The 55,903-nt window shown below is 72.7% G+C and carries 52 protein-coding genes (2 of these 52 only partly in view); 26 read left to right on the top strand and 26 right to left on the bottom strand.

Going from position 1 to position 55,903, the window contains the following annotated elements; all coding sequences use genetic code 11:
• A protein-coding gene (locus B6R96_RS20540; protein WP_081523172.1) for an APC family permease crosses the window boundary here: on the bottom strand, positions 1-601 show its 5' portion. 959 nt of this gene lie to the left of the window's left edge; only the first 601 of its 1,560 coding nucleotides appear in the window; its start codon is at positions 599-601; the stop codon falls past the left edge of the window.
• Between the two features lie 389 nt (positions 602-990).
• Between B6R96_RS20540 and B6R96_RS20535 the strand changes: the two genes are divergently transcribed.
• From B6R96_RS20535 to B6R96_RS20525, 3 genes are all read left to right on the top strand, one after another.
• Positions 991-1,695 carry a hypothetical protein gene (locus B6R96_RS20535; protein WP_081523171.1) on the top strand — a complete coding sequence of 235 codons (705 nt, stop codon included), beginning with the start codon at positions 991-993 and terminating at the stop codon, positions 1,693-1,695.
• Between the two features lie 135 nt (positions 1,696-1,830).
• Positions 1,831-2,919, top strand: coding sequence for a DNA alkylation repair protein (locus B6R96_RS20530; protein WP_081523170.1), 1,089 nt, complete (start codon positions 1,831-1,833; stop codon positions 2,917-2,919).
• Positions 2,920-2,973: 54 nt separating this feature from the next.
• Positions 2,974-4,794, top strand: coding sequence for a hypothetical protein (locus B6R96_RS20525; RefSeq protein WP_081523169.1), 1,821 nt, complete (start codon positions 2,974-2,976; stop codon positions 4,792-4,794).
• 57 nt (positions 4,795-4,851) lie between these two features.
• Here the strand turns inward: B6R96_RS20525 and B6R96_RS20520 are convergent, their stop codons facing one another.
• From B6R96_RS20520 to B6R96_RS20500, 5 genes are all read right to left on the bottom strand, one after another.
• The gene (locus tag B6R96_RS20520) at positions 4,852-6,321 is read right to left on the bottom strand and encodes an aldehyde dehydrogenase family protein (RefSeq protein WP_081523168.1); all 1,470 of its coding nucleotides are present in this window, start codon (positions 6,319-6,321) and stop codon (positions 4,852-4,854) included.
• Positions 6,318-8,057, bottom strand: a complete 1,740-nt coding sequence (locus B6R96_RS20515) for an N-acyl-D-amino-acid deacylase family protein (protein ID WP_081523167.1) — start codon at positions 8,055-8,057, stop codon at positions 6,318-6,320. Before B6R96_RS20515 ends, B6R96_RS20520 begins: the two co-directional genes overlap by 4 nt.
• 188 nt (positions 8,058-8,245) lie before the next feature.
• Entirely contained in the window at positions 8,246-9,367 is a 1,122-nt protein-coding gene (locus B6R96_RS20510; protein WP_052872699.1) for an LLM class flavin-dependent oxidoreductase, read from the bottom strand.
• Positions 9,368-9,462: 95 nt separating this feature from the next.
• Positions 9,463-10,248, bottom strand: coding sequence for an SDR family NAD(P)-dependent oxidoreductase (locus B6R96_RS20505; protein WP_081523166.1), 786 nt, complete (start codon positions 10,246-10,248; stop codon positions 9,463-9,465).
• Positions 10,249-10,261: 13 nt separating this feature from the next.
• Entirely contained in the window at positions 10,262-11,209 is a 948-nt protein-coding gene (locus B6R96_RS20500; RefSeq protein WP_237291467.1) for an LLM class F420-dependent oxidoreductase, read from the bottom strand.
• A 168-nt stretch (positions 11,210-11,377) separates the two neighbouring features.
• Between B6R96_RS20500 and B6R96_RS20495 the strand changes: the two genes are divergently transcribed.
• Positions 11,378-12,007 (top strand): transmembrane-type terpene cyclase, encoded by a 630-nt coding sequence (locus B6R96_RS20495; protein ID WP_234437661.1) that lies wholly within the window; start codon positions 11,378-11,380, stop codon positions 12,005-12,007.
• On the opposite strand, the gene B6R96_RS20490 is transcribed toward B6R96_RS20495, so the two are convergent.
• The 3 genes from B6R96_RS20490 to B6R96_RS20480 form a co-directional block, all read right to left on the bottom strand.
• Positions 11,979-12,809, bottom strand: a complete 831-nt coding sequence (locus B6R96_RS20490; RefSeq protein ID WP_107475552.1) for a L,D-transpeptidase family protein — start codon at positions 12,807-12,809, stop codon at positions 11,979-11,981. The genes B6R96_RS20495 and B6R96_RS20490 overlap by 29 nt on opposite strands.
• Before the next feature lie 41 nt (positions 12,810-12,850).
• Positions 12,851-14,068 (bottom strand): ATP-binding protein, encoded by a 1,218-nt coding sequence (locus B6R96_RS20485; protein WP_081525171.1) that lies wholly within the window; start codon positions 14,066-14,068, stop codon positions 12,851-12,853.
• Positions 14,069-14,166: 98 nt separating this feature from the next.
• A complete protein-coding gene (locus B6R96_RS20480) occupies positions 14,167-14,829 on the bottom strand; it encodes a response regulator transcription factor (protein WP_030390073.1) in 663 nt (220 codons plus the stop codon).
• 90 nt (positions 14,830-14,919) lie between these two features.
• Here B6R96_RS20480 and B6R96_RS20475 point away from each other — a divergent pair, with 90 nt between their 5' ends.
• The 5 genes from B6R96_RS20475 (at position 14,920) to B6R96_RS20455 (ending at position 19,051) form a co-directional block, all read left to right on the top strand.
• Positions 14,920-15,408 (top strand): hypothetical protein, encoded by a 489-nt coding sequence (locus B6R96_RS20475; protein WP_081523165.1) that lies wholly within the window; start codon positions 14,920-14,922, stop codon positions 15,406-15,408.
• Complete coding sequence (locus B6R96_RS20470) at positions 15,405-16,511, top strand: peptidoglycan-binding protein (protein ID WP_081523164.1); 1,107 nt, start codon at positions 15,405-15,407, stop codon at positions 16,509-16,511. The genes B6R96_RS20475 and B6R96_RS20470 overlap by 4 nt, the downstream gene beginning before the upstream one ends.
• A 5-nt stretch (positions 16,512-16,516) precedes the next feature.
• Positions 16,517-17,248, top strand: coding sequence for an ABC transporter ATP-binding protein (locus B6R96_RS20465; protein WP_053701809.1), 732 nt, complete (start codon positions 16,517-16,519; stop codon positions 17,246-17,248).
• Positions 17,245-18,471: an ABC transporter permease gene (locus tag B6R96_RS20460; protein WP_081523163.1), complete on the top strand. Its 1,227-nt coding sequence runs from the start codon at positions 17,245-17,247 to the stop codon at positions 18,469-18,471. Before B6R96_RS20465 ends, B6R96_RS20460 begins: the two co-directional genes overlap by 4 nt.
• Positions 18,472-18,607: 136 nt before the next feature.
• Entirely contained in the window at positions 18,608-19,051 is a 444-nt protein-coding gene (locus tag B6R96_RS20455) for an NUDIX hydrolase (protein WP_030390078.1), read from the top strand.
• A 13-nt stretch (positions 19,052-19,064) separates the two neighbouring features.
• Here the strand turns inward: B6R96_RS20455 and B6R96_RS20450 are convergent, their stop codons facing one another.
• Positions 19,065-19,922, bottom strand: a complete 858-nt coding sequence (locus B6R96_RS20450) for a trypsin-like serine peptidase (protein WP_081525170.1) — start codon at positions 19,920-19,922, stop codon at positions 19,065-19,067.
• Between the two features lie 83 nt (positions 19,923-20,005).
• Complete coding sequence (locus B6R96_RS20445; RefSeq protein ID WP_081523162.1) at positions 20,006-20,500, bottom strand: GNAT family N-acetyltransferase; 495 nt, start codon at positions 20,498-20,500, stop codon at positions 20,006-20,008.
• A 167-nt stretch (positions 20,501-20,667) separates the two neighbouring features.
• Between B6R96_RS20445 and B6R96_RS20440 the strand changes: the two genes are divergently transcribed.
• Together B6R96_RS20440 and B6R96_RS20435 are read left to right on the top strand one after the other, a co-directional pair.
• Positions 20,668-22,017, top strand: a complete 1,350-nt coding sequence (locus tag B6R96_RS20440; protein WP_081523161.1) for a ricin-type beta-trefoil lectin domain protein — start codon at positions 20,668-20,670, stop codon at positions 22,015-22,017.
• Positions 22,018-22,075: 58 nt separating this feature from the next.
• Positions 22,076-23,332 (top strand): MFS transporter, encoded by a 1,257-nt coding sequence (locus B6R96_RS20435; protein WP_081523160.1) that lies wholly within the window; start codon positions 22,076-22,078, stop codon positions 23,330-23,332.
• A gap of 81 nt (positions 23,333-23,413) precedes the next feature.
• On the opposite strand, the gene B6R96_RS20430 is transcribed toward B6R96_RS20435, so the two are convergent.
• Positions 23,414-24,640 (bottom strand): amidohydrolase family protein, encoded by a 1,227-nt coding sequence (locus B6R96_RS20430; protein ID WP_053174526.1) that lies wholly within the window; start codon positions 24,638-24,640, stop codon positions 23,414-23,416.
• 132 nt (positions 24,641-24,772) lie between these two features.
• Here B6R96_RS20430 and B6R96_RS20420 point away from each other — a divergent pair, with 132 nt between their 5' ends.
• The 4 genes from B6R96_RS20420 to B6R96_RS20405 all read left to right on the top strand — a co-directional run bounded on the left by B6R96_RS20420 (position 24,773) and on the right by B6R96_RS20405 (position 30,448).
• Positions 24,773-28,222 carry a BTAD domain-containing putative transcriptional regulator gene (locus B6R96_RS20420; RefSeq protein ID WP_443069930.1) on the top strand — a complete coding sequence of 1,150 codons (3,450 nt, stop codon included), beginning with the start codon at positions 24,773-24,775 and terminating at the stop codon, positions 28,220-28,222.
• A gap of 177 nt (positions 28,223-28,399) precedes the next feature.
• Entirely contained in the window at positions 28,400-28,594 is a 195-nt protein-coding gene (locus B6R96_RS20415) for a hypothetical protein (protein WP_030390085.1), read from the top strand.
• Positions 28,595-28,756: 162 nt separating this feature from the next.
• Positions 28,757-29,488 (top strand): class I SAM-dependent methyltransferase, encoded by a 732-nt coding sequence (locus tag B6R96_RS20410; protein WP_081523158.1) that lies wholly within the window; start codon positions 28,757-28,759, stop codon positions 29,486-29,488.
• A gap of 120 nt (positions 29,489-29,608) precedes the next feature.
• Positions 29,609-30,448, top strand: coding sequence for an LppU/SCO3897 family protein (locus B6R96_RS20405; RefSeq protein ID WP_159396349.1), 840 nt, complete (start codon positions 29,609-29,611; stop codon positions 30,446-30,448).
• A gap of 47 nt (positions 30,449-30,495) precedes the next feature.
• On the opposite strand, the gene B6R96_RS20400 is transcribed toward B6R96_RS20405, so the two are convergent.
• The gene (locus B6R96_RS20400) at positions 30,496-32,178 is read right to left on the bottom strand and encodes a FadD3 family acyl-CoA ligase (protein ID WP_081523156.1); all 1,683 of its coding nucleotides are present in this window, start codon (positions 32,176-32,178) and stop codon (positions 30,496-30,498) included.
• Between the two features lie 94 nt (positions 32,179-32,272).
• On the opposite strand from B6R96_RS20400, the gene B6R96_RS20395 reads away from it, so the two are divergent.
• Genes B6R96_RS20395 through B6R96_RS20385 form a run of 3 tightly spaced genes read left to right on the top strand, consistent with a single transcriptional unit; the run spans position 32,273 to position 34,680 of the window.
• On the top strand, positions 32,273-33,424 hold the full coding sequence (locus B6R96_RS20395) for a lipid-transfer protein (protein WP_081523155.1): 1,152 nt from the start codon (positions 32,273-32,275) through the stop codon (positions 33,422-33,424).
• A gap of 3 nt (positions 33,425-33,427) precedes the next feature.
• Positions 33,428-33,907: a Zn-ribbon domain-containing OB-fold protein gene (locus B6R96_RS20390; RefSeq protein WP_081523154.1), complete on the top strand. Its 480-nt coding sequence runs from the start codon at positions 33,428-33,430 to the stop codon at positions 33,905-33,907.
• Positions 33,904-34,680, top strand: coding sequence for an enoyl-CoA hydratase/isomerase family protein (locus B6R96_RS20385; RefSeq protein ID WP_081523153.1), 777 nt, complete (start codon positions 33,904-33,906; stop codon positions 34,678-34,680). The genes B6R96_RS20390 and B6R96_RS20385 overlap by 4 nt, the downstream gene beginning before the upstream one ends.
• A gap of 9 nt (positions 34,681-34,689) precedes the next feature.
• On the opposite strand, the gene B6R96_RS20380 is transcribed toward B6R96_RS20385, so the two are convergent.
• Positions 34,690-35,178, bottom strand: coding sequence for a hypothetical protein (locus B6R96_RS20380; protein ID WP_081523152.1), 489 nt, complete (start codon positions 35,176-35,178; stop codon positions 34,690-34,692).
• Between the two features lie 134 nt (positions 35,179-35,312).
• Between B6R96_RS20380 and B6R96_RS20375 the strand changes: the two genes are divergently transcribed.
• Complete coding sequence (locus tag B6R96_RS20375; protein ID WP_443069929.1) at positions 35,313-35,789, top strand: hypothetical protein; 477 nt, start codon at positions 35,313-35,315, stop codon at positions 35,787-35,789.
• A 16-nt stretch (positions 35,790-35,805) separates the two neighbouring features.
• Here the strand turns inward: B6R96_RS20375 and B6R96_RS20370 are convergent, their stop codons facing one another.
• The 6 genes from B6R96_RS20370 to B6R96_RS20345 form a co-directional block, all read right to left on the bottom strand.
• The gene (locus B6R96_RS20370; protein WP_159396348.1) at positions 35,806-36,261 is read right to left on the bottom strand and encodes a hypothetical protein; all 456 of its coding nucleotides are present in this window, start codon (positions 36,259-36,261) and stop codon (positions 35,806-35,808) included.
• 115 nt (positions 36,262-36,376) lie between these two features.
• Positions 36,377-38,230: an alpha/beta hydrolase gene (locus B6R96_RS20365; protein ID WP_081523150.1), complete on the bottom strand. Its 1,854-nt coding sequence runs from the start codon at positions 38,228-38,230 to the stop codon at positions 36,377-36,379.
• 9 nt (positions 38,231-38,239) lie between these two features.
• Positions 38,240-38,683 (bottom strand): hypothetical protein, encoded by a 444-nt coding sequence (locus B6R96_RS20360; RefSeq protein ID WP_063782645.1) that lies wholly within the window; start codon positions 38,681-38,683, stop codon positions 38,240-38,242.
• A 170-nt stretch (positions 38,684-38,853) separates the two neighbouring features.
• A complete protein-coding gene (locus B6R96_RS20355) occupies positions 38,854-39,354 on the bottom strand; it encodes a peptidylprolyl isomerase (RefSeq protein ID WP_030388282.1) in 501 nt (166 codons plus the stop codon).
• Between the two features lie 68 nt (positions 39,355-39,422).
• Positions 39,423-41,831 (bottom strand): serine/threonine-protein kinase, encoded by a 2,409-nt coding sequence (locus B6R96_RS20350; protein WP_078971839.1) that lies wholly within the window; start codon positions 41,829-41,831, stop codon positions 39,423-39,425.
• 192 nt (positions 41,832-42,023) lie between these two features.
• Complete coding sequence (locus tag B6R96_RS20345; protein ID WP_081523149.1) at positions 42,024-42,830, bottom strand: VOC family protein; 807 nt, start codon at positions 42,828-42,830, stop codon at positions 42,024-42,026.
• Between the two features lie 285 nt (positions 42,831-43,115).
• Here B6R96_RS20345 and B6R96_RS20340 point away from each other — a divergent pair, with 285 nt between their 5' ends.
• Positions 43,116-43,763 (top strand): TetR family transcriptional regulator, encoded by a 648-nt coding sequence (locus tag B6R96_RS20340; RefSeq protein ID WP_030013555.1) that lies wholly within the window; start codon positions 43,116-43,118, stop codon positions 43,761-43,763.
• Between the two features lie 147 nt (positions 43,764-43,910).
• Here B6R96_RS20340 and B6R96_RS20335 read toward each other — a convergent pair whose 3' ends face one another.
• The gene (locus tag B6R96_RS20335) at positions 43,911-44,384 is read right to left on the bottom strand and encodes a nitroreductase family deazaflavin-dependent oxidoreductase (protein ID WP_030388285.1); all 474 of its coding nucleotides are present in this window, start codon (positions 44,382-44,384) and stop codon (positions 43,911-43,913) included.
• On the bottom strand, positions 44,384-45,745 hold the full coding sequence (locus B6R96_RS20330; RefSeq protein ID WP_081523148.1) for an acyl-CoA dehydrogenase family protein: 1,362 nt from the start codon (positions 45,743-45,745) through the stop codon (positions 44,384-44,386). Before B6R96_RS20330 ends, B6R96_RS20335 begins: the two co-directional genes overlap by 1 nt.
• A gap of 158 nt (positions 45,746-45,903) precedes the next feature.
• Between B6R96_RS20330 and B6R96_RS20325 the strand changes: the two genes are divergently transcribed.
• Positions 45,904-47,097: a thiolase C-terminal domain-containing protein gene (locus B6R96_RS20325; protein WP_053174562.1), complete on the top strand. Its 1,194-nt coding sequence runs from the start codon at positions 45,904-45,906 to the stop codon at positions 47,095-47,097.
• A 9-nt stretch (positions 47,098-47,106) separates the two neighbouring features.
• On the opposite strand, the gene B6R96_RS20320 is transcribed toward B6R96_RS20325, so the two are convergent.
• Positions 47,107-47,313 (bottom strand): DUF4287 domain-containing protein, encoded by a 207-nt coding sequence (locus B6R96_RS20320; protein ID WP_081523147.1) that lies wholly within the window; start codon positions 47,311-47,313, stop codon positions 47,107-47,109.
• Between the two features lie 1,621 nt (positions 47,314-48,934).
• On the opposite strand from B6R96_RS20320, the gene B6R96_RS20315 reads away from it, so the two are divergent.
• Positions 48,935-49,636 carry a pyridoxine/pyridoxamine 5'-phosphate oxidase gene (locus B6R96_RS20315; RefSeq protein WP_081523146.1) on the top strand — a complete coding sequence of 234 codons (702 nt, stop codon included), beginning with the start codon at positions 48,935-48,937 and terminating at the stop codon, positions 49,634-49,636.
• Between the two features lie 4 nt (positions 49,637-49,640).
• On the opposite strand, the gene B6R96_RS20310 is transcribed toward B6R96_RS20315, so the two are convergent.
• Together B6R96_RS20310 and B6R96_RS20305 are read right to left on the bottom strand one after the other, a co-directional pair.
• Positions 49,641-50,066, bottom strand: coding sequence for a Zn-ribbon domain-containing OB-fold protein (locus tag B6R96_RS20310; RefSeq protein WP_237291466.1), 426 nt, complete (start codon positions 50,064-50,066; stop codon positions 49,641-49,643).
• Positions 50,063-50,515, bottom strand: coding sequence for a DoxX family membrane protein (locus B6R96_RS20305; RefSeq protein ID WP_081523145.1), 453 nt, complete (start codon positions 50,513-50,515; stop codon positions 50,063-50,065). Before B6R96_RS20305 ends, B6R96_RS20310 begins: the two co-directional genes overlap by 4 nt.
• A gap of 206 nt (positions 50,516-50,721) precedes the next feature.
• On the opposite strand from B6R96_RS20305, the gene B6R96_RS20300 reads away from it, so the two are divergent.
• The 4 genes from B6R96_RS20300 (at position 50,722) to B6R96_RS20290 (ending at position 55,815) form a co-directional block, all read left to right on the top strand.
• On the top strand, positions 50,722-51,906 hold the full coding sequence (locus B6R96_RS20300; RefSeq protein WP_081523144.1) for a flavin-containing monooxygenase: 1,185 nt from the start codon (positions 50,722-50,724) through the stop codon (positions 51,904-51,906).
• Between the two features lie 85 nt (positions 51,907-51,991).
• Positions 51,992-52,390, top strand: coding sequence for a hypothetical protein (locus tag B6R96_RS37300; protein ID WP_159396347.1), 399 nt, complete (start codon positions 51,992-51,994; stop codon positions 52,388-52,390).
• A 283-nt stretch (positions 52,391-52,673) separates the two neighbouring features.
• Complete coding sequence (locus tag B6R96_RS20295) at positions 52,674-54,908, top strand: acetate--CoA ligase family protein (RefSeq protein ID WP_081523143.1); 2,235 nt, start codon at positions 52,674-52,676, stop codon at positions 54,906-54,908.
• A gap of 103 nt (positions 54,909-55,011) precedes the next feature.
• A complete protein-coding gene (locus tag B6R96_RS20290) occupies positions 55,012-55,815 on the top strand; it encodes an enoyl-CoA hydratase/isomerase family protein (protein ID WP_053704875.1) in 804 nt (267 codons plus the stop codon).
• Here B6R96_RS20290 and B6R96_RS20285 read toward each other — a convergent pair whose 3' ends face one another.
• Positions 55,816-55,903, bottom strand: the final stretch of a protein-coding gene (locus B6R96_RS20285) for a VOC family protein (protein ID WP_053704876.1). It continues 698 nt past the right edge of the window; only the last 88 of its 786 coding nucleotides appear in the window; the start codon falls outside the window, past its right edge; the stop codon is at positions 55,816-55,818.

The following is a 55,903-nucleotide window of genomic DNA, read 5'->3' as shown; positions in this document are numbered from 1 at the left end:
CGACGAAGATGGCGAGCACGACGAGCTGGAGGCCGACCAGGGCGTACTGGACGCCCTTGGTGGCGGTCATGCCGCGGTAGCTGATGGCGGTCGCGACGGCGATCAGGGTGAGGCAGGTGGTGATGTGGACGAGCTTGTTGTCGTCCAGGGCGGCGATCGACGGGTTGTTCGTGATCTCGCCGGCCAGCAGCCAGAAGTACGAGGTGGCGACGCCGGCGAGGTTGGAGAGCACGATGATCGTGGCGATCACCAGGCCCCAGCCGCACATCCAGCCGATCCGCGGGCCGAAGGCCTTGACGGTCCAGGTGAAGGAGGTGCCGCAGTCCGGCATGGCCTTGTTGAGCTCGCGGTAGGCGAAGGCGACCAGGAGCATCGGGAGGAAGCCGGCGAGGAAGATCGCGGGCATCTGCATGCCGACCTCACCGGCGGTGGAGCCGAGGGTCGAGGTCAGGCAGTAGACGGGGGCGACGGTGGAGATGCCGATGACGGCGCTTCCGACCAGTCCGACGGACCCCTTGCCGAGGCCCTTGCCGCGAACGTCGCCCTCGGCGACGCCGCTTACCGTGTCTCCGGCCTGAGGCCGAACGTCCAGCTGAGTCATGGGTCAGGACGTTAGATGGTGCGTTTTCCACATCTGGAGGATCGAAGTCCGGAAGCGAAGGCCCGCGAATGCCTTGGAATCCTGAGACCGAGGCCGTTCATGAGCACTTAATGCAAGGTTCACATTGGAGCGCGCCCACGCTTCGGCAGGCTCGACCGAGAGCCTTTCGGCATGCGGAAACCGCAGCCATGTCCGATATGGGCGTTTTCAAAGTTTCCCTCGTGACTTTGCGGTGACCAGCGGTAACCGGGGCGCGGGCGGGGTGTCGACCGGAGTCCGGGCGGCTCCGGTCAGGGCCGGGCGGGGCCGGGCCGGGTTTGCTGTGGACATGATCACCGGCCTAGAGTCGCCGCCGTTCAAGGTCATTCACACGGGGGACGAGAACGCCCATGCGCACCACCACCTCACGCATCACATCGGCCACGGCCGTCGCCGCCGCCCTGCTCGCGCTCACCGCCTGCGGCGCGGAGGACGGCGCGGCGCCCGTCGTCGGCATCGGCGCCAGCACGGGCGCGGGCGCCGGCGCGGACGGCGGCACGAGCGCCGACACCGACGGCGGCCCCAACGAGGGCACGCTGGACAACCCCACCAAGAACGGCGGGGTCAACGGGAACGCGCCCAAGAACGGGACGGCCTTCCAGCAACTGCCCAAGGCGGGCACCATGGCCGCCGCCGCCCGCTTCATCAACGGCTTCACCCCGTGCGACCCGGTCAGCCGCACCCCGTCCGGCGGCAAGCCGAGCGAGGGCCCGGACACCGGCTTCGGCCCGGCCTTCTCGATCACCGAGACCGGCTACTGCGGCCGTCGGGGCATCACCACCATCGTCCTGATCAAGGATCCGAAGGCCTTCCAGGCGGCCTTCAAGGCCGAGGTCGACGCGAAGAAGGGCAGCGGGAACCCCAACAGCGGCATCGTCGTCGGGCAGGACTTCGCCATGGGGTCCGAGAGCTCGGACGCCATGAGCGCCCTGCTCCAGCCGCCGGCCGGACTGCTCATGCTCAACTGCCACCCCGACTTCGACCCGCCGAGCGGCTACCGCAAGGAGCCGGCCCTGGTGAAGGGCTGTGTCCTCACGGACTACTACAAGGACTGAGCGGCACCGGACGGGCCGCCGCCCCGGTGGCCGGTTCGGTGACGGAACCGGCCACCCGGACGGGCCGCCGTCCCGGTCAGCGGGCCGGTTACGGGCCGGGACCGGAACCGAAGCCTCATATACGAGACTGGGCCCATGCCCACGGCCGATGAGCTCCTCAGCGCGGAAACCGTCACCACCCTCGCCCGATTGCTCGCCCGTGCGGGCGGCCGCCGGTCCTCGCCCGCGCTGCGCGCCCGCGCCGACGCCCTCGACGGACTGAGCTACAGCGAGCGCGTCACCGCCGTCCGCGACGCCGTGCTCGACGACCTCCCCGCCGAATGGCACGCCTTCGAGGCCGTCGTACGGACCGCCCTCGCCGGGCGCGGCTTCGAGGGGTGGATGACCTTCCCCGTCAACGAGGCCGTCGCCGTCCGCGGGCTGGAGGTGTTCGAGCCCGGTCTGGACCTGCTGCACGACCTCACCTCCCGGCTGACCGCCGAGGCCGCCGTACGGCCCTTCCTGCGCGCCGACCCGGCCCGCGCCCTGGCCGTCGTACAGAAGTGGACCACCGACCCCGACCCGCACGTGCGCCGCCTCGCCAGCGAGGGCACCCGGCCCCGGCTGCCGTGGGCCGCGCAGCTGCCCGCCTTCGTCGCCGACCCGCGGCCCGCCCTGCCCGTGCTGGACGCGCTCTACCGCGACCGGTCCGACTACGTCCGCCGGTCCGTCTCCAACCACCTCAACGACATCAGCCGCGACCACCCCGACCTCGCCGTCGAGACCGCGGCCCGCTGGCTGGCCGCGCCCGAGGCGACGACGGACCGCGTCGTGCGGCACGGCCTGCGCACCCTGATCAAGGCCGGCCGGCCCGAGGCGCTGACCCTGCTCGGGCACTCCCCCGACGTGCCGGTCAGCGTGAGCGGCCCGGTCGTGGCCACTCCGGAGGTCGCCGTCGGCGAGTACCTCGTCTTCGACTGGGCGGTCACCAACACCGGGCCGCTGCCGGCGGAGCTGGTCGTCGACTACGTCGTCCACCACGTGAAGGCGGGCGGCACCCGCACCCCGAAGGTGTTCAAGCTCGTCACCCGCGCGCTGGCCCCCGGCGCAACCCTCACCGGCACCAAGCGCCACTCCTTCAAGCCGATCACCACCCGCCGCTACCACTCCGGCGAGCACCTGGTGCAGCTCCAGATCAACGGGCGGGTCCGCGGCGAGACCGCTTTTTCGCTGGACGCGTCCTGAGCCCGCCTGGCACCCTCCCCCCATGAACTGTGGAATCGAGTCCCACCCCGCCCGGTGAGCGCCCGCGACGAGCGCGAGCCGCTCGCCCCCCGGACGACCCCCCTCTACGACTACGCCCTCTTCCGGCACGGCATCGAGCCGGACGGCCAGGTCCCGAGCGAGGGTTATCCCTTGCCCGACGGATCCCCGCCGGAGCCTTCCGGCAAGGGCCTGACCTGGAAAATAACCCACCCGGTCGTGGCGGCCGCGCTGTTGCCGCTGCTGGCCGACCCCGATCCCGTACGCGCCGCCGAAGCCGTCCACCGCCGGGCCGCCGACCTGCTGATGCCCCACCGCATCCTGCACGGGCACGCCGCACGGCTCTTCCCGCCGGACGAGGACGCGGCCCGGCGGACCGCCCGGCAGCTGCTCCGCACCGGCACCACCGCCGCCGCCGTCGGCGTCGGCATGGCCCTGCTGATCCGTCTGGGCGAGGCCGAGGACGTGCCCTACCTGAAGGCCCTCGGCATGCTGCGGGGCCTCGGCTCCCCCGCGGCCTCGGCGCTCGACCGGCTCGACCGGCAGGCCGCCGCCCTGCTGGTCCTCAGCGGCCGGACCTCCTGCGAACCCTTGGAACCCCTGCGCGCGGCAGCGGCCACGGGCGACGCCGGGGCGGTCCGGACCGCCCTGCTCACGCTGGAGCAGGAGCCGCCGCCCGCGAGCTCGGCCCGCCGGATCGCCGAGGCAGCCGACCTCCACGGCCTGTTGCACGCCCACCCCGAGGACGACGCGGAGCTGCTCGCCGTGGCGCTGCGGCTGCTGCACTCGATGTCCCGGCAGCTGGACCACCGGGCCGACGTCTTCGACTACGGGCCGGCCGCGGCCGTGTACGAGAGGGTGCTCGCGGCGGCGGACCGGCTGCCCCCGACCCTCGCCCACCACACGCTGCTCCTCTCGACCGCCCTCGACCTCCACAGCGGTCCCGCCGCGCTCCTCGGCTGGGGCCCCGGCCGCCGGGAAGCCCTGCTCGACGGGTTGGACCGGCTGCTGGCCGGGCTCCCGTGGGCAGCGGTGCGGGCGGACGGCGGGGAGGGCGCCGAGGCGGTCCGGGCGGACTGGGTCCGGCGCAACGCGCGCCTGCCCTTCGCCCGTACGGCTGCGGTGGGCCCGCTCCCCCACTGGGAAGTGGCCGTCGTCCACACCGACGCGGCGACGTCCGCCGTCGAGACCCGGATCCTGGTGGACGGACTGCCGCTGCTGCCCGCGCTGTTCGAGGTGGGTCCCTGCGTCCGGCCGGAGCTGCTGCTCGACAACGGCCGCCTGCGCGCGGGACCGCGGCCGCGGGAGGTACGGCTCGCCTCGGCCTACTGTGCCGAGCGCTGCTGCGGCGCCCTGTACGTGACGATCCGCCGGGAGGGCACGGAGGTGGTGTGGGACGGCTGGCGCGGCGCGACCGCCTCGCAGCCGCCCGCGTACCGCTTCGACGCGGCCGCCTACGACGCCGAGGTCGAACGGGCCGAAAGGGACCACTCCTGGTCCTGGCCCGCCCGCAGTACGGCACGGCTGATCTCGACCGGGCTGTGGGAGCGGCCGGACCTGCTGAGCCGGTGGGACATCGAGCGGTGCTGGGCCCTCACCGACTGGCACGATCCGCAGAGGACGCTGATCCAGTTCTCGTTCGTACCTCCGGACGGCGACGGCGGCCCGCGGGAGGGCGGGCCGGCACGGCTGTTCTTCGAGTGGTACCTGCCGGACGACGACGGCAGCCCGCCGCAGGACCGCGCGGCGGCCGTGCTGGAGCAGTTCGCGGGGTCCGACCCGAAGGGGATCGCCCGCCTCCACGAGGGCAGCCGCGCACTCGCCGAGTCCCTCGGCCTCAACTGGCGGACGGACTAAGCCGGTAGCGGTGTCCGGCCACGGCCTCGGCCGCGGCCGGACACCGCTGTCGCCGCCTCAGCCCGTCCAGACGATCGACTGCATCTCGCTGTAGGCGTGCAGTGCGTACGAGCCCACGTCGCGGCCGACCCCGCTGCGCTTGAAGCCGCCGAACGGCGCCTCCATGTTGCGGCCGATGGTGTTCACGCCGACCCCGCCCGCCCGCAGCCGCCGCGCCACGCGGAACGCGCGCGCCGAGTCCCCGGACCACACGTAGCTCAGCAGCCCGAAATCGCTGTCGTTTGCCAGCCGGATCGCCTCTTCCTCGTCGCCGTCGAAGGCCACGACCACGACCACCGGGCCGAAGATCTCCTCGCGCACCACCCGCATGTCGTTCGTGCAGTCGACGAGGAGGGTCGGCGCCACGTAGAAGCCGCGGCCGTTCCCGACCACCGGGCGCTCGCCGCCGTACGCGATCCGCGCGCCCTCCTTCTTCCCGAGCTCGACGTACGACTCCACGCGGTCGCGGTGCGCCGCCGAGATCACCGGGCCGACGACCGTGCCGGCCTCCGTCGGGGCGCCGACCTTCATGAAGGCCAGGTAGCCGGTCAGTTTCTCGATCAGCCGGTCGTGGACCGACCGGTGGACGATCACCCGGGTCGGGGCCGTGCAGATCTGCCCGGAGTAGAAGGAGAAGGTCGTGCCGATCCCCATCACCGCCGCGTCCAGGTCCGCGTCCTCGAGGACGATCGCCGCGCCCTTGCCGCCCAGCTCCATCAACTGCCGTTTCATGGACCGGCCGCAGACCTCGGCGATGCGCTGCCCGACGGCCGTGGAACCGGTGAAGGACACCATGTCCACGTCCGGGGAGTCCACCGCGGCCTCGCCGACCTCCACCGACTGCCCGCCCACGACGTTCACCACGCCCGCCGGCACCCCGGCCTCGTGCAGGGCGTCCGCCATCCTGAACACCGAGAGCGGGTCCTGCGGCGCCGGCTTCACCACGACCGTGTTGCCCATGGCCAGGGCCGGGGCCACCTTGCCCGCCGGATTGGCCCACGGGTTGTTGTAGGAGGTGATGCAGGTGACCACGCCGACCGGCTGGCGCACCTCCAGCGCGCCCAGGATGCTCGCCCGCCCCATCGGGCCGGCCTCGGTGACCTGCGGGGGCAGTCCCCGCTCGACCGGTTCGAGGGCCCCCTTCGCGTACCGCCTGAAGCGGGTGACGCCCACCCCGACCTGCATGCCGCGCGCGATCCCGGTCGGCGCGCCGGTCTCGGCGCGGGCCAGCGCCGTCCACGGCTCGAACTCCCGCTGCATGATGTCCGCGGCGCGGTCGAGGATCGCCGCGCGCTCCTCCGGCTTCGTACGGGACCAGCTCCCGAAGGCCTCGGCGGCGGCGCGCGCCGCGTCCTCGACCTGGGCGAGCGAGGCCTCGGGGGCGAGCCCGACCACCGACTCGTCCGCCGGGTCGATCACCTCGTAGTGGCCGCCCGCGGGCTCCACCCACTCCCCGCCGATGTAGAGCGACTGCGGTGCCCGGGTCATCGCGTGCTCACCGTCCTCGTGTCCCGGCCCGACCGGAGCACGATGCCCGGAACGGCCCCCGTCACCTCGTCGTCGCGGATGGTCTCCACGCCGTTGACCCGTACCGAGACGATGCCGATGGCCCGCGCGTCCAGCCGCGGGCTGTCCCCGGGCAGGTCGTGGACCAGGGTCGCGGGTCCCGCCTCGATCCGCTCCGGGTCGAAGAGGACCAGGTCGGCGTGGAAGCCCTCGGCGATGCGGCCGCGTTCGCGCAGCCCGAACAGGCGGGCCGGGTCGTCGGTGAGCATCCGTACCGCCTGCTCCAGCGGGACGAGCTTGCGGCCGCGCAGGCAGTCGCCGAGGAAGCGGGTCGTGTACGGGGCGCCGCACATCCGGTCCAGGTGCGCGCCGGCGTCGGAGCCGCCGAGCATGACGTCCTCGTGCTGCCAGGTCTCCTGGCGCAGGGCCCAGCTCGCCGGATCGTTGTCGGTGGGCATCGGCCAGAGCACCGTGCGCAGGTCGTCGTTGGCGCAGATCTCCACCAGGCAGTGGAAGGGGTCCTGACCGCGCTCGGCTGCGATGTCGTTCACGACCCGGCCGGAGAGGCCGTCGTTCTCCTTGCTGTAGGTGTCCCCGATGACGTACCGCCCGAAGTTGGCGAGGCGCCGGAAGACGCCGGCCTCCTTGCTGTCGGCGCGGCGCAGCATCTCGGCCCGTACGCCGGCGTCGCGGAGCCTGGCGATCCGCTCGGGGACGGGCAGTCCGAGGATCTCGCCCCAGCCGGGGATGAGGTTGAGTGCGCAGAAGGTCCCCAGCGACATGTTCATGGGGGTGAGGATCGGCATCGTCAGCGCGACGATCCGGCCGCCGGCCTTGCGGGCGCGCTCGCTGGGGATCAGCTGGCGCGGGACCCGCTCGGGGACGGAGGCGTCGATGGTGAGGACGTTCCAGTTGAGCGGCCTGCCGGCGGCGGCGCTCATCTCCACGAACAGGTCGATCTCGTCGTCGGAGAACTGGTCGAGGCAGCCGGCGACGATCGCTTCCAGCTGGGTGCCCTCGTGTTCGGCGACCGCCTTCGACAGGGCCAGCAGCTCGGCGGGCCGGGCGTGGCGGGAGGCCACGGGGGCGCCGGAGCCGTCGGAGTGGGTGGAGGACTGGGTGGTGGACAGGCCCCAGGCGCCGGCGTTCATGGCGTCGTGGAAGAGGTCGAGCATCTGCTGCATCTGCTCGGGGGTGGGCTGGCCGCCGACGGCGTCCTCGCCCATCACGTGCCGGCGCAGGGCGCAGTGGCCGACCATGAACCCGGCGTTGACGGCGATCCGGCCCTCCAGGGCGTCGAGGTACTCGCCGAAGGTGGACCAGGTCCAGTCGACGCCCTCCTCCAGGGCCTTGAGGGCCATGCCCTCGACCTTGCTCATCATGCGGCGGGTGTAGTCGGCGTCCTCGGGGCGGTCCGGGTGGAGCGGGGCCAGGGTGAAGCCGCAGTTCCCGCCGGCGACGGTGGTCACGCCGTGGTTCATGGAGGGCGTGGCGTACGGGTCCCAGAAGAGCTGTGCGTCGTAGTGCGTGTGGGGGTCGATGAAGCCCGGGGTCAGGACGAGGCCGGTGGCGTCCTCGGTGGTGCGGGCCTCTTCGGTGATGGTGCCGGGTGCGGCTGTCACCGCGATCCGGCCGTCGCGTATCCCCACGTCTGCCACGCGGGCGGGGGCGCCGGTGCCGTCCACGACGGTCGCGCCCTTGATCAGGTGGTCGAGCATGACGTCCCTTCACACATGGAGCCCCGCCGGGCTGAGTGGCTGGAGGTGGCCCCGGCCGGTGGCCGCCCGGCCGGGGCCGTGCGGGACGGCGGTCCGGGAAGACGCCGTCCCCGTACGCGCGCCGGCCGGCGGGGGCACGTGGGGCTCCGCCCCACACCCCGCGCCTCAAACGCCGGCGGGGCTGAACATCAGACGGCCTGGCGGAAGCGGGTGGTGCGGTGGACCGGGTCCGTGTCGATGTGGGGGATCACGTGTTCGCCGATCAGCTTGATCGTCGTCATCGTGTCCTCGGGCGAGACACCGGTCGGCAGGCCGAAGGACAGCTGGTCGGCCCCCGCCTGCTCCCAGCGCTTGCACTGGGCGCGGACCTCCGACGGGTCGCCGCAGATCAGCAGTTCCTCGGCGATCAGCAGCTCGATGATCTCCGCGTTGTACTCCGGCAGGGTCTCGGGCCACTGCGGGATCGCCTCGGGCCGCGGGAAGGTGTCGTGGTAGCGGAAGACCAGCGACTGGAAGCGGTTCATGTTGGCGTTGACGGCGATCTCGACGGCCTTGTCGTGGGTCTCGGCGCAGATCGCGGTCGAGGTGACCATGACGTTGTCGTTGACGAAGGCGCCGATGGCCTTCGCCTCCCGGATGGCCGTCTTGTACTGGTCGAGGACCCACTCCATGTCGGAGACCTTCTGCACGCTGAAGCCCAGCACGCCGAGGCCCTTCTTCGCCGCCATGGCGTACGAGGACGGGGACCCGGCCGCGTACCACATGGCCGGGTGGGCCTTGCCGTACGGCTTGGGGAAGATCTTCCGCGGCGGCAGGGACCAGTGCTTGCCCTGGAACCCCTCGTACTCCTCCTGGAGGAACATCTTGGGGAACTCCGCGATGGTCTCCTCCCAGATCTCCTTGGTGCCGTTCATGTCCTCGATGCCCGGCAGGAAGCCGAGGATCTCGTGGCTGCCCGCGCCGCGGCCGGTGCCGAACTCGAAGCGGCCCTTGGAGAGGTGGTCGAGCATGGCGACCTTCTCGGCGACCTTGACCGGGTGGTTCACCGGGGCCAGCGGGTTGAAGATGCCGGAGCCGAGGTGGATGCGCTCGGTGGCGTGGGCGAGGTACCCGAGGAACACCTCGTTCGCCGACAGGTGCGAGTACTCCTCCAGGAAGTGGTGCTCGGACGCCCAGGCGTACTTGAAGCCGGACTTGTCCGCCTGTATGACGTACTCGGTCTCCTCGATCAGCGCCTTGTGCTCTGCCTCGGGGTCGACCTTGGACCGCGCCTCAGGCACGTATCCCTGCACAAAGAGCCCGAATTCCAAGGGGGTTCACCGTCCTTTGATTTCTGACGTTGCGTCAGATTCGATGTCTCGACTGTTCCATCGCCGGGGTGCGAGCGTCAATACCTGACGCTCCATCAGAGAATGCTGACGCCTGCCATCCAGCCGCCGTCGATCACGAACGGCTGCCCGGTGATGTAGGAGGAGTCCTCGCCCGTCAGGAAGAGCGCCAGCTTCGCGATCTCCTCCGGCCGGCCCACCCGCCCCATCGGGACCACGCGCCTGTAGAGCTCGGCCATCGCGTCCCTGGCCTCGTCGGTCAGGTTCGCCGGGTCCAGCAGCCCCGGGTTGGCCATCGGGGTGTCCACCGCGCCCGGGCACATCGCGTTGACCCGGATGCCCTTGCCGGCCAGCTCCAGGGCGGCCACCCGGGTCAGGCCGAGGATCGCCGCCTTGGTGGCGGCGTAGGTCCCGACGTACGCCATGCCCGTCAGACCCGTGTAGGAGGAGGTGTTGACGATGGTGCCGCCGCCGGCCGCCTCGATCTCGGGGGCCACCGTCTTGATGCCGAGGAAGGCGCCCACCTGGTTGACCTGGACCACCTGCTGGAACTCCTCCAGCGGGGTCGCGGTCAGCTCGTTGAAGCGCAGGATGCCCGCATTGTTGACCAGGCCGTCGATCCGGCCGAAGGCCTCCTTGGCGGCGGCGACCGCCGCCACCCAGTCCTCCTCGCGGCTCACGTCCATCCGTACGTACCGCGCCCGGTCCTCGCCGATGTCCTTGGCCACCGCGGCGCCCTGCTCGTCCAGCACGTCGCCGAGGAGCACCGAGGCGCCCTCGGCGGCGAAGAGCCGAGCCTCCTGCTCGCCCTGGCCGCGTGCCGCGCCCGTGATGATGACGACGCGCCCGTCCAGCTTGCCCATGGTCCGTCAGCCCCTAGTCATTGAGGAGGGGGGCCACCTCGGCCCCGAAAGCGGTGATCTGGTCGACGAGTTCGGCGCGGTCGCGGCTGCGGAAGCGGACCTGGATCTGGTCCACGCCGAGCGCCCGGTACTCCCGCAGGGACTCCGCGAGCGCCTCCGCCTTGCCGGTGAGGGTGCGCCGGCCCGTGTCCCAGCCGGGCTCCCCGACGTACAGCGCCTCGGTGATCGCGCCGAACTCGATGGGATCGGCGACCCCGGCCTCCTCGCGGAGCTCCTTGATCCGGGCGATCTGCTGCGGGAGCCGCTCGCGCGGATCGCCCTGCGGGAGCCAGCCGTCCCCGCGGACCGCGGCGCGGCGCACGGCCGCGGGCGAGGAGCCGCCGACCCACACCGGGATCCGCTCCTGCACGGGCCGCGGCAGCTGGCCGAGGTCCTTGAAGGAGAACAGCTCGCCCTCGAACTCCGGGTACTCCTCGGGCCCCAGCGCCCGGCGCAGCGCGTCCAGGGTCTCGTCGAGGACGGCCCCGCGGCGCGCGAAGTCCACGCCGAGGACCTCGAACTCCTCCTGCACGTGCCCGGCGCCCACCCCGAGGATCAGCCGGCCGCCGCAGAGGTGGTCGAGGGTGGCGTACTGCTTGGCGCTGATCAGCGGGTGGCGCAGGCCCAGGATCGCGACGTGGCTCAGCAGGCGCACGCGCTCGGTGATGCCGGCCAGGAAGGACAGGGTCGCCACCGGGTCGTACCAGACGGTGCTCATGGGGCCGGCGAGCCGCCGCGGGATGGCCACGTGGTCGCAGGTGGCCAGGTAGCCGAAGCCGGCCCGGTCGGCGGCCCGCGCGATCTCGGCGAGATCGGCGGCGGTGGCCGCGGCCTCCCAGGGTTCGGCGTAGATGGTGCTCTGCGACTGGATCGGGAGCTGCATCCCGTGGACCAGCCGACCTTCCGGAAACACGCGCGCCATGGCGGGCCCGCCTCGCCTTCGTCTGCCGATTCGTCATATCGGTGCCGGGCCATCGTCGTAGCTGACGGATCGTCAGACAAGGGGTGTGACGCACCCCGTTCGCCCCGCCCGTACGCCCCGCCCGTTCCCCTCGCCCGATCGGCTCGCTAGGGTGCGCGCGTGGATCTGATGCTCACGCTGGTCAGCGGGATCGCCTGGACGGTCGTGTACGTGGAGGCCATCCGCGTCGGGCTGCGGGACCGGACGTACGCGATGCCCGTCGCCGCGCTCGCGCTCAATTTCGCCTGGGAGACGACCTACGCGGTCCGCGAGTTCTCGGTCGGGATCTCCGCGCAGGGCGTGGTCAACGTGGTGTGGGCGGTGGCCGACCTCGTGATCGTCTACACCTACCTGCGCTTCGGGCGGGCCGAGCTGCCGGATTTCGTCACCCGGCCGCTCTTCGCCGCCTGGTCGGTCCTGATCTTCGGTACCGGCTTCGCCGTGCAGTGGCTGTTCCTGGCGCACTTCGGGATGCACGACGCGACCCGGTACTCGGCCTTCCTCCAGAACCTCCTGATGTCGGGGCTGTTCATCGGCCTGTACACCGCCCGGCAGGGCCCGCACGGACAGTCCCTGACCATCGCCGTCGCGAAGTGGCTCGGGACGCTCGCCCCCACCCTGCTGTTCGGGGTGCTGGAGGACGCCCCGTTCATCCTCGGGCTGGGGATCCTGTGCAGCGTTTTCGACCTCGCCTACATCGGTCTGCTGCTCCGACCCCGGGCCGCCCGCGTCAGAAGCCTTCCGGCCCCATCACGATGACCGGCTTCGCCGCGGGGTCGAGGGTCTCCAGGACCTTCTTCATGGCTTCCTTCGGGATGCCGACGCAGCCCTGCGAGGGGCCGTCGTGGTCCACGTGGAGCCAGATGTTGCCCCCCTTGTCCTCACCGTCCGGCATGACCGGGTCCAGCGGGGACCTGCCGGGCCTGCGGTTGAAGTCGATGGCGACGACATAGTCGAAGGAGCCCACCAGGGACTCCCCGTTCACCCCGAGCCCGGTGGCGACGAAGCCGTTGTCCCGGTCGTACGGGAGCCGGGTGCCCGGCGGCTTCGGCAGCAGGCCGCCCGCGTCGGTGAGGGCGAACACGCCCTGCGGTGACGTCAGATCACCGTACGTGCGTTCGACGGACCAGCCGTTCGCCCCGTTGCGGGCGGGCCAGCTCTCGGCCTTGACCCAGTCGGCGCCGGCCGCGGGGCGCGTGTAGAAGGCCGCGGTGGACTCCGAGGAGTCCGCCGCCTTGCCGGTGACCAGGATGAGCTGGCGGGACTCGGCCGGAATCCGGGCCCGGGTCTGCTCGCTGACGCCTGTCAGACCCTGTTCGGCGGCCCGCCGTGCGGCCTCCCGCTGGGCGTCGCGCGCGGCACGGTCCTCGGCCTGCGGGCGGGCGTCGGCGCGGGCCTGCGGCCGCGCGGCGGCGGCCTTGTCCTGGTCCTGGGCCACGTACACCCAGCCGGCCGTGAAGGTCGCCAGGCCCAGGGCGGCGGCGAGGGCCACCCGGCGGGTCCTGCGGATCGGACGGGGCTTGCCGGACGGGCGGGAGCGGGCTCGGGCGTGCTTGCTCATTCCTCCGACCGTACATCAGCAGGCCCTCGCAGCCCGGGTGGCTACGGCGTGCGCGCCTCGTCGGAACTCGGGAAGCGCACACGGACGGTGAGGCCGCCCCCAGGGGCGGGATTGGCCTCGGCGCTCAGCTCCGCCCCGTGCGCACGTGCGATCGAAGCCACGATCGAAAGCCCCAGTCCGGCGCCCTCACCTGCGGTGTGCTGCCGTTCGGCGCGCCTGCGGAAGGGCTCCAGGAGTCCCGGTACGTCCGCCGGGTCGATCACCGGGCCGGTGTTCGACACCGTCAGTTCCCCTTCCGTGGACGTGGACACGGTGATCCGGCCGTCGGGGCGGTTGTGACGGACCGCATTGATCAGCAGGTTGCGCAGCAGGTGCCCGAGCAGGGTCCGGTCGCCCGGTACGGTCAGCGGCGCGAGGGTCCGTACGACGGTCAGCCCCTGCTGCGGGCAGGCCGCCAGCTCGGCCGCCGCGAGCGCCGCCAGGTCCACCGGAGCGGTGGACTCCAGACCCTGCTCCGAGACGGCGAGCAGCAGCAGGGACTCGATGAGGTGCTCGCTGGAGTCCGCGACCCCGATCAGTTTGGCCCGGATCCGCGCGACCTTCTGCGGCGACGGGTCCCCCGCGAGCCCGATCTCGGCGGCCGCCCGCTGCACGGCCAGCGGGGTGCGCAGCTCGTGCGCCGCGTTCGCCGCGAACCGCCGCTGCGCCGAGACCAGCTGCTCCATCCGCCCCAGCATCGCGTCGAAGGTGTCGGCCAGCTCCTTGAGCTCGCCGGGCGGGGCGTCGAGGGAGATCCGCTCGTCCAGGTTCTCCCCGGACAGGCGGCGCGCGGTCTCGGTGATCACTCCGACCGGGCGCAGCACCCGGCCCGCCATCCACCAGGCGAGCCAGATCGACAGCACGGCGAAGACGGCCAGCGCGAGGAGGGAGTACATCAGCAGCCGGTGCCGGGTGGCGTCGGTGACGGCGTCCGACAGGTTCTGGGTGTAGGCGTAGCTCTTGAGCTGCTCGGGCGTGGGGGTCTGCCCCGGGGGCAGCTTCTGCGCCGGCCGGCAGGGACAGCCCGGGGCGAAGGTCCGGCCCGGGACGGGCCCGGGCGATTCGACCGTGTAGGCCGGGCTGACGGTGCGAACGGCCCCGCTGACGCTCGCGTAGAGGCCCTGGCCGACCAGGAGGTAGACCAGCGCGACCAGGCCGCCGCCCGCGAGGAGCAGCAGCGACCCGTACAGGGCGGTGAGGCGGCCGCGCTCGGTCCGCAGCAGCCCTGCCGAGGGTCGCGGGCGCATCAGGCGCAGCCGCACCCGGCCGGGCCGCACCCGGCCGAGCCGCACCCGGCGGATCCGCATCCGGCGCCCGCTCACCGGGCCGCGATCCGGTAGCCCGCGCCCGGCACGGTCTCGATCAGCGGCGGTTCGCCCAGCTTGGCGCGGAGCTTGCTGAGGGTGACGCGGACGGCGTTGGTGGAGTAGCTGGTGTCCTGCTCCCACACCTGCTCGATCAGGTCGTCGTTGCTGACGACGGCGCCCTCGGCGCGCAGCAGCGCCTCCAGCACCGCGAACTCCTTGCGGGAGAGCGCGAGCCGGTGCCCGTCGCGGGTGGCGCTGCGCCGGGCGGTGTCGACGGCGACCCCGGCGCGCTCCAGCACCGGCGGCAGGGCGGGGCGGGCCCGCCGGCCCAGGGCCAGGACGCGGGCGAGCAGCTCGTCGTAGGCGAAGGGCTTGGTGAGGTAGTCGTCGGCGCCGAGCCCCAGGCCCTCGACACGGTCCCGTACGGTCCCGGACGCGGTCAGCATCAGGACGCGGGTCAGCAGCCGTTCGCGCACGACCTGCCGGCAGACCTCGTCGCCGTGCAGGCCGGGCAGGTCGCGGTCCAGGACGAGGACGTCGTACTCGCCCAGGCGCAGCAGCCGCAGGGCCTCCGGGCCGTCGCTCGCCTCGTCGACGGCGAGCGCGTCGCGCCGCAGCCCCTCGGCGATCATCTCCCGGAGAAATTCCTCGTCCTCCACCACCAGTACGCGCATGGCGTCCTCTTTACCCGAGATCGGCATTTCGCCGTTGTAAGCAGGGTGCGAGAGGGAAGCGAAAGGCCCTTTCACCGCAGGCTCGCCCCCATGAAGCGATCCCTGATCATGACCACGGCCGCGGTCGTCACCGGGCTGACCCTGTTCGCCACCGCCTGCGCGAACGACACGTCGGCGGGGAAGAAGGACTCCTCCGGCGGTTCGAGCGGCAGCAGCAGCGGCGACGGCTCGGTCGCCGACAACGCCGTGAAGATGCGCCAGTGCCTGCGCGAGCACGGCATGGACGTCCCCGACCCCGAGCCCGGCCAGGACCCGCGCGGAATGACGCTGGGCGGCGACGCCGACCCGCAGAAGATGCAGGAGGCCATGAAGGCCTGCGGGATGAGCACCGGCGCCGGCAAGGAGCCCACGCAGGAGGAGAAGGACAAGGAGCTGGCGTGGATCCGGTGCATGCGCGAGAACGGGGTCGCCCTCAAGGACCCCGAGTACAACGGCGGCATGAAGAGCGCCACCGAGATCCCCAAGGGTCAGGAGAAGGCCTTCGAGGAGGCCCAGAAGAAGTGCGAAACCGCCCGATGAGGAAGCGGTCCAAGTGGCTGCTGGGCTCACTGGCCGCCGTCCTGGCCGTCTCGGGCGGCGGGTGGGCCGTCATGGACCGGCCCGCGCACGACGCGGACGGGCAGGAGCGGCGCGCGTCCGGCGGGCTGCCGCCGGCCACGGCACCGGTCAAGCGCGGCGACCTCAGCTCGGGCCTCCAGGTGGAGGGCACCCTCGGCTACGCGCAGGAGCGCAAGCTGAACGCGGGCGGGCCCGGGGTGTTGACGTGGATCGCGGGCGAGGGCTCGGCGGTGGAACGGGACGGAAAGCTCTACGAGGTCAACGGCAGGGCGGTACGGCTCATGTACGGGTCCACCCCCATGTACCGGCCGCTGAAGAGCGGCGACAAGGGCGAGGACGTCAAGCAGCTCAAGCGGAACCTTCAGGCCCTCGGCCACGGCACCGGGCTCGACCCCGAGGACGGCGTCTTCACCGCGGGCACGGCGACGGCGGTCAAGCGGTGGCAGAAGGCGCACAAGGCGGCGGAGACGGGCGAGGTCGGCAAGGAGGACATCGCCTTCGCCTCGGGACCGCAGCGGGTGCGCGGGAACGACGCGGCGGTCGGTGACGAACCGGGGCCGGGCAAGCCGGTGCTGACGGTGACGGGCACCGAGCGGATCGTCCGATTCCAGCTGGAGGCGGCCAAGGCGGGCACGGTGAAGGCCGGCGACCCGGTGACCGTACGGCTGCCGGGAGGCGGCAGCGCCACCGGGAGGATCGACTCGGTGGGCGGCGCCGCGCAGCCCGACGACAAGAACGGCGGCGCGGGCGGCTCCGGTGGCGGGGGCGGTGACAAGAAGGCCAAGGTCGAGGTGTCCGTGGCCTTCGACAAGCCCGCCGAGGTGAACGCCCCCGACCAGTCCCCGGTGACCGTCGGCCTGACCGGCGAGACCCGCAAGGGCGTGCTCTCCGTACCGGTCAACGCGCTGCTCGCGCTCGCGGGCGGCGGCTTCGGCGTCCAGGTCGTGGAGGACGGCCGGGCCCGTGAGGTCCCGGTCGAGCTGGGCATGTTCGGCAACGGCCGGGTCGAGGTGACCGGCGACGCCCTCGAGGAGGGCATGCAGGTGGGGATCCCCAAGCTGTGACGGACATGACGACGACGCAACCGGCGGCGGGCCCGACGCCCCGTCCGGACACGGTCGTGGAGCTGACCGGGGTCACCAAGGAGTATCCGGGCGGGGTCGCGGCCCTGCGCGGGGTCGACCTGACGGTCACCGCCGGGGAACTCCTCGCCATCGTCGGCCCGTCGGGATCCGGCAAGTCCACCCTGCTGCACATCGTCGGCACCCTGGACCGCCCGACGGCGGGCGGCGTACGGATCGCCGGGTACGACATCGCGACCCTCAAGGACCGTGCCCTGTCGGCCCTGCGCTCCCGGCACGTCGGCTTCGTCTTCCAGTCCTTCCACCTGGTGCCCGGCATCAGCGCCCGGGCGAACGTCGCCGAGGGGTTGCTGTACAGCGGCCTCTCGCGGGCCGAGCGGCTGCGCCGGGCGGCCCAGGCACTGGAACGGGTGGGTCTCGGGGACCGGATGGACCACCGCCCGCACGAGCTGTCCGGCGGGCAGAAGCAGCGCGTGGCGATCGCCCGGGCGGTCGCGGGCTCGCCGGACCTGCTGCTGGCCGACGAGCCGACGGGCGCGCTGGACACGGCGTCCGGGGAATCGGTGATGGAGCTGCTGCGCGAGCTGAACAGGGACGGGGCCACCATCGCGGTGATCACCCACGACCAGGAGATCGCGGCGAGCCTGCCGCGGCAGGTGCGGATCCGCGACGGGGAGATCGTGGCGGACCTGCGGAGCCCGGCGGGGGTGGCGTCATGAGCCGCGCCGACGGCCGGGGGCGGGCGCGCGCCCGGCGGTTGACGCCGCCGAGGCTGTCCCCGCGGGACGTCCTGCACGTGGGATCGGCGGGCCTGCGCGCCCGCCCGATGCGGGTGTTCCTGTCCGCGCTCGGCATCGCCATCGGCATCGCGACGATGATCGCGGTGGTGGGCATCTCCTCCTCCAGCCAGGCGAAGCTGCTGCGGGAACTCGACAAGCTCGGCACCAACATGCTGGTCGCCAAGCCGGGCGAGGGCATGTTCACCGGGCAGGACACCAAGCTGCCCAAGGAAGCGCCCGGCATGATCTCCCGGATCCCGGGAGTCGAGTCGGTCGGCACCACGGGTGACGTCGCCGAGTCCGTACGCCGGTCGGAGAACATCCCGAAGGGGGAGACGGGCGGCATCGTGCTCAAGGCGGCCAAGGACGACCTGCTGGGCACCCTGCGCGCCCGGACGGCGAGCGGCACCTGGCTCAACGCCGCCACCGGCCGCTACCCCTCGGTGGTGCTCGGGGACGTCTCCGCGCGCCGGCTCGGCATCGCCGAACCGGGCCAGCAGGTCTTCATCGGCGGCCGGTACTTCACGGTGATCGGCATCCTGGAGCCGATCCCGCTGGCGCCGGAGATCGAACGCTCCGCGCTGATCGGGTGGGACGCGGCCGAGCAGCTGCTGGGCTTCGGCGGTCACCCGACGGCGGTGTACGAGCGGTCGGCGGACGACCGGGTGGCGGCGGTCCGCAAGCTGATCCCGCAGACGGCCAACCCGCAGACCCCGAGCGCGGTGCAGGTCAGCGACCCCTCGGCCGCGCTCCAGGCGAAGGCGGCCACGGAGGGCGCGTTCAGCACGCTGCTGCTGGGGCTCGGCGGGATCGCGCTGCTGGTGGGCGGGGTCGGCGTCGCCAACACCATGATCATCTCGGTGTTGGAGCGGCGCCACGAGATCGGCCTGCGGCGGTCCCTGGGCGGCACGAAGGGCCAGATCCGGATCCAGTTCGTGACGGAGTCCCTGCTGCTGTCCGGTCTCGGCGGCCTGGCGGGCATCGCCCTCGGCGGTGCCGCCACGGCGGTGTACGCCCGCGCCGGCGACCTCCCCTGGGTGGTCCCGCTCTGGGCGGTGACCGGCGGCTTCGCCTCGACGCTGGTGATCGGCACCCTGGCCGGGCTCTACCCGGCGGTGCGCGCGGCCCGGCTGTCCCCGACGCTGGCGCTGGCGGCGGCGTAGGTCCGGGGTCGGGGTCCGGGGTCCGGGGGATCCGGAGTCCGGGCCATCGGATCCGGGGGGGACGGGCGGGCACACGGCCCAAAAGGCCAGGTACGAGCCCGTCCCCCAGGCCCGATCACCGGCGTACAGTGAATCGATGAGGCGAACTCCACGTCACGCGGCGCGCGTTGTCATCCTGTCCCCCACCGGGTCCGTGTTCCTCTTCCGCGAGGACAACGTGGAGGTGGGCATCCACTGGCTGCCGCCCGGCGGCGGTATCGATCCCGGTGAGAGCCCCGAGGACTGCGTGCGGCGCGAGCTGCGCGAGGAGACCGGCTGGACCGACCTGGAGCCCGAACGGCTGCTCTGCACCTGGGAGCACGACTTCACGTACCAGGGGGTCCCGGTCCGCCAGCACGAGCACATCTACGTCACCACGGGCCCGCGCCGCGAACCGGTCCTGGAGGCCCCGGACATCCACTGGCGGTGGCTCTCCCCGCAGCACCTGGCCACCCTGGGCGAACCGGTGTGGCCGCCGCGCCTGCCGGAGCTGCTGGCCGACATCCCGGCGGAACCGGTCCACCTGGGGCTGCTCGCGTAGCCCCGTGGACCGGCTAGGACTTGGCGGGCTTCGCGGTGGCCTTGGCGTACAGCGAGGCCGCGTACTCCCCGAGGACCGTGCTGGTCGACACGTCGTCCGTGTCGCCGCCCGTGAGGATGCCGATGATCTTCCCGTCGCGGGCGATCCACGCGCTGCCGCTGGTGCCGCCCGGGAAGTCGGCGCAGTCGAAGCGCTGCTGGGTCGCGCTCTCGCGGACGGCGACCGAGGTGCAGGTACGGGGAACCCCGCGGTCGGCGGGATAGCCGGTCACGGTGACCTCCTCGCCCGCGCGACCGCTGGTGTCGAGCGCGGCCGCGCCGGTCACGTCCTCGATGGTGCGGCCCTTGTCGTCCGGAGCCAGCCGGGCGAAGGCGAGGTCGTAGTCGTCGTCCGTCCCCTCGGCCCACCGGTCGTCCTCGAAGACCTGCTCGATCTTCCAGGTGCCGTACGGGGCGACCCCGTTGGCGTAGGCGGGCGCGAAGACGGCGCTGCCGCCGCTCTGGTCCCCTTCGAGCAGGCAGTGCCCGGCGGTGATGATCATGTTGCGGCCGGGGCTGCTCACCACGGTGGCGGTGCAGAAGTGGTCACTGTTCAGGCCGTCGGTGAACAGGGCTCCGGTGAAGGCCGCGGGCCCACCGGGCGGCGGGGTGACGGCCGGCGGCAGGGTGCTGCCGGGAGGCGGCGAGAGCTGGGGCTTCGCCGCTTGCGATCGCGACGACGGTCCCGTCGGTGAGGCGGTCGGCGCGGCCTTCGCCCGTGCGGCCGGCACCGCTTCCGGCGGCGGCACCAGCTTCGCCACTGCGGCGGACGCCCCCAGGGCCGCAACCGCACACAGCACCGCCGTCACGACGGTCCGCTTGTCCACCGACATGATCATCCTTCCGCTTCACCCTGGCGAAGCATGCCCCGGCGGCGGGGGTGGGTGCAAGAACGCGGACGGCCCCCGGCCCCTCGTCACCCTGTTTCGACCAGCAGGTTGCACGCGAAGGCCAGGCCCGGGCGGCCGTCCAGGTCGACCTCACCGGTGGGCACGAACCCCGTGCGGGCCAGCACCGCGCGCGAGCCCGGGTTGTCGAGCGTGGTGACCGCCCGCAGCACGGTCAGCCCGTACTGCGCGACCGCCAGCCCGCGGGCCTCCCGTACCGCGGCCGTGGCCAGCCCCCGGCCGGCGGCCTTCTCGGCGATCCGGTACCCGAGCTCGGCCGCGCCGTCGGCCACGTCCACGAGGTTGACCCGGCCCAGCACCTCGCCGGCGCCGTCCACCAGCACGTGGAAGAAGCAGGCCCCGGTGGCCTGTTCGGCCATCAGCGCGGCGTGCCGCTGGTCGAAGTCGGCGAAATAGCGATCCCCGCGGTCGGGCACCGACGCGGCGAAGTAGGCCCGGTTCTCCCGCTCGAACGCGAGCAGGGCCGGGGCGTGGTCGAAGCGCAGCAACTGGATTCGGGGCACGGCCCGATGCTAGGCCGCCCGCAGGCCGTCCGCCTCCGCCCCCGACGGCGCCAACTGCACTGTGTGCAAGCCTCTTTGGCTTATTGATCTATCATCGCTTCGATTTCCGCCGCCAGTGCGATCGCAAAGCCGGCGGGAAGTGGTTTCCGACGAGAGGCAGTGACCAAGTGCGACTGACAGGCAAGCACCGGATATCCCTGGTTGCCGTGGCGGCCGCGGCCGCGATCGTGGGAAGCCTGCAACTCCCGTCCAGCGCGTTCGGCACCGAGGACACCGGGAGCGTCACGAGCGCCGACACCACAGGGACCGCCGGGGCCGCGCTGCCGCCGGCCGCGGAGGCACTCGATTCCCACGCCGAGGACTCCGCCCTCCACGGCAGCGACGGCACGGTCTTCAAGAACGGGGTCATGTCGCTCGGCGCCGACCCCTCCCGGACCGCCGCGAGGTCGTCCGCGGCCGCCGCGGCCGCCCCGCCGCAGGGCGAGGGCTGGAAGCTGAGCGGCGCGACCAAGTGGCTGCAGACCGGCTACACGATCAAGTTCTACGACCAGAAGTCCGCGGACTGGCTGGGTCCGTACGTGCAGGCCTCCGCCGCCGACCTGCGGCGCATCACGAACCTGCCGGTCGCCGTCGACACGAAGCCGGTGGGCTGGGACTACGTCCGACCGAAGGGCGAGGTCGTCGTGGGCGTGCTGCACCGCCCGTGCGTCCCGCCGGCCGGCGAAGGCAGCATGGGCAGCACGGGCTGGAAGGTCGTCCGCGACGGCACGGGCACCGCCAACCTCAGCTGCGGCTTCACCAGCTCCTCCGTGGCCGAGACCGTGACCAGCGGACACGCCTACATCGACGACTCGTTCTTCACCGCGGCCGGCAAGCCGACCGCCGCCATGGGCGAGACGTACATGCGCAACCACGTCAGCCACGAGCTCGGGCACACGCTCGGCCTGACCCACGCCAACCGCAGCCTGACCAAGGGCGACTGCGTCAAGGGCACCGACTCGGGCCAGTTCCCGGTCATGTGCTCCCCCACCTACGCCTACCAGGACAAGCGGGCGGGCACCTACGTCCAGCAGTTCGACGTGCAGGGCCTGCGGCGCCTCGCGGCCGGCGCCGGGGCGACGCTGTCCCCGCAGGGGCGGGTGACCGGGATCGGCGCCAAGTGCCTGGACGTCAAGGGCGGCAAGGCGGCCAACGGCACGCAGATCCAGCTCTACACCTGCAACGGCTCCGCCGCGCAGTCGTGGATCCTGGGCAAGGACGGCACGTTCCGCGCGTTCGGGAAGTGCCTGGACAACGCGCGCAACGCGAGCACCAACGGCAACAAGATCAGCCTCCACGACTGCAACGGATCGGCCGCGCAGCGCTGGTCCGTCAACGCCAAGGGCCAGATCGTCCACGTGGCATCGGGCAAGGTCCTCGACGTGACCGGCGGCGCGACCGCCAACGGCACCGTGGTGCAGCTCTACGCGGCGAACACGAACAAGCGCCAGGTCTGGGTCACCCCGAAGTCGGCCTAGACCGCCCTAGGGCGATTGCCCGATCCCCCGCCCCCTCCTTAGGACGCACGCTGGCCGGATGAGCGGTGGGGGAATGAAACGGGTCCTGCGGGACCGCAATGCGGGGCTCTATCTGTCCGGGGTGGTGGTCTCGGGCTTCGGGACGACCTCCATGTGGCTGGTCGCCGGGGTCTGGGTGAAGTCGCTGACCGGTTCGGACGGCCTCGCGGCGCTGACCGCGTTCGCCCTGTGGGCTCCGGTGCTGGCCGGACCGGCACTGGGGGCGGTCGCCGACCGCCTGCCCCGCCGGCCGCTGCTCGTCGTCCTCTGTCTCGTGATGGCGGCGCTGCTGCCCGTCCTGCTCCTGCTGGACTCGGCGGAGCGGGTGTGGCTGCTGTTCGCGGTGCTGCTCGTGTACGGGGTCTGCGGCGCCCTCCACGACGCCGCGGAGGCGGCCCTGGTCCCGCAGGCCGTGGGTCACCGGCTGCTCGGGGACTTCAACGGGCTGCGGCTGACGGCCAACGAGGGCATGAAGCTGCTCGCGCCCCTGGTGGGCGCGGCCCTGTTCGCCCGCTCGGGCGGGGCGTCCGTGGCGCTGCTCGACGCGGCGACCTTCGCGCTGGCGGCGGGGATCTTCGCCATGCTGCGGGTGCGCGAGGACCCGCCGGAGCGGGAGCGGATCCGGGACGGCACCGGGGGCTTCGCGCGGTTGCTGGAGGGCGGGCGGCAGTTGCGGGCGTCGCCCGCGCTGCGCGCGCTGGTGTCGGCGGGGGCCGCCGTGATGTTCCTGGCCGGGCTGAACGGCGCGGTGATCTACGCGGTCGCCGACGGCGTGCTGGGGCACGCGCCCACCTATGTGGGGGTGCTGTACGCGGTGCAGGGCGCGGGCTCGGTCCTCGCCGGGCTCGCGGCGGGCCCGCTGCTGCGGCGGATGCCGGAGCGGGCGTTCGCGGCCGCGGGTACCGCCCTGTTCGCGCTGGGCCTCGCGGGGCGGGCGCTGCCGTACGACGCGGTGGCCCTGGTGTGCAGTGCGGTGATCGGGGCGGGGCTGCCGTGCGTGCTGATCGCCGCGCTGACGGCGGTGCAGCGCGAGGTCCCGAACGCCGTGCTGGGCCGCGCGGCTGCCACGGCCAACACCCTGATCTTCGTACCGAACGCGCTGGCCCTGGCGCTGGGCGCCGCCCTGGTGGCCTTCGTGGACGTACGGGTGCTGCTGCCGGTGCTGGCGGTGGCGGGACTGGCGGTGGCGCTGCTGCTCGTGGCTGGGACCGGAGTGCGGACCGGGGCAGCGGCGCGGGCCGGGGCCGGGGCGCCGGCCGGGCGGAGGCGGCCGTAGGGCGCGGCCGTAGGGCGTGGCCGATCGGGGGCCGTAGGGCGCGGCCGATCGGGGGGCGGGCCACGCCCTGCGGCGGCGGGCTCAGGCTCCCGGCCCCGCCCACAGGCCGTCCGCCGTGAGCCCGAGCAGGTCGATCGCGTTGCCGCGCACGATCCGGTCCACGACGTCCGGTGCCAGGTGTCCCATCTGGGCCTCGCCGACCTCGCGGGACTTCGGCCAGGTCGAGTCCGAGTGGGGGTAGTCCGTCTCGTAGAGGACGTTGGCGACACCGATCGAGTCGAGGTTCTTCAGTCCGAAGGCGTCGTCGAAGAAGCAGCCGAAGACGTGCTCGGCGAAGAGCTCCGACGGCGGGCGCAGCACCTTGTCGGCGACTCCGCCCCAGCCGCGGTTCTCCTCCCAGACCACGTTCGCGCGCTCGAGGATGTACGGGATCCAGCCGATCTGGCCCTCCGCGTACATGATCTTGAGGTTGGGGAAGCGCTCGAACTTGCCACTCATCAGCCAGTCGACCATCGAGAAGCAGCAGTTGGCGAAGGTGATGGTGGAGCCGACCGCCGGCGGCGCGTCCGCCGAGGTGGAGGGCATGCGCGAGGACGAGCCGATGTGCATGGCGATGACCGTGCCGGTCTCGTTGCACGCCTCCAGGAAGGGGTCCCACTCGTCCGTGTGAATGGACGGCAGGCCCAGGTGCGGGGGTATCTCGGAGAAGGCCACCGCCCGCACGCCGCGCGCGGCATTGCGGCGGACCTCGGCGGCGGCGAGGCGGGCGTCCCAGAGCGGGATCAGGGTGAGGGGGATCAGCCGGCCGCGGGCGTCCGGGCCGCACCACTCCTCCACCATCCAGTCGTTGTAGGCCCGTACGCCGAGGAGCCCCAGCTCGCGGTCCTTGGCCTCGGTGAAGGTCTGGCCGCAGAAGCGGGGGAAGGTCGGGAAGCAGAGGGCCGACTGGACGTGGTTGACGTCCATGTCCGCGAGGCGGTCGGGAACCGAGAAGGACCCCGGGCGCATCTGCTCGTAGGTGATGACTTCCAGTTTGATCTCGTCGCGGTCGTACCCGACAGCGGTGTCGAGGCGGGTGAGCGGCCGGTGCAGGTCCTCGTACACCCACCAGTCGCCGATCGGGCCGTCGTCGCCCTTCGCCCCCATGACGGGAGCGAACTTGCCGCCGAGGAAGGTCATTTCCTTCAACGGGGCGCGGACGACGCGGGGGCCGATGCCGCGGTACTTGGACGGGAGCCGGTCCCGCCAGACGTGGGGGGGCTCAACCGTGTGGTCGTCCACCGAGATGATCTTCGGGAAGGTCTCCATGGCTCATACGGTAGCGCTGATCTGACGAACCGTCAGCTAGTTGGCCGGTGATCGGTCAATGACGGGCTGACGTCCACGCGCGAGACAGGGCAGACTGACCACTACACCGAACGGAAGGCAGGGGGACGACAGATGGACGGCGTACCGGCCATCCCGAGCCCGCGGAAACACCCCGGGGCCCCTACGCCTGCCCCCGCTCCCCGCTCCGGGACAGGTACGGCCGGATCCGGTGCGGACACGGCAGGGACGACCAAACCGGACCCACGCCGGCCCACCACGCCCGCCGCGGCCGCCCCGGGCCCGACGGCCACAGGCCCGACCGGCACAGGCACGACCGGGACGGGCGCAGCCTCCACGGGCACGAGCAGCACAGGCACGACCGGCACGGGCGCAGCCGCCACGGGCACGAGCACGAGCAGCACAGGCACGACCGCCACCGGCACAACCAGCACAGGCCCGACCGGCACAGGCGCAGCCGCCGGGAGCGCGGCCCGGACTGCGACCGCCCCCGGGGGCACGGCCCTCACGGGCAGGCCCGGCACGGGCACGCCCCGCGGGGGTGACGGCGGCGGGGCCGCGCCCCGGGCGGCGGCCTCCGCCGCCGGGACGGCCCCGGCAGGCCCCCGCGCCGAAGCCGAAGCCGGCGCCACCACCCCCGCGGACGCCGTGGGCCCCGGCGAGTCCCGCTTCGCCGTGCTCGGCCCCGTCCGCGCCTGGCGCGGCGCCGAGGCCCTGCCCTCCGGCACCCCCCAGCAGCGCGCCCTGCTCGCCGTACTCCTGCTGCGCGACGGCCGCACGGCCACCGCGCCCGAGCTGATCGACGCCATCTGGGGCGAGGACCCGCCGCAGCAGGCCCTGGCCACCATCCGTACGTACGCCTCCCGGCTGCGCAAGGTCGTCGCCCCCGGGCTGCTCGTCACCGAGTCCGGCGGCTACGCCATCCGGCTGCGCTCCGCCGCCACCCTCGACCTCGGTGTCGCCCGCAGCCTCGCCGCCGACGCCGAGACGGCCCGCGCCGCCGGTGACCGGGCCCTGTCCCGTACGCTCCTCGCCCGCGCCCTCGACCTCTGGGACGGCGAACCCCTGGCCGGGGTCCCCGGCCCGCACGCCGAGACCGAGCGCATCCGGCTCGCCGAATGGCGCCTCCAGTTGCTGGAGACCCGCCTCGACCTCGACCTGGAGGTCGGCCACCACGCCGAGGCCGTCTCCGAGCTCACCGCCCTGACCGCCGCCCACCCGCTGCGCGAACGCCTGCGCGAGCTGCTGATGCTCGCCCTCTACCGCAGCGGCCGGCAGGCCGAGGCCCTCGCCGTCTACGCCGACACCCGCCGCCTCCTCGCGGACGAGCTCGGCGTCGACCCCCGCCCGGAACTGGCCGCGCTCCAGCAGCGCATCCTGAACGCCGATGCCGATCTCGCCCGCGCGGAGGACCCGGCCCCGGCCGCCGCGACCGTTCACGTGAGGCCCGCCCAATTGCCTGCGACCGTTCCCGACTTCACCGGACGCTCCAGCTTCGTCGCCGAGCTCGGCGCCATCCTCGGTGGCGGCGCCCAGGACCAGGTCATGGCCGTCTCCGCGCTCGCCGGCATCGGCGGCGTCGGCAAGACCACCCTCGCCGTCCACGTGGCCCACGCCGCCCGCCCGCTCTTCCCCGACGGCCAGCTCTACGTCGACCTCCAGGGCACCGAGGCCCGCCCCGCCGAACCGGAGGCCGTCCTCGGCTCCTTCCTGCGCGCCCTCGGCACCCCCGACACGGCCATCCCCGACTCCCCCGCCGAGCGGGCCGCGCTCTACCGCTCCACCCTCGACGGCCGCCGCGTCCTGGTCCTCCTGGACAACGCCCGCGACGCCGCCCAGGTCCGCCCGCTGCTGCCGGGTACCGCCGGCTGCGCCGCCCTCGTCACGAGCCGGGTCCGCATGGCGGGCCTCGCCGGGGCCCATCTCGTCGACCTCGACGTGATGAGCCCCGAGGAGGCCCTCCAGCTGTTCACCCGCATCGTCGGCGAGGAGCGGGTGCGCGCCGAACGCCAGGCCGCCCTCGACGTCGTCGGCGCCTGCGGCTTCCTGCCGCTCGCCATCCGCATCGCCGCCTCCCGGCTCGCCGCCCGCCGCACCTGGACGGTCTCCGTCCTGGCCGCCAAGCTCGCCGACGAGCGCCGCCGCCTCGACGAGCTCCAGGCCGGCGACCTCGCCGTCAAGGCCACCTTCGAGCTGGGCTACGGCCAGCTGGAGCCCGCCCAGCAGCGCGCCTTCCGCCTCCTCGGCCTCGCCGACGGCCCCGACATCTCCCTCTCGGCTGCGGCCGCCGTACTCGACCTCCCCGAGTACGACACCGAGGACCTCCTCGAGGCTTTAGTCGACTGCTCGCTCCTCGAATCCGCCGCACCCGGCCGCTATCGCTTCCACGACCTCGTACGCCTCTACGCGCGTGCCTGCGCCGAGCGCGACGAGCAGCCGCCGAGCGGGCGCGAGGCCGCCCTGGACCGGCTGCTGGACTTCTACCTGGCCACCGCCTCCGGGGTCTACGCCCTGGAGCGCCCCGGCGACCGGCTGCCCGCGCACCTGTCCGACACCCACTACCCCGGGCTGGTCTTCGCCGAACCGCGGGCCGCGCTGGACTGGCTGTACGCCGAGGCCGACCCGCTGCTGGCATGCGTCCGGCAGGCGGCCGCCCGCGGCGGCGAGAGCCTGGTCCTGCGCCGGGCCGTGGACCTGCTGTGGGCGGCGAAGGACCTGGCCGAGTCCGGGGCCAACTCCCGGCAGTACGAGTCGGCCGCGGTCGCCCTGCGCGACGCGGGCCAAGCCGCGAAGGACCCGTACGCGGAGGGCCGCGCCCGCACCACCCTCACCAATGTCCACCTGGTCGCGGGCCGCTTCTGCGAGGCCGACGACGAGGCCGCCCGGGCCACCGTGCTCGCGCGCGAGGCCGGCGACCCGCTGCCCATGTGCTGGGCGCCCAACGACCGCGGGATCATCGCGCTCTACGAGGGCCGGCACGCGGACGGCGAGCGCTACCTGCTGGAGGCCATCGAGTGCTTCCGCGCCGACGGCAACAACGTCGGCGAGGCCAGCGCCCTGTGCAACCTCTCCCGCATCCACGTGGAACTGGGGCGGCTGCCCAGCGCCATAGACCTCGCCCAGCAGGGCATCGCCATCTACGACCGGATGGGGCTGAGCCTGCGCCTGGCCAACGGCCGGTACGCGCTGGGCATCGCGCTCACCCAGGCGGGACGGCTCGGCGAGGCCCTCGCGCAGCTCGCGGAGGCGCTGTCGCTGTTCCACGAGAACCGCCAGCCGCTGTGGGAGGGCGTGACCCATTTCCGCCTCGCCGAGGCCCATCTGGCGGCGCGCCGGCCCACGCTGGCCGCCTCGCACGCCGAGCAGGCCATCGCCCTGCGCGGCATCGGCGGCGAGTGGCGGCGGGCGACGGTGCTGACGGTGCTCGGCAAGGCGCTGCGGCGGCTGGGGCAGACGGACCGGGCGCGGGCCTGCTGGCGGGACGCGGAGACCGTGTTCAAGCAGCTGAGGTCGGCCGAACTGGGCGAGGTGCAGGCCCTGCTGGCGGCGGAGATCGCCGCCTGAGCTGCGGGGACGCCCGTTGAACGAGGCGTTCATCGTTCGTTTATCGCCGTCCGACACGATAGGTGCATCGACCCGGCGCGTCGGGGGGCGCTCGGGCCGGTTGGTGGACTACCCGTTCGGCGGTCATCGGGGGAATCGCCGAACGGGCCCAGCCCTACCCACCCATCAGGAGAACCGATGACGACGAACGAGAACCTCAAGCCGCTCGACAACCACGCCTCGGGCGTCGAGATCGAGACGCTGGACAACCACGCTTCGGGCATCGAGATCAAGCCGCTCGAGAAGGAGCCGGCTCCGGCTCCGGTCGCCGGTACCACCGCGGACGAAGAGATCCAGACGCTGGACAACCACGCGTCCGGCCCGCGTCCGTAGCACGCGCACGACGTACGGGGGGGGGATCCACGGGGGACGACGGGGATCCACGGGGGGATCCCCACGGGGGAACGGCGGTCGCGGTGGCCCGGAGGGGGAGCCACCGCGACCGCCGCACGCGTGCGCCCGGGCCGGGGCCCGGTGGCGGCATAGGCTGGGGGCGTGTTCTCCTCCCTCGGGCCGAGCGTCCGCGAACTGGCAGTGCAGGGCCTCTCCTCGGTGGAGCGGGGGTACGACCTCCTCGCGCCGAAGTTCGACCACACCCCCTTCCGTACCCCGGACCGCATGCTCGACGCCGTCGAGGAGACCCTCGCCCAGGTGGAGGGCGGTTTCGACGCCGGCCTGGACGTGTGCTGCGGCACGGGCGCGGGGATCGACATGCTGCGCAGGCTGTGCCGGGGCCGCGTGACCGGCGTCGACCTCAGCGCGGGCATGCTGGCGCAGGCCGAGCGCCGGTACGGCGCGGACGCCGGGCGCGTGGACTTCGTACGGGCCGACGCGCGGGCCCTGCCGCCCGACCTGGACGGGGCGTACGACCTGGCGGTCAGCTTCGGCGCCTTCGGCCACTTCCTCCCCTCGGAGCGCCCGGCGCTCTTCGCCGGGGTCCGCGCCGCCCTGCGCGAGGGCGGCGTCTTCGCCTTCCCGATCGGCGCACCGCTCCCGCTCGGCTCCTCGCTGTGGTGGGCGACGACGGGCTTCGACGCGGCGATGCGGGTCCGCAACGCGGTGTGGCGTCCCCCGTTCGTCATGTACTACCGCACCTTCCCCCTGAGCGGCGTCCGCACGGACCTGCGGGCGGCCGGCTTCACGGTGGAGACCCTCCCGCTGGAGCACTTCGGCCGACAGCCCGACGGTGCCCCGCGCTGGCGGCTGGTCCTGGCCCGCCGCACCTGAAGCCGCGGGCCGCCGCTGCCGGGGCTTGGCGGAACGGCTGCGTCACCGGCGGGACACCGTGCACAATCCGTGAGGAACCGTCAGCAGCCTGCGCACCTCCCTCACTCCATGGAGCAGCCGGTGTCGTCACAGGAAATGCTCATCACCCTCACCCCGCAGCAGGCGACCTACGGTGTGATCCTCCCCGTGGAGCTGCCGACGGGCACGGTCCGCCTGCGCATACCGTCCTGCCGGCACGGGGATCTCGTCCGGGTCCGCGTCGGGGCCGGGGAAGTCCTGCTGCGCGTCCACGTGACCGGGGCGGGCGCGGCCTGGATCGCGGGGGCCGGCGGGGTCACGCCGCCGACCGCGACCACGGCCGCCTTCCCGGCCGGGGCGGGTGCGACGGCGCCCGCGCCCCCTGCGGGGCCCGCGCGGGGGGTCGGCGGGCGCGGCTGTCTGGTGGCGCTCGCCGTCGCCGCGGCGCTGGTCCTCGGCTTCTTCGTGCTGGCCGACGGCGACGACGACGGCCGTGACGGCAAGTCCGCCGCCGGGGCCACGCCCACCGGGTCGTCCTCCTGGACGCCCTCGCCTACTGCCTCCTACGACCCTTCCGGCTCCCCCTCGTCCGGGTCGTCGGTCCCCGGCGCCGCCACGGCGTCGTACAGCCCCGAAGCGAGCGCCGAGGCGAGCCCCGAGGCGAGCCCGGAGCCCAGCCCGTTCGACCGGGGCACCTGCCTGAACGGCCAGCTGCCGGACTCGACGACGCCGCGCAGCGTCAGTGGCGTCTCGGAGGTGCCCTGCTCGGCGTCCGACGCGCACTACCGGGTGATCGAGAGCATTCCCGGTACCGCGGACCTGGACAGCTGCAACGACAACCCCAAGACCCAGTATGCCTTCTCCTACCGCTACATGCGCGGCTCCATCGTCCTCAACCAGTACGTGTACTGCCTGGTCGGCATCGGCTCGTACGCCCGCTGAGCGGGTCCGGTCCGGGCGGCCCGGGCGGGCGCCCGGGCCGGACGGCCTCAGGAGGCGCGCAGTTCGCGCTTGAGGATCTTGCCGCTGGCGTTGCGGGGGAGTTCCGTCACGAACTCCACCGCGCGCGGGACCTTGTAGTTGGCCATCTCACGGCGGGACCAGGCGATCAGGTCGTCGGCGGTCACCGTGGAGCCGGGGCGGCGGACCGCGTAGGCCTTGCCGACCTCGCCCAGGCGGGGGTCCGGGACGCCGATCACCGCGACGTCCGCGATGTCCGGGTGCAGGCCGAGGAGTTGCTCGATCTCGGCGGGGTAGGCGTTGAAGCCGCCGACGATGAACATGTCCTTGATCCGGTCGGTGATGCGCAGGTTGCCGTCCTCGTCCAGGACCCCCACGTCGCCGGTGTGCAGCCAGCCCTCCGGGGTGATCGCCCGGGCGGTCTCCTCGGGGTCCTCGAAGTAGCCCTGCATGACGTGGTGGCCGCGGACCACGATCTCGCCCGCCTGCCCGGGCGGCTGCGGGCGCCCGTCCGCGTCGCGGATCTCCACCTCCGTGTCGGGGACGGCCCGGCCGGAGGTCGAGGCGATGATCTGCGCGGGGTCGCCCCGGCGGCACATGGTGACGATGCCGCTGGCCTCCGAGAGCCCGTACGCCGTGAGGACGACCCCGATGTGCAGCTCGCCGCGCAGCCGCTCGACGAGCCGCAGCGGGACCACGGCCGCGCCGGTGACGACCAGGCGCAGGGCGGAGAGGTCGTGGTGCTTGCGCTGGGGGTGGTCGAGGAGCGACTGGTGGAGGGTGGGCGGACCGGGGAGTACGGAGATCCGTTCGGCGGCGACGTTCGCGAGGACGGTGTCCACGTTGAACACGGGCTGCGGGACCATCGTGGCCCCGCGCATCAGGCAGGCGATGATCCCGGCCTTGTAGCCGAAGGTGTGGAAGAAGGGGTTCACGATCAGGTAGCGGTCGCCCTCGCGCAGGCCGGCGAGCTCGCTCCACACGTCGTAGCAGCGCAGGGACTGGGCGTGGGTGATGACGGCGCCCTTGGGGCTGCCGGTGGTGCCGGAGGTGAAGATGATGTCGGAGGGGTCTTCGGGGCGGATGGCCCCGGCGCGTTCGCGGACCGCCGCGGCCGGTACGCCGTCCCCGCCCGTGAGGAAGTCCTTCCAGGTGCGGAAGGAGTCGGGGGCGTCGTCGGAGAGGACGACGACCTGTTCCAGGTGCGGGAGTCCGGGCAGCGGGCCGCCGCCCGGGCCCTCGGCGGCCGCGCGGCGCAGGGAGGCGACGTAGGAGGTGCCGAGGAAGGTGCCGGTGACGAACAGCAGCCTGGCCCGGCTGCGCTCCAGGACGTACGCGGCCTCCGCGCCCTTGAAACGGGTGTTGAGGGGGACGAGCACCGCGCCCGCGGAGACGGCGCCGAGGGCGGAGACGATCCACTCCAGGGTGTTGGGGGCCCAGACGGCGACCCGGTCGCCGGGCTCGATGCCCGCGGCGATGCAGGCGGCGGCGGCCCGCTCGACGCGTTCGCCGAGCTGCGTGTAACTGATCCGGGCGCGGCCGTCGACGACGGCCTCCCGGTCGGCGTACTGTGCCGCTGCCGCCCGGACGAGCCCGCCGATGCTGCCCCAGCGGAGGTCCCCGCGAAGGCCGCCGCCCGGCTGCCCTTCCGGCTCCCCGCCCGGCTCCCGGCGCAGGTCTTCGCCCACGTTCTCGCGCCCGTGGTCGCCCATGCGTGCCACCTTCCCGCAGACCCAGTAGCTGACTATCCGTCAGATTAGCTGTAGCCTTCGCGGCTGTCAGTACTGGCGCACCCCGGAGGTGGCGATGGCGGCAACGCTCAAGGACACGACAGCGATAGTCGGTATCGGGCAGACCGCCTTCGCCAAACAACTGCCGCAGTCCGAAAAAGAGTTGGCCTGCCGGGCCATCCTGGCGGCCCTCGCCGACGCCGGCATCGAGCCGTCCGAGGTCGACGCCTTCGCCTCCTACACCATGGAGGAGACCGACGAGGTCGAGGTCGCCAAGGCCATCGGCGCCGGCGACGTCACCTTCTTCTCCAAGATCGGCTACGGCGGCGGCGGTTCCTGCGCCACCGTCGGCCACCTCGCCTCCGCCGTCGCCACCGGTCAGGCCACCGTCGGCGTCGCCTGGCGCTCCCGCAAACGCGGCTCGGGCCCCCGCCCCTGGAAGAACACCGCCGTCCAGCTGCCCACCCCCGGCCAGTGGACCAGGCCCTTCGGCCTGCTGCGGCCCGCCGACGAGATCGGCATGCTCGCCCGCCGCTACATGCACGAGTACGGCGCCACCCGCGACCACCTCTTCAACGTCGCCATGGCCTGCCGCAACCGGGCCAACGCCAACCCGGCGGCGATGATGTACGAACGCCCGCTGACCCGCGAGATGTACATGACCTCCCGCCTGATCAGCGACCCGCTCTGCCTCTTCGACAACTGCCTGGAGACCGACGGGGCCCTGGCCTGCGTGATCGTCTCCGCCGAGCGCGCCCGCGACTGCCGCCACAAGCCCGTCTACGTGCACTCCGTCGCCCAGGGCCTGCCCGCCCAGCACCACGGCATGGTCAACTACTGGAACGACGACCCCCTGTCCGGCCCCGCCTGGACCGCCGCCCGCCACCTGTGGAAGCAGGCCGACTTCGGGCCCCAGGACGTGGACGTCGCCCAGATCTACGACGCCTTCACCCCGCTGATCCCGCTCTCGCTGGAGGGCTACGGCTTCTGCGGGCGCGGCGAGGGCGCCGCCTTCACAGAGGGCGGCGCACTGGAGATGGGCGGCCGGCTCCCCCTCAACACCGGCGGCGGCGGTCTGTCCGAGGCGTACGTGCACGGCTTCAACCTGATCAACGAAGGCGTCAAGCAGCTGCGCGGCGTCTCCACCTCCCAGGTGCCCGACGCCGCGACCTGCCTGGTGACCGCCGGCGAGGGAGTACCGACGTCCGCCATCCTGCTGAGGAGCTGACCGATGACCACCGCATCCGAAGCCGCATCCGAAGCCGCCGCCGAGGCCGCGGCCGAACTGCTCCTGCCCGTCCCCGACGAGGACGGCGCCCCCTTCTGGGAGTACGCCGCCCGCGGCGAGCTCCGCGTCCAGGCCTGCGCCACCTGCGGCCGGCTGCGCTTCCCGCCCCGCCCCTGCTGCCCGCACTGCCGGTCCTTCGACAGCGAGTGGCGCCGGATGAGCGGCCGCGGCCGGATCTGGTCCTACGTACGGCCGCACCCGCCGCTGCTGCCCGCGTACGCCGCCCAGGCCCCGTACAACGTGATCCTCGTGGAGCTCGCCGACGCCCCGCACATCCGGCTCGCCGGAAACCTGGTGACCTCGGCCGACGCCCCGCTCGACTCGGTGGAACCGGCCCGGCTGCGCATCGGCGCACGCGTCCAGGTCGTCTTCACCGAGACGGGCGGCATGGCCGTGCCCCGCTGGATCCTGGAGAAGTCATGACCGTGCGGGTGGAACGGGACAAGGCGACCGGGGTCGCGGTCGTCACCCTCGACCGGGAACACCGGCACAACGCCATCGACCTGGCGACCGCGGCCGAACTGAGCGCGGTGTGGCGCGAGTTCCGCTTCGCCGACGAGGTACGGGCCGTGGTGCTGACGGGCGCCGGCCCGGCCGCCTTCTGCACCGGCATCGACCGCGGCGTGGACGTGCCGCAGCCCGCCTCGCCCTACTCGGCGGACGACCCGCTGATCGCCATCGGCCCCAAGGCGGGCGACCTGTGGAAGCCGGTCGTCGCCGCCGTCAACGGCATGGCCTGCGGCGGGGCCTTCTACCTGCTGGGCGAGGCGGAATTCCTGATCGCCTCCGAGACCGCGACCTTCTTCGACCCGCACACCGCCTACGGCATGGTCAGCGCCTACGAGGCCGTCTACATGGCACAGCGCATGCCCTTCGGCGAGGCCGCCCGCATGTCCCTCATGGGCACCGCCGAACGGCTCTCGGCGCGCCGGGCCCACGAGATCGGCCTCGTCTCGGAACTGGCCGCGCCCGACGGACTGCTCCCGGCGGCCCTGCGGGCGGCGGAGACCCTGGCCGGCTTCCCGACGGAGGCCGTGCAGGGCACCGTACGGGCCCTGTGGTCGGCGAAGCAGGCCGCGCTCCAGCAGTCCCTGGCGCAGGCCCCGGCGCTGATCGCGCTGGGCAACCTCGCCCCGGAGCGGCAGGCGGAGCTGTTCGCCGGGCGGCGCGGGGGGCCGGAGCCGCGGGTGCGGTGAGCGCCGGACCTACGCCCGCTCCACCGTCCCCACCAGGCAGTTCTTCACGTCCGCGGCCTTGCCCGGGGTCGTCATCGGGACCACGACGTTCCGGCTCTCGCGCGCCTTGAGCGTGACCTTCACGGAGCCGGCGTCGAGGGTCGCGCCGTTCGCACCGCTGAAGGTCACCGGCACCCGCACCGTGCGCTCGGCGGAGTCGGTGGAGGTGACCTGGACGGTGGCCCCCTTGGCGTCCGCGCCGACGCAGCTGACGAGCACGGCCCGCGCGGGCGCCGACGTCGCGCTCGCCGAGGGCGTCGGGCTGCTGCTGCTCCCGTTGCCGTGGCTCTTCTTCTTGCTCTTGGAGCTGGAGCAGCCGCCCCCACTGCTGCTGCTCTTGCTCTTGCTCTTGCCGCTGCTCCCGCTGCTGCTGCTTCCGCCGTGCGACGAGAAACCGGTCAGCGCGAACACGACCGCCACCAGCACCGCGGTGAACCTGATGCGACGCCCAGCCACCATGGCCCGAACCCCTCCCCTGGACAACGGCGGGCCACGCTACCAGCCGCCGCGCGCGCCGTCAGGGCCCCTGACGTGCGGGCCACAGGGGCCGGGCGTAGCGTCGGGACCGGGACCCCTGCACCGGAGGGCCGGGAATGATCCGCAACGCACTCGGCTCCCTGCTGGGTCTGATCGGAGCGGCGGCCGCCGTCCGGAGCCCCTTCCGTGCCTGGTACGACGGCCGTCTCGGACGCGACTACCGCGTCCAGGAGCTCTTCACCGCCACCGGCATCACCGATGCCCGGGCCACCCTGCTGGGCTCGATCCTGCTCCCGTACCTCTTCGCCGCCGTCCTCGCGCTGTGCGCGGTCCTGCTCCGCTCGCGGCTGCTCATGGCGCTGGCCGGGGCCGTCGTCCTCGGCTTCACCGTCCTGTGGACGGTCCGCCAGGGCCAGGCCGCCGGGAGCCTCACCGTCGGCGGCACCACCTCGCCCCTCGGCGACGGCCTCGCGCACGCCTACGGCGCAGGCGCCCTGACCCTGCTGGGCGCCGCCATCATGCGCGGCCGCCCGCTGCCGCCGCACTCCACTACGACGCCCCCGGAGGCCTACCCGCCTGCGGAGCGCCCCTGACGCGGCCGGGTCAGGGTCAGTACTGGCCGTCGAGGTCGGAGGCCGAGGTCGCGCGGAAGCAGGCGGAGACGACCTTGAACAGGAGCATCGACTGCCCGGTTTCCGTCTTCCTGCGGCCCGTTACGTGCACGTCGAACTGCTCCGCCTTGTTCTCGGCGTAGATCTCCGGGTCCTGGGCCTGGCTGTTGGCCTGGCCGTCCTTGGTGATCTTCCAGCCGTTCTCGCCGAGGGCCTTGCGCAGGTTCTGCATGCCCTCCTCGACCTGCGCGTCGGAGATCTCGTACACCGACCAGGGGTGCTCCGTGGCGAACAGGTCCTCCCCGTACTCGCTGCAGCGCGACACACTCGGGCCGGGCTCGCTCACCTTGCCCTTGACGCCGGTCATCTCCAACAGGCGGCTGGAGACCTGCTTCGTCTTCGTGCGCGCCGGACCCGGATCCATCCTGACGGGCTCGTAATTCAGTTCTTTCACGTTCGAACACCCCATAGACAGCATGGAAAGCGATCCGGCAAGGACGACAGCGAGAGCCTTGATCCGCAGAGATCCGGAAACCCGGCGGCCGGCGACCCGGTCCCGGGTCTTCGTGTCAGCCACGGGTGACCCTGTCGTAATGACCGGCGACGACATACGCCTGATTCTCAAGACTCTTCGAGCCCTTCCTCCAGTAGTCCCCGTGATCATTGGCGTTGTTTTCCATGATATGGGCCCCGAAATCCTCGTCGGACGGCACGTTCGACCCCCACGCGTAACCGAAGGGCAGGAGCTCCTCGTACCAGTGGGAACCGCCGCCGAGCCCGGCCGCCTTGCCGCCGGCCGGCACCTGGTCCTTGGTGAAGCCGGCCGCCTCCGACCACACGTGGTCGGCGCCGACGTCCAGGTCCTTGGCGTGGCCGACCAGCATGCCGGGGCTGCCCACGGCGATGATGTCGTCGGTGCGCAGGTCGCCGGCGTTCGATGACGCACCCACGACCGTGCTGCCGTAGCTGTGGCCGATGAGTGTGGTGTGGCTCTTCTCGTCGCCGCCCTGGACCTGCTCCAGACCGGCCATGAAGTGGTTCAGGTCGGGCGCCGCCGTGTGGGCGTACTTCTCCTTCATGGCCTCGGGGACGATGCTCTGCGGGGCGTCGTAGCCGATCCAGGTGATGGTGGACACGTTCTCGCCGGGGAGCTGGGCGTTGGTCTCCTTCCACAGCTTGGACATGTGGCCGATGTAGGTCTCGGACTTCGTGATGTCGGTGTACGTACCGGGGACGAACACCGCGGTGTGGGCCGCCGTGTCCGGGTCGCCGTTGGCGACGATGGCCCGGCCGCCGCCCTTGGTATCGAAGCCCAGCAGGTACGCCTCGGGCAGGCCGTCCGTGCCCGTGGCGTCGAACCGGGCCTGGATGGCGTTCATGCCCTTGAGGTTTTTGTCCAGGAAAGCCTTGTCCTTGGCGTACTTCTCGTCCCACTCCGACCAGGCCGGGTTGAGTACGACCGCGGGGTAGTCCCTGCCCGAGGGCACGTACTTCTGCGGCTGCGGGGGGATCCCGTCCAGCCTGATCTGGAACTGGGCTTTGGTCTCCGCCAGTACGGTGCGGTTGGCCTCGTCGCGGACCACCGAGGGCAGCCCGTCCATCGCGCCCACCTGCGCCCCGTTCAGGGACAGGTACGCGGACTGCTCGTCCGGGCTCAGGCCCTTCCACCAGTCGGCGTTCGCCTTCGGGTCGTCGCCCTTGGGCGGGGGCTTGATGTGGTCCAGGTAGTCCTTCGCGCCGCTGCGGACCTCGGCGGTGTCGCTCTCCACGTCCGCCCAGTCCTTGTCGGAGACGACCAGGTCGTCGTCCGCCTTGAGCTTGCGCAGTTTGGGCGCCCACAGGGCGTCGGCTTCGGTCGCCTCGGCGACGGCCTGCGCGATGCGGTTGGCGATCTCCACCGCCTTGCCGAAGTTCGGATTGGGGTGGATGTTCGCCGCCTGCCGCTCCAGGGCGCTGGACAGGTCGTTGGCGTCCTTCGTGGGGTCGATCACGTTCCCCGAGGGCTTGCCCTTGGCGCTGCCGGTGACGGTGCCGCCCTCGGGCAGCTTCCCGTCCTTCTCCGTACCGCCGGGCGGGTAGGTCACCGAGCCGTCGGCCCCCACCCTGAACTTCTGGTGCGCCGCGTCCTCAACGGCGTCCGCGAGCTTCTTCTTCGCCTCGGTCATCGCGGCCGCGAACGCCTTCAGCGAGGTCGCCGCCAGGCCGCATTCGACCTGCGTGTAGTGGAAGTTCTTCGCCAGTTCCCGGAGAGATCCCAGCGCCGCATCCACGGCGACGCCGTCGAGACCGGCCCGCATTCGCGCCGATATCTGGCCCTCGGTGTCACCGTACGCGTGGTCCGCCATATCGCTGACGGCCTTGAACCCGTCGGCCGCCTCGGTGAACTCGGACGGTTTCAGGGCCACGAGTGCTGCGTAGTCCATGGTTCAGGCTCACCGTCCCCCGCCACTGCCGCCCGTGGCGGGTGTGTCCTTGTACTGCCCGTTGATCTGCGCGAAGCCGCCTTTGATGGCCTCGTCGTTGTCGTACTGGCCCTTGCCGGCCTTCTCCAGCGGCCCCTGGAGGGAGGTGCACTTGCCCGACAGGCTCTCCAGGTACGTCTTCCAGGACTGGTACAGCTCCTGGTGCGCGGTGGCGCTCTGGACGCCTTCGACCGCGGCGCCCTTCTGACCCGTCTCCAGTGCGCCCACGGCGCCCTTGATGCTCGTCGACAGGCCGCCGAGGTCCTGGCTCGCCCGGTTCCAGACGGCCCGGTCGGACGTCAGATCGCCGCTGCCGCCTCCGTCAGGTGCCGCTGCGGCGCTCGCGAGGCGCATGTCCACGCCGGCCGCCGCCTGTTGTCTGAGCCCTGCCCACTCCGTGTCGAAGGTCGTCATGCCGAATCGCCCCCGTAATCGCGATTTATCTGATCAAGGGGTCATCCTACGAACACATGCTGAGGGTGATCCGTGCGGCGGTGCCGATGCCGCTGTGATGTCCCGGACATGGCGGCGGCCCCGGCCCCCGGGGAGGGGGCGGGGCCGACCGGCCGGGCTGGCGGTGGGGATCAGGCGGCGCTGACGACGCCGGAGGCCGCGATCTCGACCTTGCCCTTGGGGGCGCCGGACTGGGAGCCCAGGGCCTCGATCTGGTCCACGAGCTCCTTGCCCTCGACGACCTCGCCGAAGACGACGTGCTTGCCGTCGAGCCACGAGGTGACGACGGTGGTGATGAAGAACTGCGAGCCGTTGGTGTTGCGGCCGGCGTTCGCCATCGACAGCAGGTACGGGCGGTCGTGCTTCAGGTTGAAGTTCTCGTCCTCGAACTTCTCGCCGTAGATGGACTTGCCGCCGGTGCCGTTGTGGTTGGTGAAGTCACCGCCCTGCAGCATGAACTGGGGGATGATGCGGTGGAAGCCCGAGCCGGCGTAGCCGTAGTCGTTCTGGCCGGTGCACAGCTCACGGAAGTTGCGCGCCGTCTTCGGGACGACCTCGTCGAAGAGGGCGAAGACGATGCGGCCGGCAGGGGCGCCGTTGATGGTGATGTCGAAGTAGACGTTGTCGCTCATGGGGTCCATCCTGTCACTCCCGGTGCGGTGCGCTACCCGGCGGGGCCGCAGCCCCGCCTCCGCGCAGGTCAACCGCTCGTACGGGTACCCGTTCCCTTGGCCGCATCCAGGGCGTACACGCAGCGGTCCTTGCTGCATGCGTAGACCACGCCCGCCTCCGCCACCGGGGAGCCCGTGATCTCTCCGCCCGTGGCCAGCTTCCAGCGCAACTGGCCGCCCGCCGCGTCCAGCGTGTACAGGCAGTGGTCGGCCGAACCGAAGTGCACGCGGCCGTCCGCGACCGCCGGCAGGCCGGTGATCTCGCCGCCCGCCGCGAACCGCCACTTCGGGGTGCCGGTGACCGCGTCGAGGGTGTACAGCGCACTGCCCGCGCCCAGGTGGACGTTGCCGTTCGCGACCACCACCGGGTCCGAGGACTGCCGTGCCTCCGTCGCGATCCGCCAGCGGTCCTGCCCGGTCGCCGCGTCGAGGGCGTAGACGGTGCCCAGGTAGTCGACGAGGTAGACCCCGCCGCCCGTGATGGCCGCGCCCGGCGCGAAGGCCGCGGGCGCCAGGAAGACCGCGGGGGCCTCGAAGTGCCAGCGGACCCGGCCCGAGGCCCGGTCCACCGACAGGACGCGGGTGCCGGCCGCGATGTAGACGTTGCCGTCCGGAGCCGGAGTGACCCGCACGGGCACGTTCCCGCAGGAGGCCGCGTCCCCGATCGGGTAGGACCAGGACTCCCGGCCGCTGCGCGCGTCCAGGGCGCGCAGCCGGGCGTCCTGCCACACGTACACCGTGCCGTCGTGGAGGACCGGAGCGGCCTCCAGGGTCTCGAAGTCGCTCTGCGCGCCGGTCAGCTCCCACAGCTTGTGGCCGCTCGACGCCTCCCGGCCCTGTACGCCGCCCCCGCGCGTGGCGGTGACGACCGTGCCGCGCTCGGCGCGCACCGCGTACACCCAGGCGTCGGTGGACAGCCGCCACCGCTCGGAGCCGTCACCGGCGTCGAGCGCGTAGAGGGACGGGCCGTCGGAGGCGTGGATCCGGCCGTCGGCGACCGCCATGGACCAGGCGACGTCGCGGGTCTTGAACTGGCGGCGGCCGCTCGCCACGTCCAGTGCGTGGACCTCGAAGGAGGTCACGTAGAGCAGGTTCCCGGCGACGGTCGGGGTGCCCCAGACCTCGTTGGACATGCGGAAGCGCCACGGCCGCCAGCGGCCGCTGTCCGGGGCCGGGCCGGGGCCCGGTACGGAGCCCGGTACGGGCTGCACCGCCGAGGGGGTGGCCACCGAACCGCCGGGCGGGCGGATCCAGCCGGTCGCCGAGTCCGCCGCGGCGGCGGAGGCGTGCGCGGCCGGGGCCGCGGCGCTCGCGCGCGGCCCGGGCCCGATCGGCACCGGCGAGCCGCCCAGGCGCACCGGCTCGCCCGAGGGCACCGGCGACATCGGCGGGTGGTGCGGCCGCTGCGGGACGGCCTGGCCGGTCCGCGGGTCCACCCACGAGTCGACACCGCGGGGGCGGCGGTGCGTGGCGGCCTCGGAGGCCGCCCCGCGGCCGCCGGAGCGCGGGCCGGGCGCCGGCACCACGGGGGCGGGCGGCGTACGGTGCCCCGCGCGCCGGGCCTCGATCATCGCGACGGCCCGGGCGGGCAGCCACGCCGAGGCGGTCCCGCTGTCGTCACCGCCGTCGAAGAGGTGCGGGGCGAGCTGCGCCTGGAGGTCGGCCGGGGTGGGCCGGAGCGTGGCGTCCATCTGCATGCAGGAGTCGATCAGCGGCCGCAGCTCGGCGGGCAGCCCCTCCAGGTTGGGTCCCTCGCGCAGCAGCATGAAGACCGTCTCCACCGGGTTCGCCCCGTGGTACGGCGGGTGCCCGGTGGCGGCGAAGACAAGGGTGGAGCCGAGCGAGAAGACGTCGCTGGCGCCCTTGACGCTGCGCGAGTCCTTCGCCTGCTCGGGCGACATGTAGGCGGGGGTGCCGACGGCGACGTTCGTCATGGTCAGGCGGGTGTTGGACACCCCGCTGGCGATACCGAAGTCGATCACGCGCGGGCCGTCCTCGACGACGAGCACGTTGGACGGCTTCAGGTCGCGGTGGACCAGGCCGGCGCCGTGGATGGACTGCAGGGCCTCGGCGATGCCGGCCGCGAGCCACCGTACGGCCTGGGCGGGCATGGGCCCGCACTCGTTGACGATCTCCTCCAGGGAGGGCGCCGGGACGTACGCGGTCGCCAGCCACGGCACGGCGGCACGCGGATCGGCGTCGACCACGGCCGCGGTGTAGAAGCCGGAGACGGCGCGGGCCGCCTCCACCTCGCGCGTGAAGCGGACGCGGAAGAGCTGGTCCTCGGCGAGCTCGGTGCGCACCGTCTTGATCGCGACCCGCCGTCCGGACGCGGACCGCGCGAGATAGACCAGCCCCATGCCGCCGGCGCCGAGCCGTCCCAGCACCTCGAAGGGGCCGATCCGTCTCGGGTCGTGCTGCGTCAGCTGCTCCACCACTCGCCTCCACACCTCCCCGTACGGGCCACTCACCGGGCCCGCTTCCACCGGCACGGGGCCCTGCCCCGTGCAGCGTCTCACCCCGGGCGCCGCCCGGGTCGAGCAACCCCGATTCTGTCAGGCCCGGACCCGGTCCGGCCCCGGCACGTCGAGCAGCGCGGTGTGATCTGCCCGGCGATCCGTCCGGGCGACCTACGCGCCGGGCTCCGTGCGGGGCTCCGTGCGGGGCTCCGAGAGCAGTCCGAAGACCGCCCCCTGATTGTCGGCGACGACCGCGATCCGCCCGTAGGGGGTGTCGAAGGGGTCGGCGGTGACCCGGCCGCCGAGCCGCTGCACGGTGATGACCGACTGGTCGCAGTCCGGTACGGCGAAGTACGCGAGGAAGTGCGCGGGCATGATCTCGGGGAAGGCGTCGGTGATCAGGCTCCGGCCCAGGACGGCGGTGTCCGTGCCGGGCGCCGCCCCGGGCGGGGACCAGATGCGGTACTCGACGCCGGCGTCGTCCTGGTCCTGCGGGACGTAGCCGAAGACCTTGGCGTAGAAGACGTCGACGGCGTCGCGGGCCCGCGTGTAGACCTCGCTCCAGCAGTACGTGTACGGCTCCTGCTGGGCCTCGAAACCGTGGTGGGTGCCGGGCTGCCACAGGCCGAAGACGGCTCCGCCGGGGTCTGCGGCCATCGCGGCGGTGCCGTACGGGCCGACCGGCATCGGGTCCATGACCATCTGGCCGCCGGCGGCGCGGATGCGCTGCGCGCAGGCGTAGGCGTCGTTGGTGTAGAGGTAGATCCCCCAGACGGTGGGCATGCGGCCGTCGGGCTTGGGGGCGAGGGCGGCGACGTTGCGGCCGCGGCTGTAGGCCTGGGTGTAGTGGCCGTACTCGGCGCCCGCACTGCCGGCGAAGGTCCACCCGAAGAGCTCACCGTAGAACCGCTTGCCCGCCTCGACGTCCGGAAGCGAGGCGTCCACCCAGCAGGGTGCGCCTTCCACGAATGCGGCCATGGGCCCGTTTCCTTCCGTTGTGCGGGGGTGTGTACCCTCCCACCTCTCCCAGCCATGATCTGCCCGAAAACTTGTCCACAGCCTGTTGATAAGACTATTCGGGGGAAACCTTGCGGAACCGGGCGACACGCCCGGAGCGGGGATGGGGGCGCGCAGAGCCCGTTTCCCGGCCTGAATGCGCCCCCATGATCGGTCGGGATCGCCTTCAGCCCAGGCCAGGGACCCCGTAACCCCATTTGCAGGCGGCCGAATAGCGCGCCGATCACCCCTCGGTAAGCTGACGGCATGACAGGACAAGTACGCACCGTCGACGGGCGTGTCGCCGGCCGGCGCGGCCAGGCGACGCGGCAGAAGCTGCTCGACTGCCTCAGCGAGATGCTCAGCTCCTCGCCGTACCGCGACGTCAAAGTGATCGACGTCGCCCGCAAGGCCGGTACCTCCCCCGCGACCTTCTACCAGTACTTCCCGGACGTCGAGGGCGCCGTCCTGGAGATCGCCGAACAAATGGCCACCGAGGGCGCGCAGTTGACGTCGCTCGTCGAGGGTCGGACCTGGGTCGGCAAGTCAGGTTGGGCCGCCGCCGAGGAACTCGTCGAGGGATTCCTGGAGTTCTGGCGCCGCAACGACGCGATCCTGCGGGTCGTCGACCTCGGCGCGGCCGAGGGCGACAAGCGCTTCTACAAGATCCGCATGAAGATCCTGAACTCGGTCACCAACTCCCTCACGGAATCGATGAAGGAGCTCCAGGCCAAGGGCAAGGTCGACAAGGACATCAGCCCCGCGGCGATGGCCGGTTCGCTGGTCGCGATGCTGGCCGCGGTCGCCTCGCACCAGAAGGGCTTCCAGACCTGGGGCGTCAAGCAGGCCGAGCTCAAGCCGAACCTGGCGCTGCTCGTCCACCTCGGCATCACGGGCAAGAAGCCGACGAAGTAGCGGCGGACCCCCGGACGTCCTCCAGGGGCCCGCCGACCTCGCCGACCTCGCCGACCTCGCCGTCGACGCCATCGACGCCGACCGGGCCGCCAACTCCGTCCACGCCGTTCACGCCGTCCGCTCCGTGCACGCGGATCGCGCCTGCGATCAGCGACGCTCCAGGCGGAACAGCCGGATCTCGCGCTCGATGCGCGCCTGGTACGTCGCGTACGGCGGCCAGAACCTCAGCACCGCCTGCCAGGCCTCCGCGCGTTCCTCACCCGCCAGCAGCCGGGCCCGGACGGGGATGTCCCGGCCTTGCCAACTCACGTCCGCGTCCGGGTGCTTGAGCAGGTTCCCGGTCCATGCCGGGTGCCCGGGGCGGCCGAAGTTGGATCCGATCAGGATCCACGTCGTGCCGCCGTCCTCCGGCATGCAGGCGAGCGGGGTCGTGCGCGGCTCACCGGTCTTGGCGCCCTTGGCGGTGAGGATCACCCCCGGCAGCATCTGGGCGCTGAGGATGACCCTGCCGCGGGTCAGCCTGTGCACCGCCTTGTCCATGGCGGGGATGAAGTGCGGTGCGATCTTCGCGAAGAGCATGGTCGAGGAGACCTTCTGCATCAGCTTGACGCCGGGAGCCATCAGACGGCCACCTTCTCGGGTGCGGGCGGGAACGGGGGCGGGGGTGTCGACGTGGACGTGGACGTGGTGGGAGCGGATGCCGCGGCCGGGCCCTGCGCCGGATCCGACGGGCCGTGCGCCGGATCCGCCGGGTTCACGGTCGGATCCGCTTCGGCGGCCCGGGCGCGGTGTCCCGGCGGCGCGGCGGCCGCGGCCGGGTCCGTGAACAGGCCCGCGCGGTCGGCGGCGTGCGCCCGCAGCCGGTGGACCGGGCCGAACAGCAGCTCGTCGGCGGCCGCCCGCTTGAAGTAGAGGTGCGCGTCGTGCTCCCAGGTGAAGCCGATGCCGCCGTGCAGCTGGATCGCCTCGCCCGCGGTCACCCGGAGGGCCTCCAGGGCCTGGGCGAGCGCGAGGCCGCCCTGATCCGGGTCCCAGGCGGCGTAGTAGGCCGCCGAGCGGGCCGCCTGCACCTGGACGTACAGATCGGCGAGCCGGTGCTTGACCGCCTGGAAGGACCCGATCGCCCGGCCGAACTGCTCACGCTGACGGACGTACTCGACCGTACGGGCGAGCGCCTGGCCCGCCGCCCCGACCGCCTCGGCGGCCAGCACGGCGGAGGCGGTACGCCCCGTCGCGGCGAGGGCGGCCGGCACATCGGCCGCCTCATCCCCGAGCAGCTCCGCGGGTGTCTGCCGGAGCTGGATCCCGGCCTGCGGCCGGGTCTCGTCCAGGACCGCCTGCCGGGACCGTACGAGGCCGGGCGCATCCTCCCGTACGAGGAACAGCAGCGTGCGGCTGCGCGCGAAGCCACCGGTGTGCGCGGCGACCAGCAGCAGCCCGGCGCTGTGCCCGTCGAGCACCTGCGCGGCCTCCCCGTAGAGCCGCCAGCCGCCCCCGTCCGCGTCGGCACGGGCCTGCACGCCGCCCGCGCGGCCGCCGCCGGCCCACTGCCCGGAGGCGTCCTCGCCGGTCAGCGCGAGGGCGGTGGCCAGAGCCGGGCCGCTGACGGCGAGGGCGGCGGTCAGCCCGCCCGTCGCGAGCGGCGGCAGCAGCGCGGAGCGCTGGGCCGCGGAGCCGAGGGCGGTGATCAGCGGCACGCACAGCGCGGCGGTGGCCAGCAGTGGCGAGGGCAACAGCGCCCGGCCGGTCTCCTCGCAGGCCAGGGCCAGGTCGGCGGGGGTGCAGCCGACGCCGCCGTACTCCTCGGCGATGGCGATGCCCGGCAGCCCGAGCTGCCGGGCGAGCTGCTGCCACAGCTCGCGGTCGTGTCCGGCGGTGGTGCGGACCGCGGCCTTGACCTCGTCGGGGCCGCAGCGTTTGCCCAGGATCTCGCGCAGGGTACGGCGTATCTCGTCCTGCTCCGCGGTGAAGGCGGCATCCATCGTCGGGCTCCTCCCGGGGGCACCTCCCAGCGGTGGCCGGGAGATATCTGACGGGCCGTCATGTTAGGCCCGGCGGAGGCAGATGCACAGGGGGCGGCGGGAGCGGGTTGCGCGGCGGGGTCTAGCATCTGACATGCCGTCAGATATACCGTCCCTTCATGCCTGGACTCACATCTGCACCCACCTCCCGCCCCCGCCGGAGGGTCGCGGTGGTCGGCGTCGCACTCTCGGACTGCGGCCGGGTCGACGGCCCCACCCCCTACGCCCTGCACGCACAGGCCGCCCGGCGCGCCCTGGCCGACTCCGGCCTGGACCGCTCCGTCATCGACGGCTTCGCCTCGGCCGGCCTCGGCACGCTGGCACCGGTGGAGGTCGCCGAGTACCTGGGCCTGCGCCCCACCTGGGTCGACTCCACCTCGGTGGGCGGCTCGACCTGGGAGGTCATGGCCGCGCACGCGGCCGACGCCATCGCCGCCGGGCACGCCAACGCCGTGCTCCTCGTCTACGGATCCACGGCCCGGGCGGACATCAAGGCGCGCCGTCGGACCTCGAACCTCTCCTTCGGGGCACGGGGACCGCTGCAGTTCGAGGTCCCGTACGGCCACACGCTGATCTCCAAGTACGCCATGGCCGCCCGCCGGCACATGCACGAGTACGGGACGACGCTCGAGCAGCTCGCCTCGGTGGCCGTACAGGCCCGCGCGAACGCCGCCACGAACCCGGACGCGATGTTCCGCGACCCGATCACCGTCGAGGACGTCCTCGGCGGCGACATGATCGCCGACCCCTTCACCAAGCTGCACTGCTGCATCCGCTCGGACGGCGGCTGCGCGGTGCTCCTGGCCGCGGAGGACTACGTACCCGACACCGCGAAGGCCCCCGTCTGGGTCCTGGGCGCGGGCACGTCCGTCTCCCACACCACCATGTCGGAATGGGAGGACTTCACGGTGTCCCCGGCGGCCGTCTCGGGCCGCATCGCCTTCGAACGGGCCGGCCTCACCCCTGCGGACGTCGACCTCGCGGAGATCTACGACGCCTTCACCTACATGACCCTGGTGACCCTGGAGGACCTCGGCTTCTGCGCGAAGGGCGAGGGCGGGGCCTTCGTCGAGAAGGGCCGCCTGCTGCGCGACGGGGAACTCCCGGTCAACACCGACGGCGGCGGCCTCTCGGCCTGCCACCCCGGCATGCGCGGCCTGTTCCTCCTGGTCGAGGCCGTCCGCCAACTCCGCGGCGAGGCGGGCCCGGGCCAGGTCACCAAACCCGGCGGCCGCCTCCCGGAGGTCGCCGTGGCCTCGGGCACGGGCGGCTGGTTCTGCTCGTCGGGGACGGTCCTGCTGGGGCGGGGGTGAGGGGGCGGCCTACTTCCCCTCGGCGAGGGTGTGCGCGACGAGCGCGTTGGCGTGACCGTGCCCGAGGCCGTGCTCGGTCTTGAGCCAGGAGACGAGCTCCATGTGCTTGGTCAGCGGCGAGGACCGAACGAGGTCCTGCCACTCCCCGATCGGACGCCCGTACTTCTTCTCGATCAAGGGGAAGTAGCTGGCGGGGCCCTTGACTGTCTCGGCCATGATGCGTCTCCTCCGTGGGACGGGTGCGGGATGCGCCGTCGCGTTCTGAAGGTATGACCGCGGCGGGAACGAAAACTCATCGGCCGGGGCGAACATTCTTCGGGAGCGGGGACTTCAGGGGCGGCGGGGAGGCGGAGCCCGGACGGTCGGGGACGAAATGCGAGGGCGGGGGCTTCAGGGGCGGCACCTGCTGGGCCGGTAGTCAGAGACGCGTATGGGGGTTTCCCGTCAGTCTCATCGTCTCTCCGTGTCGGGCCGGCCCCTCAAGGGCGCTCGTTCCTCGCGTCGCTTCGCGATTTCGCTGCGCTCAACCCTTGACCGACCGTCCCGCCCCGGACATACGAAGACTGCCGGGAAACCCCCAAAGGAACGGGCCGGGCCCAGCCTTTACGGACGGGCACGTCAGAGACCCGCGAGCACGCCGGGCGTGGGCACGCCCCCGAGGCGGGCTCATCTTGAGCGTCCTGCCGGGTCGGTGGGCGCGCCAAATCGCTACGCGCTCCTCACCCCTCAGCGTCCGGCGACCGTCTTGGGCTGGACATAGGCCGCCCACGGGGCCGTTGGTGCTCCTCGGTCACGCGTCCGACGACCGCCTTGGGCTGGGCATATGCCGCCCACGGGCCGTTGGCGCTCCTCACGTCTCAGCGTCCGACGACCGTCTGGGGCTGGGCATAAGCCGCCCACGACCCGCTGGCGCTCCTCGATCACGCGTCCGGCGACCGTCTCGGGTCGTTGGGAGGGTCTGACGGCCGATCCTTCGGCTATTTCGTCGTGGATCCGGGTCAGCGCCGGACCGAGCCCACAAACAGGGGCACATACGGGAGCAATTGGTGCAAACTGTCGGCCTTTTGCGGCATCCATGTGCGCTGACCCGCATCCACGACGAAATAGCCGCTGTCCCACGCCTTTCCACCCCGGATAGGCGGCAGTCGCGGTCGTCGAGAAGCATCAACAGCCCGTGGGCGGCCTATGCCCAGCCCAAGGCGGTCGTCGGACGCATGTCGAGCCTCGAACCGAGCTCGTGGGCGGCCTATGCCCAGCCCAAGACGGTCGTCGGACGCTGAGAGGTGAGGAGCGCGTAGCGATTGGCTGCGCTTCCCCCGACCCGGGAGGCGGCTCGGGATGAGCCCGCCTCGGGGGCGTGCGTGCGCCCGGCCTGCTCGGGCATCGCCGACCTCCCCGTCCCTGAAGACTTGGCCCGGCCCGTTCCTTTGGGGGTTTCCCGGCAGTCTTCGTATGTCCGGGGCGGGACGGTCGGTCAAGGGTTGAGCGCAGCGAAATCGCGAAGCGACGCGACGAAGGAGCGCCCTTGAGGGACCGGCCCGACACGGAGAGACGATGAGACTGACGGGAAACCCCCATACACATCTCTGACTACCGGCCCAGCAGGTCCCGCCCACCAACGCCACCCCGCACCAACCTACCCCGCCCGACGACACCCCCGCCCCCAAAGCAGCCCCGCGCCCACCAGCCGCCGCCCAGGCACCCCCCTCCCCCGCGCCCCACCCCGCACCAACCGACCCCGCCCACCCACACCCCCGCCCCCGAAGCCCCCCCCACCGCACCGGTCGGCCCCCGCCCCTCTGGCCCCCTCCCCCCGCCCTGCTGTTCCATGGGGCTCATGACCAGCGATGCCCGCGGATCCGGCCAGACCGGCGAAGCCGCCCCCGACGACTTCCGCGCCACCCTGCACTCCCTGCGCGTGTGGGACTCACCGCTCCCGGGGTTCGACCCGGCCGCCGCGCCCCGTGAGCCGGTGGCGCTGTTTCGGGAGTGGTTCGTGCATGCCGCCCGCGCAGGGCAGTTGGAGCCGCACACCATGAGTCTGGCGACGGTGGACGGGGACGGGCGGCCCGATGTGCGGACGTTGATGCTGCACGACGTCGACGCGCGCGGCTGGCACTTCGCCTCGCACGCCACCAGCGCCAAGGGCGTGCAGCTGGCGGCCCGCCCGGAGGCGGCCCTCGGCTTCTACTGGCCCTCCGTGGGGCGCCAGGTCCGCGTCCGGGGCCGGGTCACCGCCTGCGGGCCCGAGGAGAGCCGGGCGGACCTGGCGGTCCGCTCGCGGGGTGCGCTCGCCGCCGCGCTCACGGGCCGGCAGAGCGAGGTGCTCGGCTCCGTGGAGGAGCTGGCGCGGGTCTCGGCGGCGGCCTGGGAGCGGGCCGGGTCGGAGCCGGACGCGCCGGCTCCGACCTGGACGCGGTACGTACTGGATCCCGCCGAGGTGGAGTTCTTCCAGGGGGACGCCGCGCGCCGGCACATCCGCCTGCGGTACTCCCGTACCGCAAGCGGCTCATGGGACCGCGAGCTGCTCTGGCCCTGATCCGTCAGTCCGGCGGGGCCGGCCGGAAGACCGGCACCCACACTCCGTCCGCCGTCTCGCGGAAGGTGACCGTCAGCGGCATGCCGATGCGCAGGTCCGCCGCCTCGCAGTCCACCACCTCGGTCATCATCCGCGGGCCTTCGGCGAGGTCGACGACGGCCGCCGTGTACGGGACGCGCGTGCCGAACGGCGGGAGGTCGTTGCGGTGGATCACCGACCACGTGTAGAGGGTCGCCCGGCCGCTCGCCGGCTCCCATGCGACGCGGTCCTCGCCCGCCCAGCAGAACGGGCAGAACTCGCGCGGGTAGTGGTGCGCCCGCCCGCAGTCGGCGCAGCGCCGCAGCAGCAGCCCGCCCTGGGCCGCGGCGTCCCAGTAGGGGCGGGTGAAGTCGTCGGCCTCGGGGAGGTCGTGGCGCACGGCGGCGGTCACAGGAACAGTCCGATCGCCGCGTCGAGGGACCAGGTCTGCCAGGACATGGCGAGGAGCGCGACGAGCGAGATGAGCGCCATCATCGCGTTCTGGCCCTGCTCGGCCCAGTCGTGGATCATCAGTACGAGGTAGAGCAGGTTCAGCAGCAGGCCTCCGACCAGGGCGACCGGGGTGAGGAGGCCGAGGACCAGGCCCAGCCCGAGGGCGAGTTCGGCGTAGACGACGATGTACGCCATCGCCTTCGGCCGGGGTGCGACGACCCGCTCGAAGCCGCCTTTGACGAAGGTCCAACGGTGTTTGCCGGCGACGTCGGCGGCCCAGGCGATGCCGGTGCCGCGTTCGAACCAGCCCTTCTTGTCCTTGTGCCGCCAGCTCTCCAGCCACCACAGGCCGAGGCCTATCCGGAGCACGGCGAGCCATTCGGCCCCACTGAGCCAGATGGTCTGCATCGGCAGCCCCCACCCCTCTCGCGATCGACGCGCACGCTCTATCTGACGGTACGTCAGTTGAGCGGATCCGGGGCGTTCACGCAAGGCCCCGGTCGGCCGCGGATCCACGGACCCCCGCGTGGCCGCGGCGGTCCGTGATCGATCCGCAATCGATTCCCCGCCCGACCGAGACCCATCAACCCAGCGTGGCGATACGATCACACCTCATGCCCGGAGACCCGACAGCACCCGACATGACCACCCAGCCCCGCCCCGTGTACGTCATCGGGGCCGGCCCCGGCGGCCTCGCCGCGGCCGCCGCGCTGCGCGCCCGCGGGGTCCGTGCGGTGGTCGTCGAGAAGTCCGACGAGGTCGGCACGTCCTGGCGACGCCACTACGACCGGCTGCGCCTGCACACCACGCGCCGCCTCTCCGCCCTCCCGGGCCTGGCGATGCCGCGCCGCTTCGGGCGCTGGGTCTCCCGCGACGATGTGGTGCGCTACCTGGAGAAGTACGCCGAGTTCCACGAGCTGGAGCTGGTGACCGGCGTGGAGGTCACCCGGATCGAGCGCGCCCCCGAGGGCGAGGACGGCTGGATCCTGCACGCCACCGGCGGGCGGGAGCTGGCCGCAGCGGCCGTCGTCATCGCCACCGGGTACAACCACACGCCCGCGCTGCCCGACTGGCCGGGCAGGGACGCGTACGAGGGCCGGCTGGTGCACGCCCGCGAGTACCGCAACCCCGGCCCCTACGCGGGCCAGGACGTCCTCGTCGTCGGCGTCGGCAACACCGGCGCCGAGATCGCCGTCGACCTCGTCGAGGGCGGTGCGGCGCGGGTGCGGCTCGCCGTGCGCACCGCGCCGCACATCATGCGCCGCTCCACCGCCGGCTGGCCGGCCCAGCGCAGCGGGATCCTCGTGCGCCGGCTGCCGGCGCCGCTCGTGGACCGGCTGTCGGCGGTCGTCGCCCGGGCGTCCGTGCCGGACCTGTCGGCGTACGGGCTTCCGCGCCCCGCCACCGGCCTGTACAGCAGGGTGAAGCAGGGGTCGATACCGGTTCAGGACGTCGGCCTGATCGACGCGGTCCGCAGCGGCAGGGTGGAGCCGGTGGCCGCCGTCGAGGCCTTCGACGGCGCCGAGGTGGTGCTCGCGGACGGCTCGCGGATCACGCCGGACGCGGTGATCGCGGCGACCGGCTACCGCCGGGCGCTGGAGGGACTGGTCGGCCACCTGGGGGTGCTGGACGAGCGCGGCCGGCCCCGTACGCACGGCGCCCGCTGCCCCGAGCAGGCCCGCGGCCTGTACTTCACGGGCTTCTCGAACCCGATCAGCGGGATGTTCCGGGAGATGGCCCTGGACGCGGAGAAGATCGCCAAGGCGGTCTCCCGGCGGTCCGGAGCGCGTGCCTCGTGAAGCTGCCCGGCCCGAACGCCCCGGCCCGGATCCGGGAGGCCGCCCCGACCGCGTGGGGTCCGAACACGTGAGAACCCTCCCATCGATGCGAGTGGTCGCACTGCTCCTGGCTCTTTCCGCTCCTGTCGTGTCTTCCTGTGCGGCCCTCGAGGACGCCGGGGCGGGGTATCCGAAGGCCGTCTTGGCCGATCGGGACTCACTGGTCCGCTCCTGGGGAGCGGGCGGAAGCGAAGTCGTCCTGAAGGCGGACGGTTCATTCGAATCCAAGGGTGTCGACTTCGGCAAACAGGACTGCCGTGAAGGGGTTCCGGATCCAGGGGCCGGCACCTGGTCGTCCATTGACACGGGTCAGGGGGTGACGAGGATCCAGCTGAAGTTCGGAACCGGATGCTTCGGCTCGCTCTGGGTCGGAACGATCGACGGTGCGACCGTGCTGTGGCGGGAGACGAGCCCGGAGAAGCACGAATTCACCTCTCTGCAGTAGGTGTGCTCGGTCCGGGCGATCGCGGCGGGGCTGGGCCGCAGCCCTCCCACGGCCGGCCGGGCCGTTCGTCCTCCGGCACGCCCGATCCGCGGCGGAGGGGCCGGGTCGGCCGAATCGCGCCCTGGACCGGTCCCGGCGGGATCTGTCACCGTTCACTTCACCACACCACCTCCACACCTTTCCTGCGCAGCCCTGTTCCTGACGGCACGTCAGTTCAGTAATCTGACTACACGTCAGTTATTGAGTTCCATCGAGGTTCATCGAGCAGGAGTGGGCGGCAACGATGCTTGGATCTACTCACGGCACCCTCACCACCGACTTCCGCGCACGTGTCGAGGCCTGCGGGGAGTCTCCCAGGACCGCCGTCCACTCGTCGGCGGCCCCCTCCTCCGACGACGCGGTCCCCCTCGACGTCAGCGGACGACCGCTGCACGCCGACGTCCCCGACCTGGACCGGTTCTTCCGACCCGAGTCCGTCGCCGTCATCGGCGCCTCCGACGCCGAGGGCAAACCCAACACCGGCATCACCCGCCAGCTCATCGCCTGGGCGGAGCGCGTCGGCGCCCGGCTCCACCCCGTGCACCCCACCCGCCCCACCGTCTTCGGGCTGACCTGCCACGCCTCCGTGAGCGAGCTTCCCGAGCAGGTGGACCTCGCCGTCCTCCTCATCGCCGACCCGCTCCCCGTCATCGAGGAACTGGCCGAGACCAAGGTCAAGTTCGCCGTCGCCTTCGCCTCCGGATTCGCGGAGACCGGCGACGCGGGCGCGGCCGCCCAGGAGCGGCTCGGCGCCGCCGTGCAGCGCTCGGGACTGCGCCTGCTGGGCCCCAACACCAACCTGAACGCCTTCGAGGAGTTCCGCGAGGACCTCGACGGCCCCGCGATCGCCCTGATCACCCAGTCCGGTCACCAGGGCCGGCCCGTCTACACCCTCCAGGAGCTCGGCATCCGGCTCTCCCACTGGGCGCCGACCGGCAACGAGGCCGACCTGGAGACCGCCGACTTCATCTCCTACTTCGCCGAGCAGCCCGAGGTGGGGGCCATCGCCTGCTACGTGGAGGGCCTCAAGGACGGCCGGTCCTTCCTGCTCGCCGCCGACCGGGCCGCCCGCAACGGGGTCCCGGTCGTCGCCGTCAAGGTCGGCCGCACCGAGACCGGCGCGCGCATGGCCGCCTCCCACACCGGGAAGCTGACCGGCGCCGACACCGTCGTGGACGCCGCCATGCGCCAGTTCGGCGTCATCCGCGTCGACGGGCTCGACGAGCTCCAGGACACCGCGGCCCTGCTCGCCCGCGCCCGGAGGCCGAAGGCCGACGGGGTCGTCGTCTACTCGATCTCCGGCGGCACCGGGGCCCACTTCTCCGACCTGGCCACGGAGGCGGGCCTGACCCTGCCCACCCTCTCGCAGGCCAAGCAGGACGAGCTCCACCAGTGGATCCCCGCGTACCTGAACGTCGCGAACCCCGTCGACAACGGCGGCCACCCGGTCGGCGACTGGCGCGGCCGGAAGATCATCGACGCGCTCCTCGCCGACCCCGACGTGGGCGTCCTGATCTGCCCGATCACCGGCCCCTTCCCGCCCATGAGCGACAGGCTCGCGCAGGACCTGGTGGACGCGGCCGAGCAGAGCGACAAGCTGATCTGCGTGATCTGGGGCTCCCCCGTCGGCACCGAGGACGCCTACCGCACCACCCTCCTCGGCTCCTCCCGCGTGGCCACCTTCCGCACCTTCGGCAACTGCATCACCGCCGTCCGCGCCTATCTCGGCCACCACCGCTTCACCGCCGGCTACCGCTCCCCGTTCGAGGACGCGCCCCGCACGCCCTCGCCCTCGTACCGCAAGGCGCAGGCCCTCATGCGGCCGTCGCAGCAGCTCAGCGAGCACGCGGCGAAGCAGCTCCTGCGCGCCTACGGGATACGGGTGCCCCGCGAGCAGCTGGTGACGAGCGCGGCGGCGGCGGTCCGCGCCGCCGGGCTGGTCGGCTACCCGGTGGTGATGAAGGCCTCGGGCCCGCAGCTGGGCCACAAGACGGAACTCGGCCTCGTGAAGATCGGCCTCACCTCGGCGAGCCAGATCCGCGACGCGTACCGGGAGCTGACCGACATCGCGCGCTACGAGAACGTGCCGCTCGACGGGATCCTGGTCTGCCAGATGGTGGAGCGGGGCGTGGAGATGGTCGTCGGCGTGACCCAGGACGACCTGTTCGGCCCCACCGTCACGGTCGGGCTGGGCGGGGTCCTGGTGGAGGTCCTGCACGACGCGGCGGTCCGCGTGCCGCCGTTCGGCGAGGACCAGGCGCGGGCGATGCTGAGGGAGCTGCGCGGGCATGCGCTGCTGGAGGGCGTGCGGGGGGCTCCGCCGGCGGATGTGGACGCCCTCGTGGAGGTCGTGCTGCGGATCCAGCGGATGGCCCTGGAACTGGGCGACGAGCTGTCCGAGCTGGACATCAACCCCCTGATGGTCCTCCCCCGCGGCCAGGGGGCGGTGGCTCTGGACGCCCTCGCCATCTGCCGCTGAGCTGCGCGGCCGGAGGATCCGGCCGCGCCGGCGTTCGAGGCGCGGGGTCCGGGGCGGAGCCCCGGGCTTTGAGCCGCACCCATCCCCGATCGGGAGTTCACGCATGACCGGCACCCCCGAGGACGACGTCCTCCACCGCATCGAGAACGGCGTCGCCTGGATCACCCTCAACCGCCCCGAGGCGATGAACGCCGTCACCCGGGACCAGCGCGAGCGCGTCATCGCGCTGCTCGCCGAGGCCTCTGCCGACCCGGGCATCCGGGCCGTCGTCATCACCGCCACCGGCAAGGGCTTCTGCGCGGGCGCGGACCTGCGCGGCGGGAGCGCTCCCGCGGGCGAGCGGGTCGCCGGCGACGTCGCCCGTATGATCCGCCTCGGCGCGCAGCGCCTGATCACCGCCGTGCTCGACTGCGAGAAGCCCGTCCTCGCCGCCGTCAACGGCACGGCCGCCGGAATCGGCGCGCACCTCGCCCTCGCCTGCGATCTCGTCATCGCCGCCGAACCGGCCCGTTTCATCGAGGTGTTCGTCCGCCGCGGGCTGGTTCCCGACGGCGGGGGCGCGTACCTGCTGCCGCGGCTCGTCGGCCCGCAGAAGGCCAAGGAGCTGATGTTCTTCGGCGATGCCGTCCCGGCCGTCGAGGCCGAGCGCCTGGGCCTGGTGAACCGGGTGGTGCCGGCCGAGGAGCTGGAGGCGACCGCCCGTGCGTGGGCCGAGCGGCTCGCGCAGGGGCCCACGCGCGCGCTCGCCATGACCAAGCAGCTGGTCAACGCCTCGCTGGACGGGGACCGGGCGGCCGCGCTGGCCGCCGAGGCCACCGCTCAGGAGATCAACATGACCACGGCCGACGCGAAGGAGGGCGTGGCCGGCTTCGTGGAGCGGCGCACGCCCAAGTACCTCGGCCGCTGACTACATCTGCGGGTCGGGCTTGAGCAGCGCGAACACCGCTCCGGCCGGGTCGGCCAGCCAGGCGATCCGCCCGACCTCCGGGAGGTCG

It is taken from the genome of Streptomyces sp. Sge12 (genome assembly GCF_002080455.1).
Taxonomy (GTDB): domain Bacteria; phylum Actinomycetota; class Actinomycetes; order Streptomycetales; family Streptomycetaceae; genus Streptomyces.
The sequence above is the reverse complement of the archived record's forward strand: the minus strand, read 5'-3'. Positions and strand labels throughout refer to the sequence as shown.

Coding starts and splice junctions, on each gene's coding strand:
- B6R96_RS20535 (WP_081523171.1), top strand. CDS start 991: ATGCGCACCACCACCTCACGCATCACATCGGCCACGGCCGTCGCCGCC.
- B6R96_RS20530 (WP_081523170.1), top strand. CDS start 1,831: ATGCCCACGGCCGATGAGCTCCTCAGCGCGGAAACCGTCACCACCCTC.
- B6R96_RS20520 (WP_081523168.1), bottom strand. CDS start 6,321: ATGACCCGGGCACCGCAGTCGCTCTACATCGGCGGGGAGTGGGTGGAG.
- B6R96_RS20515 (WP_081523167.1), bottom strand. CDS start 8,057: ATGCTCGACCACCTGATCAAGGGCGCGACCGTCGTGGACGGCACCGGC.
- B6R96_RS20505 (WP_081523166.1), bottom strand. CDS start 10,248: ATGGGCAAGCTGGACGGGCGCGTCGTCATCATCACGGGCGCGGCACGC.
- B6R96_RS20500 (WP_237291467.1), bottom strand. CDS start 11,209: ATGGCGCGCGTGTTTCCGGAAGGTCGGCTGGTCCACGGGATGCAGCTC.
- B6R96_RS20495 (WP_234437661.1), top strand. CDS start 11,378: ATGCTCACGCTGGTCAGCGGGATCGCCTGGACGGTCGTGTACGTGGAG.
- B6R96_RS20490 (WP_107475552.1), bottom strand. CDS start 12,809: ATGAGCAAGCACGCCCGAGCCCGCTCCCGCCCGTCCGGCAAGCCCCGT.
- B6R96_RS20480 (WP_030390073.1), bottom strand. CDS start 14,829: ATGCGCGTACTGGTGGTGGAGGACGAGGAATTTCTCCGGGAGATGATC.
- B6R96_RS20475 (WP_081523165.1), top strand. CDS start 14,920: ATGAAGCGATCCCTGATCATGACCACGGCCGCGGTCGTCACCGGGCTG.
- B6R96_RS20470 (WP_081523164.1), top strand. CDS start 15,405: ATGAGGAAGCGGTCCAAGTGGCTGCTGGGCTCACTGGCCGCCGTCCTG.
- B6R96_RS20465 (WP_053701809.1), top strand. CDS start 16,517: ATGACGACGACGCAACCGGCGGCGGGCCCGACGCCCCGTCCGGACACG.
- B6R96_RS20460 (WP_081523163.1), top strand. CDS start 17,245: ATGAGCCGCGCCGACGGCCGGGGGCGGGCGCGCGCCCGGCGGTTGACG.
- B6R96_RS20455 (WP_030390078.1), top strand. CDS start 18,608: ATGAGGCGAACTCCACGTCACGCGGCGCGCGTTGTCATCCTGTCCCCC.
- B6R96_RS20450 (WP_081525170.1), bottom strand. CDS start 19,922: ATGTCGGTGGACAAGCGGACCGTCGTGACGGCGGTGCTGTGTGCGGTT.
- B6R96_RS20435 (WP_081523160.1), top strand. CDS start 22,076: ATGAGCGGTGGGGGAATGAAACGGGTCCTGCGGGACCGCAATGCGGGG.
- B6R96_RS20430 (WP_053174526.1), bottom strand. CDS start 24,640: ATGGAGACCTTCCCGAAGATCATCTCGGTGGACGACCACACGGTTGAG.
- B6R96_RS20420 (WP_443069930.1), top strand. CDS start 24,773: ATGGACGGCGTACCGGCCATCCCGAGCCCGCGGAAACACCCCGGGGCC.
- B6R96_RS20415 (WP_030390085.1), top strand. CDS start 28,400: ATGACGACGAACGAGAACCTCAAGCCGCTCGACAACCACGCCTCGGGC.
- B6R96_RS20400 (WP_081523156.1), bottom strand. CDS start 32,178: ATGGGCGACCACGGGCGCGAGAACGTGGGCGAAGACCTGCGCCGGGAG.
- B6R96_RS20395 (WP_081523155.1), top strand. CDS start 32,273: ATGGCGGCAACGCTCAAGGACACGACAGCGATAGTCGGTATCGGGCAG.
- B6R96_RS20390 (WP_081523154.1), top strand. CDS start 33,428: ATGACCACCGCATCCGAAGCCGCATCCGAAGCCGCCGCCGAGGCCGCG.
- B6R96_RS20385 (WP_081523153.1), top strand. CDS start 33,904: ATGACCGTGCGGGTGGAACGGGACAAGGCGACCGGGGTCGCGGTCGTC.
- B6R96_RS20380 (WP_081523152.1), bottom strand. CDS start 35,178: ATGGTGGCTGGGCGTCGCATCAGGTTCACCGCGGTGCTGGTGGCGGTC.
- B6R96_RS20375 (WP_443069929.1), top strand. CDS start 35,313: ATGATCCGCAACGCACTCGGCTCCCTGCTGGGTCTGATCGGAGCGGCG.
- B6R96_RS20365 (WP_081523150.1), bottom strand. CDS start 38,230: ATGGACTACGCAGCACTCGTGGCCCTGAAACCGTCCGAGTTCACCGAG.
- B6R96_RS20360 (WP_063782645.1), bottom strand. CDS start 38,683: ATGACGACCTTCGACACGGAGTGGGCAGGGCTCAGACAACAGGCGGCG.
- B6R96_RS20355 (WP_030388282.1), bottom strand. CDS start 39,354: ATGAGCGACAACGTCTACTTCGACATCACCATCAACGGCGCCCCTGCC.
- B6R96_RS20345 (WP_081523149.1), bottom strand. CDS start 42,830: ATGGCCGCATTCGTGGAAGGCGCACCCTGCTGGGTGGACGCCTCGCTT.
- B6R96_RS20340 (WP_030013555.1), top strand. CDS start 43,116: ATGACAGGACAAGTACGCACCGTCGACGGGCGTGTCGCCGGCCGGCGC.
- B6R96_RS20335 (WP_030388285.1), bottom strand. CDS start 44,384: ATGGCTCCCGGCGTCAAGCTGATGCAGAAGGTCTCCTCGACCATGCTC.
- B6R96_RS20330 (WP_081523148.1), bottom strand. CDS start 45,745: ATGGATGCCGCCTTCACCGCGGAGCAGGACGAGATACGCCGTACCCTG.
- B6R96_RS20325 (WP_053174562.1), top strand. CDS start 45,904: ATGCCTGGACTCACATCTGCACCCACCTCCCGCCCCCGCCGGAGGGTC.
- B6R96_RS20320 (WP_081523147.1), bottom strand. CDS start 47,313: ATGGCCGAGACAGTCAAGGGCCCCGCCAGCTACTTCCCCTTGATCGAG.
- B6R96_RS20315 (WP_081523146.1), top strand. CDS start 48,935: ATGACCAGCGATGCCCGCGGATCCGGCCAGACCGGCGAAGCCGCCCCC.
- B6R96_RS20305 (WP_081523145.1), bottom strand. CDS start 50,515: ATGCAGACCATCTGGCTCAGTGGGGCCGAATGGCTCGCCGTGCTCCGG.
- B6R96_RS20300 (WP_081523144.1), top strand. CDS start 50,722: ATGCCCGGAGACCCGACAGCACCCGACATGACCACCCAGCCCCGCCCC.
- B6R96_RS37300 (WP_159396347.1), top strand. CDS start 51,992: ATGCGAGTGGTCGCACTGCTCCTGGCTCTTTCCGCTCCTGTCGTGTCT.
- B6R96_RS20295 (WP_081523143.1), top strand. CDS start 52,674: ATGCTTGGATCTACTCACGGCACCCTCACCACCGACTTCCGCGCACGT.
- B6R96_RS20290 (WP_053704875.1), top strand. CDS start 55,012: ATGACCGGCACCCCCGAGGACGACGTCCTCCACCGCATCGAGAACGGC.